We start from the raw sequence: 57,671 nt of genomic DNA, 5'->3' as shown, positions 1-57,671 counted from the left end.
ATGCTCTCTGATTCCTTTCAAGCTACAGAGATAGAATCTGGGGAAGAACTGATTTATTTTCGTCCAGAGTTAGGTAAGCGGCAATTAAGGAACTTACGCCAAGGGAAATTTAGTATTTCTGCCGAACTTGATCTTCATGGAATGAATGTACCTACTGCTCGCTATGAGCTTACTCAATTTTTAGGGCACTGTAAAAAAAGAAATATCCATAGTATGCGGATTATTCATGGCAAAGGGTTAGGCTCTTATCACAAAGAGCCTATACTTAAAAATAAAGTAAATACTTGGTTGCAACAGCGAGATGATGTGCTTGCTTTTTGTTCTGCCCGTTCCTTTGATGGAGGGACAGGTGCGGTTTATGTATTACTTAGACGGTTAAAACATCGCTAATTGCTAGCCCAGCCAATAACGTGCATTTTGAAACATTCGTAACCACGGTCCATCACTACCCCAATTTTTGGGATGCCAAGAATATTGATCGGTAAGAAATACCCGCTCAGGGTGAGGCATCATAATGGTAAATCGACCATCATCATTAGTCAGCCCTGTAATTCCCTGTGGTGATCCATTCGGGTTAAATGGATAATGCTCTGTAGGTTGTCCGTAATTATCTATAAATCGGAGGGCTATATTCTGATTGGCTATGCTTGCCTCCATGCTTTCTGGATCTTTAAATTGAGCATACCCTTCCCCATGGGCAACCACAATTGGGATTTTAGAATTTTCCATACCCTGAAAGAATAAAGAGGGAGAATTTAGCACTTCTATAGTTATCAATCGAGCTTCAAATTGCCCAGAGTAATTAGTTGTGAATTTTGGCCATAATGCAGCACCCGGAATAATTTCTAGTAAATGGGAGAACATTTGACAACCATTGCATACGCCTAAAGCAAAACTATCTTTTCTAGTAAAAAAAGTAGCAAATTCATCATAAGCAAGAGGATTCATCAAAATAGTATTAGCCCAACCTCGACCTGCACCGAGTACATCTCCATAGGAAAATCCACCACAAGCTACTAATCCTTTGAAATCAGAAAGATTAACCCTTTTTTCCAAAATATCACTCATGTGTACATCTATGGCAGTAAACCCTGCACGATCAAAAGCAGCTGCCATTTCAATGTGACCATTGACACCCTGTTCTCTTAGAATTGCAATTGAAGGACGTATTCCGGTAGCAATATAAGGGGTAGAAGCATTTTCCCCTGGATTGAAAGTTAAGATTGGATTCAGTCCAGGATTACTTTGATCTAATAGGGAATCGAATTCCTGTTGAGCACAATCAGGATTGTCTCTTAGTCTTTGTATGTGATAGCTGGTTTCAGCCCAGATTCTTTGATAGTAAGTTCTGTCTTCCTCCAATATTACTTGGCCATGAAAAGAAAAACGAACTTTATTATCTGTACTGAGATTACCTAAGAAGTAGGTGTGATTTCCTAATCCGTATTGGTGTAGATAAGTTAATATCTGATCTTGATCTTTATACTTAATTTGAATAACTGCACCTAGCTCCTCATTAAAAAGAGCAGATAATAAATTATCTGTACCTAAAGCATCTAAATCTATTTTAATACCACAATGACCAGCAAATGCCATTTCACATAGGGTAGTAAATAATCCGCCATCGGAGCGATCATGATAAGCAAGGAGCAAATTTCTATCGTTAAGATATTGAATAATTTTAAAAAAATTAATCAATAAACTAGAATCATCTAGATCCGGAGGAACGTACCCAGTTGTTTGATTATACGTTTGAGCAAGTGCTGTACCACCCAAGCGGTTTTTTCCTTGACCTAGATCAATAAGTAATAATAAAGTGTCTCCTACATCTGTTTGTAATTGAGGAGTTAGGGATTTTTGCACATTAGTCACTGGTGCAAAGGCACTGATAACTAGGGAAGGGGGAGCTTTCATTACCTGATCTTTGCCCTCTTGTTTCCAGGTAACTCCCATAGATAAAGAATCTTTTCCTACGGGAATGGTGATTCCTAATTGCGGACAAAGCTCCATAGCTACCGCTTTTACCGTATTAAATAAGGCAATATCTTCTTTTGAATCCCCACAGGATGCCATCCAATTTGCAGATAGCTTTATTTGGTTTAAATCCTTAATAGATGCACTTGCAATGTTAGTAATGGCCTCCCCTACTGCCATACGCCCTGAGGCAGCCGGATCTATAAGAGCAATCAAAGGTCGCTCTCCTATAGACATAGCCTCTCCAATAGTGCTTTGATAACTTGCTAAAGTAACTGCACAATCCGCTACTGGTACTTGCCAAGGACCTACCATTTGATCCCGAGCGACTAATCCAGTAATAGAACGATCCCCAATCGTAATTAAAAAATTTTTACTGGCAACCGTAGGAAGACGAAGTACCTTTTCAACAGCTTGAGCTAAAGTAATTTTATGGTGTAGCAAGGGAGTAAGTGTATAAGCGTGTGCCTGAGGAATATCTTTAATCATTTTTGGTGGGTTACCAAAAAGAAGATCCATGGAAATATTTACTGGATTATTATTAAAGCGGGAATCAGAGACAATTAATTGATTCCTCTCGGTAGTTTTACCCACCATTGCCCAAGGGCAACGTTCTCGATCACAAATATTTTGAAATAAGCTAAGTTGATTGGGATTAATAGCTAGCACATAGCGTTCTTGTGCTTCATTACACCAAATCTCCAATGGAGATAGATTAGGTTCATCATTGGGAATTTCTCGTAGCTGAAACTCTCCACCCTTATGGCTATCGTGTACCAGCTCAGGTAAAGCATTAGATAGACCACCTGCACCTACATCATGAATAGATAAGATAGGATTTTCATTACCTAACGCAGTACAGCGATCGATTACTTCTTGGCAACGTCTTTGCATTTCAGGGTTACTCCGCTGAACAGAGGCAAAGTCCAAAGACTCATCTCCTTCTCCTGAAGCTAAACTAGATGCTGACCCTCCCCCTAGACCTATCAGTAATGCCGGACCTCCAATCACAATTAAAGGAGTCTCAGCCGATAAGGATTTTTTCTGTACTGCAGTAGGACGAATATTGCCTATCCCTCCTGCGACCATAATCGGTTTATGGTAGCCTCTAAGCTCTGAATCACCTTCTCTAGATATTTTTTCCTCAAAAGTACGGAAATAACCACATAAATTGGGTCGCCCAAATTCATTATTAAAAGCAGCAGAGCCAATAGGTGCAGCTAGTATAATATCTAGAGCTGAAGCCATCCAGCTAGGTTTACCATAGTTTATTTCCCAAGGCTGCTTAAAGTCTGGAATATGTAAGTTGGAAACAGAAAACCCAGCCAAGCCTGCTTTAGGTTTTCCTCCTCGACCAGTAGCACCTTCATCTCTAATTTCCCCTCCAGATCCAGTAGCGGCTCCAGCAAAAGGAGAAATAGCAGTAGGATGATTATGAGTTTCTACTTTAATTAATAAATGACGTTCTTCTTCTTGATAATTATAATTGGGAGTTCCTAAATTACCTGCCATAAAATGAGGTACTTTCCTCCCAGTAATTACTGCTGCATTATCTTTATAAGCTGATAAAATTCCCTCTGAATAAGATTCATAAGTAAAGCGAATCATTTCAAATAGACTGCGTTGCTGTGGTTGTTTTCTAATCACCCAAGCAGCATTAAAAATTTTATGACGGCAATGCTCAGAATTTGCTTGAGCAAACATCATCAGCTCAGTATCTGTAGGGTTACGCTCTAGTGCTTGATAGCTTGCAATTAAATAATCTATTTCATCATCTGTTAAAGCAAGCCCCATTTTTTTATTTGCCTCTTTAAGGGCATTTTTTCCATCATTTAAAATATCTATTGTGGTTAAGGATCTTGGCTCGTAGGGTTGAGATATATTAGATATTTCTTGAGTATTATGAAAAACTTTTTCAGTCATCCGATCATGAATGAGTGAACTTAAAATACTAAGTTGAAATAGTAAAAGATCAACTTGATTATTTGTTTGAAATAAATAAATCAATCCTTTTTCTAGCCGTCTAACTTTGTATAACCCGCAGAGATGGGCAATATCTGTAGCTTTACTTGACCAAGGAGAAATTGTACCCGGTCGTGGGATAACTATAAGTTGGTTTTCTGAAAAGATAGGAAAATTTTCAGCTTCTAATAGCTGCTTAAGCTGACTGATTTCTTGATTAGATAAAGATTGAGTAATATCACAATAATAAAAATATTTTACTTCTACTGAAGTAATATCTATTACACTATTCTGTAGCTGAGCTAGGAGTTTTTTAAGACGAAAGGAAGAAAATGCAGTTTGGCCGTATAATTGCAACATCATGATTTATATTCAACGTAAGACTTACTATTTTGCTAATAGAGCTTTTTGAAATGATAAAATCTAAAAACAGTTCAAACAATCCACTAGAATCCCTTATGCCTACCCCAAGTCTCCTTCGCCGCTTCTGTGCTATTACTTACGATAGTGTATTACTGGTGTTTATGCTTTTTATACTCACCACTTTTATCATTTTACCTTTCAGGCAAGGAGAAGGCATTGAAGCTGGAAATATACTCTATCAAGTATATCTCATATCTGCCACCATCATTTTTTTCAGTGCTTTTTGGATTTATAGAGGACAAACTATAGGAATGTGGGTCTGGCGGATTAGAGTGCAACAATTAGATGGTAGTAATATTACTTGGCTACAAGCTTTATCTCGTTTTGGGTTATCTTTAATTTCTTGGTTACTATTAGGTATCGGATTTTGGTGGGCACTCTTTGACAAAGAGAGTAGAGCTTGGCACGATCGTTTTTCTAAAACCCAGCTTGTTTTATTACCTAAACCTAGTAAACCCGACGCATCATAATCATCCCAATCCCTAAGCTTAAAAAAGAGGGAAAAGCAGCACTTAAAAACAAAGGAAATCCAAATACAAGCCCCGCCTGATTAAAAAGGCGGTTAAAGAGAAAAAAACCAATACCAACTAAAGCGCCGACTAAAACCCTTTGCCCCATACTCACCGAGCGTAAAGGTCCAAACACAAAGGGGATAGCTAAAAACATCATAATAAGCGCATTAAAAGGAGCAATAATCTTGCTCCAAAAAGCCTGCTGATGTCGTTCAGTGGCTTGCTTATTCTCTCTTAGATATTTGATATAGTGATGTAATCCCCACACAGAGAATTCATGAGGATCAACCATAACTACTTGTAATATCTCTGGGTTTAACCTTGATTTCCAAATTGCCTCTGGAACGTGGTTGATGATGACTCTCTTTGGAAAAATACGTCGCTGGGTTACTTCCTTTAAATGCCAGCCATCATTATGATAAGTGGCACGGACTGCCTGAGTAATATTTCTAAGCTTGTGTTGCGGATCAAATTCGAAAATTTCAATATCTCTATATTCACCACTAGCTAATACCTGACCAATACGATTAAAAGTATCCCCGGTCCGGGTCCAAAACCCTTCTCTACTTTGTTCACTAGAAACACTTACTTTTGTAAGGGATCGTAACTTATCCGCAGCTCGCTCTGCAGGAGGGGCAATGATTTCTCCTATAAGTGCAGTCATAACAACAAAGATCATCCCAGTAGATAAGGCCGATTGAATGATTCGTTCTATGGAAAATCCAGCAGCTCGCATTGCAATCAACTCACTTTGAGATGCCATATTACCTAGTCCTAAGACGCTACCTAATAACACTGCTACTGGGAGTAAATCATAAATATTCTGTGGGATAGAATATAAAATGTATTTGATTGCATGGGAAATTTCATAGGATCCATGACCTACATCGTCAAGCTCAGTAACAAATGATATAAATGTATGAAGAGAAATAAGTACAAGTAAAACAAGAAAAGTATAGTGAATAATGGCTTGCCCTAAATAGCGATCTAATATTTTCATTTTTTATTTTGAAAAATACTAATATGGCGTAGCAAGTGAAATAGAGATTGAAATGCACCTAAAAAATTAAATTTTGGCAAATTACTACGTAGCCAACTTAGTATTTGCTGTAGAGGCTGGGGCGGCCAAAGGGAGATCAAGACAAGTATCAACATGACTATATGCACCCACCACAGACCAAATACCGTAGAGACTATCCCTTTATCTATCCAATGCCTTGCTATTCCTATGGTATTACTATAGATAAGATAAGTAACAATTGCAGATACTAACCCTGAGTAGCGTCCTTTTCTAGGTTCGTAGCGTGTTAGAGGTACTGCAAACATCACCAATAGTAAAGTCGAAATAGGCATAGATAAACGCCACTGTACTTCTGAAATATCATTGGGTGCACCCATTGCCCATAACTTTAGCGTAGGAATAGTTTTATGACGAATGTTAAACTCACGTTCTCCTCCTTTTCTTACTAATAACCCGTGACGAGCAAAGCGGGAAATACGCATACTATTATCGGTCGTGGGAAAATCATAGCGATACCCATTTTCTAAAATTAAGTTTTTATTCCCATTTTCTTCATCAGTCTCAAGATGCCCTTGTTTAGCTCGAAAAATAACTTTCTGGCTAGGCTGCTGTACCTGAATGAAGATATCTTTCATTACTAACTGATCTTTGCTCAATCGTTCTGCATAGAATATTCGCTCTCCACTATGGGTTTTTTTAAAGTCTCCTGCTACTAACCCTGTCGTTTCTGCAGCAAGTAATGCTTGTTGTTCAATACGATATCCTCGAGCTAAAGCAAGAGGGGCTAAGTATGAAGAAATAGTACCTACTATCATTGCAAGTAATACCCCGAAAATAAGCATCACTCGTAAAAGATGGTTACGCCCCACTCCACAGGCATATAAAGCAATTGTTTCTCCATCATTTCCCATCCTGCCTAGTACTAAAATTACTGCTAAAAAAGCAGCCAAAGGTAATAGCAGTACAAGAGCACCTAAGGATTCATAGCCAGCAAGAGAGAGCACAGTGCCTGCTGGAATATCCCCTCGAGCTGCTTTTCCTAAGAAATGGATAAAACGAAGACCACCAAAGATCAGCATTAAAATTAAGGTGGAGGCAGCCACATTTAGGCTCAATTCTTTAAGGATATAGCGATCGATAAGAAAGATTCTAAGCATTTTTCACATTATCTATGAAAAAACGATTAAACTTTAGGAAAGATAAAATTACGCAACGCATCCTAGGAGTGCATCATGGATTATAATATCGTTTACTGTACTACAGAAAAATTACATACTCCTGCACTTGTTGTAGGGATTTATGAAGATGAAAAACTTTCCCTTTCTGCTCAGCATATTGATAAAGTAAGCGGTCATTATTTATCTAAATTAATCACCCATGGTGATTTTACTGGAAAAATAGGACAGACTTTATTACTTTTTGCTCTTCCTGGCGTAGAATCAGAGCGAGTCCTGCTCATGGGCTGCGGTAAAAAAAGTGAATTTAATACAAATAAGTTACGTGAGGCTTGGCTAGGTACAGTAAAAGTACTCCAAAAAACCGGTGCTAATAGAGCAACTGCATGCCTTTTAGAGCTAAAAAACGAAAAACAAGATAGTGCACAATGGGCAAGATTAATTGTAGAAACTGCTGAGTACGCTCTATATCACTACGATCAAACAAAAAGTAAAAAAGATACTGATTCGTCTAAGCTCGAAAAAATTTCTTTATTATTAGAAGAAGTTACACTACAACCAAATATTGAGCAAGGTATTACTTGGGGGAAAGCCATAGGTAAAGGAGTAAAACTTGCTCGAGATCTTGCTAATCTTCCCGGAAATATCTGCACTCCCACCTATTTAGCCGATTCTGCCTGCAAAGTTGCTCAACAGTATAGGGAGCAAATATATGCACAAATTATTAACCAAGACGATATGGAAAAGCTTGGAATGGGGGCCTTGCTCTCCGTAGCTAAAGGCAGTGTAGAACCACCTAAGTTTATCATTTTAGAGTACAAAGGAACAAAACAGGATGAACAGCCTATTGTTTTAATAGGCAAAGGGGTTACCTTTGATTCTGGAGGAATTTCACTTAAACCTGCTGATCGTATGGATGAAATGAAATATGATATGTCCGGTGCTGCGAGTGTTCTTGGTACAATTAAAGCCTGTGCAGAACTCAAACTACCTATTCATATGGTAGGAATAATTCCTAGTGTAGAAAATCTTCCAAGTGGTAAAGCAAACAAACCTGGTGATATTGTCACCAGTCTTGACGGAAAAACCATAGAAGTACTCAATACGGATGCAGAAGGACGGTTGATTCTGTGTGATGCTCTTACTTATAGTAAACGCTATCATCCAAAAACAGTTATTGATATTGCCACCCTAACAGGAGCGTGTATTATTGCTTTGGGGGCTCACGCTAGTGGTTTATTAAGTAATAATCAAGATCTTGCTAACCAGCTGATTGCTGCAGGAGAAGCTAGTGGCGATCGAGTTTGGCAACTCCCTCTTTGGGAAGATTACCAGTCTCAGTTAAAGAGCAATTTTGCTGATATAGCCAATGTGGGGGGAAGAGAGGCAGGAACGATTACTGCTGCTTGTTTTCTCGCTCGATTTACTGAAAATTTATGTTGGGCTCATTTAGATATTGCAGGTACAGCATGGCTTGGAGGGAAAGAAAAAGGAGCGACTGGTCGCCCTGTATCCCTACTTACTCAATACTTGATTCAATGTACTCAAAAGTAATCTAATCTATGAGGCAAGTTGATTTTTATCTACTCAGTAGTAATAAACTACGGGAAGATGAGCGGTTTGCCTGTAAACTTGCTGAAAAAGTCTATAATCTAGGTCAAAAGGTTTATATCTATACAGAAAGCGAAGATCAGGTACGAGCTGTAGATAGCCTATTATGGACTTTTCGCCAGTCCAGCTTTGTGCCCCATAGTGTTATTACGGATCATAATGGAGAAATTCCTATATCCCCTGTATTAATTGGGTATCAAGATAAACCAAACATACCAATAGATTTACTAATTAATTTATCCTCACAAATACCAAGTTTCTATAAAGACTCTCAACGGATTGCAGAAATCATCCTTCAAGATGAATTAAAGCGCCAAGAAGGTCGTAAACGCTATCGTTATTATCGATCTGAAAGTTATGAGTTAGTAGCTCATGAAATTAAGGTATAGGTAAGGCGGATTTTAATAAATTCATTGCCGTTTGACCACCATTTGTTTTCACATAGTCAGTAACTATAGGCATAAATTGTTTAATCATTTCTGGAGAAAGATTAAGTTGCTTAAATGATTCAGAGAGTAATGCCATATTTTCTAAGGAGTTACTTTTACCCATTAGTGCTGTTAATTTCCCTTCTGTTCCAGATCCTAATTTAGCGATAGGGGCAGCAGCTATCATACTATCTATTCCAGGTACAGCCTGAGATAAGTTTTGAAAGTCCTGTGGTTTCATATTTCCTTGAGCTGCTCGAAAAATAGCCCCTGATCCTCCCTGTGCTTGCTGTGGGGAGATATTTAACTGATTGGTTAAAGCATTCACTAGCCCCGATGCCTCTCCAGCTAAAGAATCTTCAAAACTATTAATAGAAAAAAATAAAATAAGTACAAATAATATTTTGTGCTTAATAGAATAAGAGTACATAAATAGGCATTTTTTAATTAGAAATATTCAAAATAGTGTTTAGCTTTTCTTTAAGTAGTGGATAAACCAGCATACTTTCTGTAGAAATTAAATGATCCTGATCTATATATAATAAAAACTGTCCCTCATTAACTCAAGGGTAAATCCCAGTGTTACATAATGCTTTATCTATTAATATAGATAAAGCATTATGTAAATAGAAAGCGATATCTTCTATAATCCCATTAATTTATACTTGATTCTACTAGTGCGTTTTAAGTGGAGTCGAGAATTCGTTGAGATATTGTTCTAAAAGCCTCTTACTATCAAAGCTATTAAGCCTTAAAAGAAAGTTAAACTCTTTTTAAGGCACAACAGTAATGGCTCCTGGAAAATAGCGCATAATTTTCTCGCTCACACTACCAAGTAATAAAGAGCGAATTTTAGAAAGCCCTCTTCGTCCCATAATAACCATTGAATCTGGATTTTCTTCTAAGTAAAGTAAAATTTCTTCAGCAGGATCGCCAATAAGTGTTTTCTCTTCAAAATTACTTGGCTTACCGCCAAGAGTCTCATATATTCTAGCAAAAGCTTTTTTAGATCTTTCTTCCTTAATTTGATCTATATCCTCCTGATGTTCATAACTAATAGTCACTAGACCTAACCCAAAAGTATCATCTACTCCTATAGGCTTCTCATTAATAGAGAAAACATGGATAAGTACTACAGGCGTTTTTGCAGTTTCAGCTAGTTTAGCTGCAAAACTAGCTGCATTTTGAGACCCTTTCGATCCATCTACTGGAACAACGATAGAGCTAAAATGTGTATTCATAAAATTATGTTAGTATTTCTAAATTTATAATTAGGAGTAATTCTATCCGGGACGGCCATCTATTCTAGATTTCCATAATATGGGCGTGTAATAGTATAAAAAAATAAGATAAGCAGAAATCCAGAGTCCGCCTGCTAAAAATAGTGCCACAGTAGATATCTGCATAGGCAATAAAGGAGCACTTACTCGAGTAATTCCCGCTAGCGTAATGAAAATATAGGATTTTAACATCCCCTGAGGAAGCTCCATAGGTCTACCTGTATGACCAAGTGCTACTCGGGACATCATTCCTAAAATAAGAGTACCCATAGCACCTGTCGCAAGCATATGTAGAGCTATGTTTCGGTAATCATCAACTAAATAGGAAGAATCCAGCCCTTTAGCAATTAATCCTGCACAAATCCACAAGTAGCCTAAGTGTAAGATCCAGAGTAAAGGGTGAGGAAAAGTCTTATACCAACCCCAACCTAGTAAACGAATAAAGTTTAAGCTACCTGCAGCGATTCCTAGATAGCCCGCAAATTTTTCCATACCAGGTATAGTATCTATCATCAAGAATACTGTTGTAGTAGTTAATGCTAGATGATTCAACCAAGTAAATTGATAGATTTTAACACTAGATAATCTATTTTGAGTAAACGCAGGGATAACTCGACCACCAATAATTACCATCAATAGAGTAACTGCATTAATTACGGTTTGTAATACAAAAGGAATAACTCCCATGGAAAGATAGCCCATCCCGCTTAGATGAAATAAAATATTACAGATAATGAGCCCACCTAGTATAGCTAAAATTCCTATATTTCTAGTATTACGAGTAGCAATAATGGGTCTACCAATAAAAAAGAATAGACAAGGAATAAAAGCCGTATCAACTATAGCAGTTGCAATATCAGGTACACTATTTCCTAATAGCATAACAACTCGCCCAGCTATCCACACTATCAGTAAGAAAAATAAGGAAAATCCACTAGCAGTAGGTCGTCCAGTCCAATTCTTAACTGCAGTTAAAAGAAATCCAGCAATAATTGCAGATACAAAGCCAAATAGCATCTCATGGGCATGCCAGTAAGGTAAGGGAAGGTTAACATTAAATTCAACACCATTAAGAAATAAAAGCCATAAAGCCATCCAAACACAACTCATTACCGCTCCGAACCAAAAAAATGGACGAAACCCAATTGCAAAAAATACCCATGGTTTTTTTTGTTGAGATTCAGAAGCAGAATTAAGTGAAGACATAAATGCTAAACTCCTGTAAATACCAGCCTAAATTATAACTATTCTTATTACGGTTAACTTATTGTAATAAAAAGAAAAAATTTGAAATACTAAAGATAATCTAGTAATCTAAGTTTATTAGTAAAAAAATGCTTAACTATGGAGTATAACATTATGAAAGGTAACTCACAGATTATTAGCTATTTAAATAAAGTGCTGAAAAATGAACTAACGGCAATTAATCAATATTTTCTACATGCACGAATGTTTAAGAACTGGGGATTTAAAAAATTAAATGAGTATGAGTATAAGGAATCTATTGATGAAATGAAGCATGCTGATAAATTAATAGAGCGAATTTTGTTTCTTGAAGGTCTTCCTAACCTTCAAGAGTTGGGTAAACTCTTTATTGGTGAATCTCCAAAAGAAATGCTTGAATGTGATTTGAAGTTAGAGCTTAATAACTTACCTCTCTTAAAAGAAGGAATCGCTTATTGTGAAGCACAAAGCGATTATGTTACCCGTGAATTGTTTGAGGAAATCTTAGAGAGCGAAGAAGAGCATATTGATTGGTTAGAGACACAATTAGATTTAATAGAAAAAATAGGGCAACAAAATTACTTACAATCTCAAATATAATTAAAGTAAATAAGTTTTTTATCTAATATTCTATGGCAGGAACGGTTAAATAGATAGTAAAGTAAAAACATACTCTCATGCCATCTGAAGATCATTTATTTAAAGACAGTAGCGCAGCTATTGGAGATTTCTGCTTTGATAAGATAACTGCCTCTGTTTTTGATAATATGGTGAGCCGTTCCGTTCCTTTTTATTCTGAGATGCAGCGGATGGCAGGAGAGATTGCTGCAGATTTTGCCATTCCTGGTTCATCTTTATTTGATCTCGGTTGTGCAACAGGTACTACCCTATTACAGTTAGACTCTATACTTCATCCTGATATTTATTTTGTAGGGGTAGATAACTCAGAGGATATGCTAGAGAAGGCAAAACAAAAATTCTCATTACAAAATAGTACTCGGAAATATAAATTTATCCTTACTGATTTACACCGAGAACGAATTGTAGAAAACGCCTCTGTAGTCATCATGATTCTTACACTTCAGTTTATTCGCCCTTTATATCGTACTCAGGTGATTCGCAGCATCATAGAAGGGATGAGACCGCAATCTTGCTTAATCATTTTTGAAAAAATTACAGTTAACGATAGCTTATTTAATCGGCTTTTTATCCGCTATTATTATAATATGAAAAAACAGCAAGGCTATTCAGAAGTTGAAATTGCAAGAAAACGAGAAGCACTAGAAAATGTGTTAATTCCCTATCGCCCAGAGGAAAACCGTGAGCTCTTTGCAGAAGCTGGATTTACCCATATTGAAGAATTTTTCCGCTGGTATAATTTTAGCGGGATTTTAGCAGTTAAATAATTTTGTATGAAAGAAGAGCAAAAATCGCTTTTTATTCGCTATGGAGATTTTATTTTTAAATATCGAAATGGTGTTTTTCCAATTATTTTAGCGATTTTATTTTTAAGCTTTTCTCCCATAAACTCAGATTATGCTCATATCAATTTAGCCGTTGATTTACTTGGTTTTTTCATTTATTTCTTTGGAGAAGGAATTCGAGTAATGACTATTGGGCTAACATATATTAAGCGAGGAGGAAAAGATAAGCAGGTCTATGCAGATAATCTTATTATAGAAGGAATTTTTGCCCATTGCCGAAATCCCCTATATTTAGGAAATTTGTTTATATTCTTAAGCTTTTTTATTATCCATGGCAATATTTGGGTATATATTTTAGGTACTCTATTTTTTCTTACCGCTTATAACGCTATGGTAGCTGCTGAGGAATTTTTTTTACAACAAAAATTTGACATCATCTACATAAGATACTGTAGCCAGGTAAATCGCTGGTTGCCTAAGATTACTGGATTAAAAGACACTTTTAAGCAGATAATTTTTGATTGGCGACAAGTTATTGGTGCAGATTATAGTAGTGCGTATAGTTCAATGATGGTGATACTTCTTACTATCTATTATAAACAGATAGATCTAGAGGATTCTGCGATCGTCCTCTCTTCTACTCAATTACTAAAGATTGGAATTGTACTTACTAGTACGATGGCAGTTATTAAGTTTTTAAAGAAAAAAGGTTATTTATCTAAAAACCGATAGGTTGCTAGCACTGGCTTGTGATCTGAGGGGGCAGTGTTATTAAGAAAGAAATCTACTGTATCACAATTCATAGGCTTTAAATTCCCTTGATGTAATATCCAATCTAAGGTTTCTGGAACATGAAATAAGGTAGGCATGGTGGGACGAGTAACGTGAGGGATACGTCCTAAAGCACTAAAACAATCAGTTAAACCGGCTTCTCTAAGTATTTGTAGAGGTAAAAAATTATCATTTAAATCTCCCATAAATAATAAGGGATCTTGGGGAGTAGTGAGCCGATTTAAGACTTTGATTGTGTTTTGGCTCTGAATAATTCGGATGTTGATTCCATCTTTACGCTCCTGTTTATTTCCTGACCAAGTATAGTGTGCTGTAGTTACAAGTAATGGCGAAATATCTAAACATTTAGGCTGTAGTTTTACCCAGAACAAACGTCGCCATTTTTCTAAGTGCCCTATTTCTTCTGCACCATAGGCTATGAGATCAAAGATAGTGCAATTCCAATAAATATTCCCTTCTCTAACCCACCCTTCAAAAGGGTCTTCTACTCTTTGGTGGCTAGGTAGAATTTGATCTAGCAAATCCCTGCCTTGAAGGCATAATTCTTGTAGACAAAGAATATCCGGTTGATGGAAAACAATGAACTGGCGAAGAGAATCTTTACGAGAATCCCAATATTTATCATTCCATAAGTTATAAGTACCTACGACAAACCTTAGAGGGTTAACAGACACTTAAATATAGTGATGATTTTGAAACCAACGAATAGCATCAGAAATAGCTTCTCGAGCAGGTCTGTGAGTATACCCTAATTCTTGCTCCGCTTTTTTACTAGAGAAAAACATGTGTTTTTTTGCCATTCGCACTCCATCAACAGTAGTCATAGGCTCTTTTCCATGAGTAAGATAAGCCCAGCCTTGGGCAAAATAAGCAATGGGTAGAACTACATAATGGGGCAGTTGAATTTTTGGAGGGTTACGATTCATAATACGTGCGACAATTTCTAAAATCTCTCTAAGATAAAGGTTTTCACCGCCTAGAATATAGCGTTCACCTGTTTTTCCTTTTTCAAAAGCGAGTAAATGTCCTGCAGCTACATCATCCACATGAACTACATTTAAGCCCGTATCTACATACGCTGGTATTTTACCAGAAGCTGCCATAGTAATTATTCTTCCTGTTGGAGTAGGCCTAATATCCTGAGGACCAACAGGGGTAGAGGGATTAACTATTACTACATCTAATTTTAGAGATTTTGTTAGCTTTTTAACTTCTTCTTCAGCAAGGAATTTTGATCTCTTGTAGTGACCTATCATCGTCTCAAGACTAGAGGGAGTATTTTCATCTGCTGGACTGCGATCCGGATTAACACCTAATGCTGCTACACTACTGGTATAAATGATTCGCTTCACTCCCGCTTGCGCAGCTGCAAGGAAGATATTTTTAGAGCCTTGAACATTATTATCATAAAATTCTTGAGGATTGCGAGACCATAGTCTGTAATCTGCTGCTATATGGAACAATGATTGGCAGCCTTGTAGTGCTTTCTCTAAGCTTTTTGGATCTTTTAGATCTCCTTCAAAAACTTCTACTGAAAGATTGTCTAAGTTAGTACGGTTACTACTGGGGCGTACGAATACTCGAACAGTTTCCCCTAAATTCACTAACTGTTTGGCAACTGTTGATCCTACAAATCCTGTGGCTCCTGTTACTAAACTGGTCATGATAATTAATGACCTAAAGGAATACCGTAAATAAACATAATTTGATTTTCACCAGGATTACGTTTGTTGATACCTGCGCTGGAAATATGACCGAATCTAAATCCAACCCGATGTCCTGCAGTAACTCCATGATCGAACTCGTAAGCAAACTCGATTCCTTCATGAAAATTAAAGATACCGCCAAGATCCTTACTTCCTCCTTGGCTGTATCCTCCTATAGAGAAAAATGGGGTAATTACAAAATTATAAAATTTGTAATCTCCGTAAATACCTCCATAGCCGAAAACACCCCCATCAGTATTTGCCATAATACCTGCCATAGGTGCTACAATGCCAAAAAACTTTTTACCAAAACGCCATTCAGCAAATGCAGAAGGTGCCATTTTAGAATGCACTGTATCAAAAGTACCAATACCAAACCCTAAACGGCTAGGTTCCTCTTTGATCCAATTTTTCGCAAGCCAATCGTTATCTTTAACATAATCGACTAAATCGTTGTCTTCGCCCCTATTTCTAGGGCTAGATTGCATGTCTTTTTCATAGCTACTACTAGATTGTATGTCTTCTTCATAGTTTAAATCTTCACTATCACTGTATTCCATCTCTTTTTCATAGTCTGAAAGATTAATACTGTGGGTATCCATACTGGGTGGAAAAGCCTCATTTTCAGCTTTTACAGCAGAGCTATAAATAAAAAAAGCGAATATCAGCGCTAATACGATAATTTGTAAAAATACCTTCATTAATATTTATTCCATTTAATCAATATTATTGCTGGTACTCGTGGCAAGCGGATATTTATCTAAATAATTCAAAACATTTTGGCTGATGGTCATCATTATGTCGATTTCTATAAAATTGCCAATAGTGTGATAGATATAGGAAGTGACCAGCTACTATACATACAATTCTACATATAATAACTCTTAAACTAATCTCAATCCTACTAATTTTGTTTCAAATAAAAGTGTAATTTGTTAAATATAAGTTTTAATCTAAATTTAAGATTAATATAGTATTGAATTAGGGTAGAGGGAAGTAAAAATTTCTTTGAAGTAAATCGATTTCAATATTTTTAATAAAAATTTTAAGAGGTGTTTATGGCTTTAGATTGGTTAAAAGGCAAATTTAATGAGGTTTCTGCTAACCTGAAATCAGAAGTTACTAAGATTAAAAATAAGGATTTATTAGAAGGTATTGTAGCAGGCTGTACGATGGTAGCTCATGCTGATGGCATAGTTAAACCAGAAGAGAAACAAAAAATGATAGGTTTTCTGAGATCCTCAGATGTGCTTTCTGTATTTGATACGGGAGATGTTATTGAGTTATTTGAAAAATACTCTCATAAATTTGATTTTGATTACACTATTGGGGAAGCTGATGCTCTTCAGGTAATCGGAAGGCTTAAAAAAAAGGAATCAGAGGCTAGATTATTAGTTCGTGTGTGTTGTGCCATTGGAGCCTCTGATGGAGATTTTGATGATAAAGAAAAAAATACGGTAAGGAAAATTTGCACAGAGCTTGGTTTACATCCTGCTGATTTTGATCTTTGAAGGAGTGAAAATATGTCAGTAAGTTTACAAAAGGGGCAAAATGTATCTCTAAACAAAGAATCCCCTGGAATAAAAGAGATTACTTTTGGCTTAGGATGGGATGCACGGTCTACCGATGGTACTGATTTTGATTTAGATGCCAGTGCTCTTATTTTAGGAGAAAATAACAAAGTCTTAAGTGATTTACATTTTATTTTCTACAATAATAAAACCGATTCAAATGGTGCAGTAACCCATGCAGGGGATAACCGCACAGGAGTAGGAGAGGGAGATGATGAAAGTATCATAGTTGATATTTCTAAATTGTCATCTGAGGCGAAAAAGGTTGTATTTGTAGTAACTATTCATGAAGCAGAATCAAGAAAACAAAACTTTGGCCAGGTCAGTAATGCTTTTATTCGGGCTGTAAATAAGGCTAATGATAGTGAAGTGGCTCGCTATGATTTATCGGAAGATGCAAGCATTGAAACAGCAATGATTTTCGGTGAGCTTTATCGTCACGGGGAAGAATGGAAATTTAAAGCAGTAGGTCAAGGCTATGCTGGAGGATTAGCAGGAGTTGCTAAAGATTTTGGGGTAAATATTGGTTAAGAATAAGTAATATTCTTCTTACAGATTTATAAAATATACCAGTTAAAATTTAGCTAGTACATTTTTTATGTCCCAAATTATTCCATTAGCTGCTGGAATATTAGAAATTGAGGTTCATAGGGCAGAACTTCCATTAGATCATATACTGACCTTTGCTTCTCGAATTAACCCTAGACGAGGCTATCTATTCATTTCTAAGGTTTTAGGTAAACACCTTCCTTGCAGACCTTCAGTCATGCGGGATATTTATCATCGTTTAGGAAGGTTTCTTATAGCAGCTAAAGAACCTATGATAATAATAGGTATAGCTGAAACTGCAATTGGCTTAGGTGCTGGAGTGGCTCATAGTTTGGTTCAAAATGCTCAGTATAACGATATTATTTTTCAGCAAACTACTCGGCACCAGCTTTCTGCAGAGGTATGGATTCGTTTTGAAGAAACACATAGTCATGCCCCAAGACATACTCTTTACCGTCCTTTATCTAGATTTCAAGAGCAATTTTACTATGCTAAGACCCTTGTTTTAGTAGATGATGAAATTAGTACAGGTAATACCTTAATCGCTCTGGGAAAACAGCTAATCAAGGTATTACCTCATATTTCTCAAGTTATTATTGTTTCTATTGTAAATTGGCTCTCTGATAGTCAAAAAACCTTATTTGAAGTACAGTTAAATAAACCTGTCGCATTTATAAACTTACTAGAAGGTAGCTTTGCATTTACCCATAATCTAAAGCTTAATCCTAAACCACTTGATCAACCTCAAATACAGCCGATAGTACAAACACAGCAATATACAGGACGAAGAGGAATAAATTTCAAGGAGATACACTCAATTAAGGGGCCTTATCCTAAAACAAATCAGATATCTATTATTAGTACGGGGGAATTTCAATTCCAGCCTTTTTTATGGGCTGAGGAGCTAGAGAATCAAGGATTTGATGTACTCTTTCAAGGCACTACCCGATCTCCTATCAAAATAGATCATGCTATTTATAGTAAGTTAAGTTTTAAAGATGAATATGGTGAAGGTATTGATCACTATTTATATAATCTTCCTAGTGATCGGGAGATAATTATTGCATACGAATCTTTAGGGCTAGCCTGCAATCATAATTTACCTGAGCTAACCGCTGGTACAGTATGGGAATTTAGTTAAGAATAAAAGCTATATGTTCAGCTTACAGTAAGCCTCAATTTACCTGGTAAGACAAACTAAAAATAAACTTATCTATGATAAATCATCATATACTAAAAAATAAGTTTACACCCTATCTCTTTACTGGCAGTTACCATCCAGATGACTGTCAATTTTTACTTACTCCATTACAGATAGAAACATTATCTATTTCAAAAAAAGAAAAATTAATTCAATCAGGAAAGAAACACTATTCAGAAATAATTAGTACTGAATCCCTACCCAGTCCCTTATATATTAAGTTATTTAAAAAATTAACTCAGCAATATAAAAAACGTTTAGCAAGGGAAGTGATTGATCTTGCTTATCATATTGCCCAAATTTATCCTACACCTATTACTCTGGTATCTCTAGCTCGAGCAGGAACACCTATTGGTGTTTTATTGCAACGAGCTTTAAGTCGGCATTTACATATAGATTCTCAGCATTATTCAATTTCCATTATTCGAGATCGTGGGATTGATCAACAGGCTCTTAGTTTTTTACTTAATGTACATCGTCGTCCAGCAGCAGGCATAGTATTTATTGATGGCTGGACTGCAAAGGGAATAATTACTCAAGAATTTAAACAAGCAATTGCCGACTGGAATCGGAGTCACTATGGTAATCAAATCAATAATGCTCTTTATGTTATTTCAGATATAGCTGGCATTGCAGATGGTGCTGCCACTTATGAAGATTACCCTATTCCCTCAGGAATTCTCAATGCTTTAGTTTCAGGTTTGATCTCCAGAACTATCCTAAATAATCATATTCAAATTGGGCAGTTTCATGGCTGTATCTATTATAATCATTTACAACCCTATGATTTAAGCAATTGGTTTATTGATGAAGTAGAATCCGAAATGGATCCTAAGCAAATTAAATCTTTATCTTTTGAATCTCGTATAAATCGCTTTTATCAAACTAAATTTTATTTAGAAAAGTGTACTAAAGAGTATGGCATCGAGAATATTAACTATATTAAACCTGGTATTGCAGAGGCGACTCGGGTGATATTACGCCGTATTCCAGAAAGAATTTTATTGAAAAATCCTGATTCTGATCAAGTAGCTCATTTAGTCTTCCTTGCGAAGGAAAAACAGGTAGTGATTGACTATAAGCCAGAGATGCCATTTGCAGCCATGACATTTATCAAAACTATTATATAGAAGAGTAAATATTAGCGTGTCTACTCATCATTGCCACTATATGGCATTGGGTGCTACTTTATACATACCAGCCACTCGAACAGATATTCCTCTCATCTTAAATCAGAAAAAACAGATATGGATTCGTTCAGTCATTATTTGTACTGAAGATGCTATTTCAGAAGTAGATTTGGCTCCAGCACTAGCTAATATACAATCCGTATTGGCTCAAATCCGTCCCTCTCCTATCTTGAAATTTATTCGCCCTCGTAATCTTAAAGTATTTACTCAACTGATAAAAATGCCTGGGATTGAGAATATTAATGGCTTTGTATTACCCAAAGTAGATGAAAGTAATCTATTATCCTATGGGGAAATTGTAGCTCAGTTACCTACCCTATTTTTAATGCCTACCATTGAAACAGATTTAGCATTTAGCCGAAATCGTCTTGAAATGTTTAGAGAGAAGTTAGCAGAGCTTACTAACCCTATTCTTTGTGTAAGAATTGGAGGCAATGACTTACTAGGGTTATTGAAGTTAAAGCACCCCAAAAATCATACGATCTATGATACCCCACTGCGAAATGTAATTAATGATATTATTCTCACGTTCCGTCCTGCTGGTTATAAGCTAGCTGCACCTATATTTGAATATCTTAATAATCATAAATTATTACAGCAGGAAGTAGTATTGGATACAATGCATGGGCTATTTACCAAAGCAGCTGTGCACCCTTCACAAGTTGCCGTAATAGAATCTAGCTATCGAGTATGTAAACAGGATCTAGATTTAGCAAAAATCGCTTTACAAGAAAAAAACACTGCAATTTTTAAACTCAATGAACAAATGGTAGAACCTAGTACTCATCGATTTTGGGCAGAGGATTTATTGCAACGTGCTGAACACTATGGAGTATGCTGTGAGCAATTGTAATTAGATAAAGTATTTTTTAACACTAAACTTATAAATCAATTAAAAATATGACATTTCTTATTCAACATTTTAAATACTCTCTGATAGTTACCGCTATAGGTCTAAGTACTGCTTTTCTATGGGGGGGAGTAACTGGAGTATTCGTTGTTGCCATTTTAGGAATCCTTGAAGTAAGTTTATCTTTTGATAATGCAGTAGTGAATGCTTCTGTACTTAAGGATATGCACCCTATATGGCAAGATCGTTTTTTGACTTGGGGTATTTTAATCGCTGTATTTGGTATGCGATTGCTTTTCCCAATTGTAATCGTCACTGAAACATCTGATTTAGGGATGATAGAAGTAGTGAAAATGGCACTCGGGGATCCTGACCGCTATTCAGAGCATCTTTTAACTGCCCATGCGGAAATTTCTGCCTTTGGGGGAATGTTCTTGCTTATGGTGTTTTTATCATTCCTCTTTAATGAAAAGGACTTGTATTGGTTAGGTACCATTGAAGAAAAATTAGCAAAGATGGGGCATATTAAATCTAATGAAATGCTTATTTCACTGGGTGTTTTACTATTTGTACAGCATTTCTTACCCTTAGAGCATAAACTTAGCAGCCTCCTTGCTGGAGTCGGTGGTATTTTCTTATTTTCCTTAATTCACACTGTCTCTGAATTATTTACGGAAAAGGAAGGGGAGGTAATGGCTTATACCGCAAAGCATGCAGGAGTTATGGGTTTTCTCTACCTTGAAGTGTTAGATGCCTCCTTTTCGTTTGATGGAGTTATTGGTGCTTTTGCGATTACTAAAGACATCATCATTATCATGCTTGGTCTTGGCATAGGTGCTATGTTTGTGCGATGCCTTACCGTTTATTTAGTAGAGCAAGGTACTTTGGATGAGTATGTGTTTTTAGAGCATGGCGCTCACTATGCTATTGGGGCATTAGCCTTTATTATGTTGATTAGCACCCAAATTGAAGTACCGGAAGTAATTACCGGTTTAATTGGGGCTACTTTTATCGGGCTAGCGTTATTTTCTTCGATTAAATATAAAAAGAATATACCGCCCCAAGAACAGGAAGAAACAGCTTAACTATTTATTTTCTTTATTCTTTCGGAGGGTTTATGTCAATACAACTTACCAAAGGTCAGAAAATTTCTCTTGAAAAGGAAGTTCATCATAGTTTATCTAAAGTGATCATGGGTTTGGGATGGGATGCAATAGAAAAAAAGGGATTCTTAGGATTTGGGGGAGGAAAGCAGGAAATAGATTTAGATGCTTCTTGTATCCTATTCAATACATCAGGAAGCTTAGTAGATACGGTTTGGTTTGGTCAGTTAAAAAGTAAAGATGGAAGTATTACCCATACTGGCGATAATCGTACTGGAGATGGGGAAGGAGATGATGAACAAATTATTGTAGATCTTTCTAAAGTACCTATAGAAGTATCTAGTCTTGTATTTGTAGTCAATAGCTTTACTGGGCAAAGTTTTGATCAAATTAAAAATGCTTTTTGTCGCTTAATAGATTACAGCAACGATAAGGAAATTGCTCGCTATGATCTAAGTTGCCAAGGTAGTCATAATGCACAAATTATGGCAAAAGTTTATCGTCACAATAACGAATGGAAAATTCATGCTATAGGTGAAAATGCAACAGGTAAAACCTTCCATGATTTATTGCCAGTGATACTGCCTTTTTTATAAACCTATAGAAAAGAAGAAATAGCAAAAAACTACAGCTAAAAAAGTCTCTTACCCATAATAAAAAAGAGATGAATACCATCCATAAGTATGCATACCGTCCGGATATTGATGGGCTAAGAGCCTTAGCGGTATTAGCAGTGATTGCCTACCACTATGAATACGCCAAAGATCTTTTAACTGGAGGTTTCATTGGCGTAGATATTTTCTTTGTTATCAGTGGCTATCTCATTACTGGTATTCTCATCAAAGACTTTGAAGCCCACCGCTTTAGCATCGTTCAGTTCTATCAACGACGTGTCAGAAGAATCTTCCCCGCCCTAATTATTATCCTTCTTTTCTCTCTTATCATAGGCTGGATCTTTCTTTTTGGAAACGAGTATAAAACACTAAGCCAACATATTGCTGCCAGTGCAGGTTTTATTCAAAACTTCATACTCTGGAGCGAATCGGGCTACTTTGATCTCTCCTCCATACAAAAACCTTTGCTTCATTTATGGAGCTTGGCTGTTGAAGAGCAATTTTATATCTTCTGGCCTTTAATGCTTTGGGTGATTCTTCACTATGGTTGGTCAATTACTCGATCTATCATTTTTATTATTAGTCTCTCTTTTCTTATTAACCTTTGGTATGCTCATCAGGATAAAGTCATCGATTTCTATTTTCCTATAACTCGAGCTTGGGAATTGATGGCAGGTGCTTATCTTGCCTCAATTCATCACTACCGACAGTCTTTTTTTTCTAAGTATTCCTCTCTACAATCTTGGTTAGGGTTAGGGTTAATTATTGTTGGATTTTTTACGATTCATCCAGAATATCGCTTTCCTGGAGTGTGGGCAGTATTGCCTGTCTTAGGTACGGTACTATTACTTAATGCAGGATCCAATAGTTTTATCAATCGCTATGTGTTCTCTTCACCTATTGCTATTTGGATAGGACTCATTAGCTATCCCTTATATTTATGGCATTGGGCGTTATGGTCTTTTTCCCTTGTGATTATAGGGGATATTAGAGGTAATGATTTTTATCGCCATGAATTAAAGGTTGCCGCTCCTTTACTCTCTTTTCTTTTAGCATGGTTGACATATAAATACTTAGAAAAACCTATTCGCAGTACAGCGAAAGGAAAATCTGCCCTTGTGCTACTTAGTGCTGTCATTATTATTGGGCTAGATGGATTAGTGATTTTCCAACAGGAAGGAATACCCTATCGACCTTTTAAAATCTTTGATGATAAAGCAGAACAATATATTCAAACACTTGCACTAAGCCCAATAGCAAAAAAATGTCATGATTTTTATAAGAAACCTACCCATCCAGAGCAGTGGTTTTGTGAGCTAGGAGATACTCAGTCGGGTATTTGGATTATAACCTATGGGGATAGCCATGCTCAAAGTATGATCCCTGCTTTTAATCGCTACGGCAAAGAAAATCATGTACAAATTATACATGCTAGTGAGAGTAGTTGTTTACCTTTATTAAGATTGAAAGTAATAACTGTGTCTCATAACCTAAGTTGCATGAGTATAATAGAGAAAGAGGCGACAATAGCCAAAAGCAAAAAAATATCAATGGTAGTGTTAGTTGCTAATTGGACACGTTATATAGGAAAATTAACTACACAACCCAACAAAAGATACCAATTAATCAGCATTGATAATATAATCAGCATTGATAATAGTAGTTTACAAGGAATACCTGCTTTCACCTACGGCCTAGAGAAAACCTTATCTTATTATAATTCTTTAGATATTCCAGTATTACTTTTAGAAGATAATCCTCAGCAAATGGAACCAACTGTGCCAATCCATCTCTTGCGCTTTTATAGCAGAAATAATCAACAACACTTAGAGCAGAGATTAAATCAAAGTGCCGTGAGCATTCAAAATCATATTAAAAACCAGGCTACTATAAATGGGATTTTAGAAAAAATAGCTACCCATTATCCAAACACCTATATTCTAAATATAGATAAAGTGCTTTGTAATTCTAAAACCTGTCCCTGGGACAAGGATGGAGAATTTTTATATTATGATAGTCATCATTTAACTACTGCTGGTAGCATGCTGGTTTATCCGCTACTCAAAGAAAAACTAAATAATATTTTGAAGATTAACTAGCCCTCTAAAGCGAATTAAAAATTAGGGTAACCTCTGTTCCCTTGCTATTTTTTCCTTGTTCAATTCTAATTTTTATGTGATGTAAATCAGCAATTTCTTTAACAATAGCAAGCCCTAAACCACAGCCTTCTTTTTGGGCTCTTGAGATACGGTAAAATCGATCAAACACTTTATCAAGCTCTGCTCTTGGAATTCCATAACCTTCATCTTCTATGATAAGCGAGGGTTGAGATGTGTTTTTTAATGTAACCCACACTCTGCCTTGTGAGTTACTATAACGAATTGCATTGTCTATAAGATTATTTAATAGTTCACGAAGTAATGTCTCTCTCCCTTGAATCAGGATAGGACTAGATGGGCTATCAAAACTTAATTCTATGTTATGTTTCAGCGCATAGGGTACCCATTCGATACAAGTTTCTCTAATAAAATGGTTTAAATCTACAGGTAAAAATTTGTTGCTACTTTCCTTAGCTGTCTCAGATTGAGCAAGTATCAATAATTGACTGTTTAAGTGATTCATCTGATCTGCACTGCTTTTAATTTGTATAAGTGCTGGTTTCATTTCTTCTAGATTATTAAGCCGTAAAGCTCTTTCAGCTTGGACCTTAAGCCCAGAAAGAGGAGTACGTAATTGATGTGCAGCATTTTCAATAAATGCTTTTTGCAGAGCTATAGTTTTCATTAATTTTGCTAATAAATTATTCATAGTATGAATAACTATACGTATTTCAGAGGGGACATGAACGTCAGAGATAGATGTTAAATCTTGTGGAGAGCGTTGAGAGAGTTCTTGTGCTAGGGTATATAATGGTATGAGACCTCGCTTAATTTCAAATTGCATGTAAAAGCTAATAATGAAAATAAGCAGTACTTCAGGGATAATTACGGCAAAGATAATATGCTTAACTGTATTTTTTCGCTTATTTAATGTTTCAGCTACCATCACTAAAACTTTATCTGAAGTATCTTTAGGAGAAGTAAGGATGGTCACACCCCTTATTTTTTTATGATGGATCTCACCGTCAAAATAAATAGGAGTAGCTAAACTAAAATCTTTATTGGAAATAATAGAGGTAAATTGATCTCCAGCAATAAATCCAAGTTGTTGAGATTCTATTTCAAAAAAGGTTTGATCTATATTATCCCATTGAAAAATTCTAAGAGCCGCAGGGGGTATATTGAACGCTACTTTTCCTTCTTGAGATTTAATTTCTTGAGCAAGAGAAGCAGCCGAATCCAGTAACCAGTCATCATAAGTACTATTGACATAGTATAGTGTAACGTAATAGGAAATAAAGCTATTAATAATAACGAGAGAAGTTAGTGGAAGAATTAAGTGCAAGAGTAGTCGTAATTTAAGACTTCGGATTTGTGTCATTTGAATCTTTTTCTAGTAAATAGCCTAGCCCTCGTAAAGTACGAATATTAATTCCCCAAAGCGCCAATCTTTTCCGTAATCGATGAATATAAACTTCAATGGCATTATCTCCTAGTATCTCTCCATGTATAGAGAGCCTTTGAGCGATTTTGTCTTTACTAACCACTTTACCTAGGTGAAGAAACAGAATTTCAAGGACAGCATATTCTCGAGAGGAAAAACTCTCGACTTTACCATTAACATATATCTGGCGAGTTTGAATATCTAAAGTAAGATTGCCTATAGTGATGTGATGAAAACCACCGTAGCTACGTCGAATAAGCGCACGAATTCGTACTTCTAATTCTTTTAGCTCAAAGGGTTTACTCATATAATCGTCAGCCCCATATTCAAGACTATTAATCCGATCATCTAATCCATTTCGAGCAGTAAGCACTAAAACAGGTACTGCATTTTTCCTTCCTCTTAAATTTTTAATAACCTCATTACCACTTAGTCCAGGTAGATTTAAGTCAAGAATAACTAAATCAAATTCTTGGGTATACAAAGCCGTATCTGCATAAGTACCGGTCATTGCATTAATCACCTCATATCCAACTTGGCTTAAAGCTTGAGTTAACCCATCAGCGAGTGTGACATCGTCCTCAGCCAGTAGAATTTTCATTTATAAAAAACTGAAAGGTTTTTGAAAGGTTCACTGATTAGCATAGTAAAAAATTGTTTTTGTACTTGGAGCTTGGAGTAATTTAGTTAAATGTTAGTTTTTTCTAAAAACCAACTTACACTTTTCTTTTTTATACGCTTTGCTTGTCAAATATTATGGGTCATATCAATTTTTCCAGCTCAAGGAATAACATTGACTGAACAACAAGCTATTGCCCTATTCTATCAGCGGAACTTAGATATTATTGCTGGAAAATATGCTATTAGCCGAGCAAAGGCAGAAGAAATCATTGCTGCAGCTATCCCTAACCCAGTACTTACCTTGGAGTCCAATGAAATTGCATTTCGTTACCCAGGTAATGCTTCTCCTTCTACTTATGTGAGCATAGAGCAATTGATTGAATTAGGAGGAAAACGAAAGCTACGGATGGAAAGAAGTCAATTAGGGACAGAAGCAGCTATCAGCGATCTTCAAGATACTATTCGAGTACTGAGTAATGTGGTACGCCATCAATTCTATTCATTGCTACTTGCACAAAAATCAGTGGCTATTGCTCAAGCAACGGCTGAAGATTATCAAGAAATCTTACAGGCAAATAAACTAAGATTTAAAGTAGGAGATATCGCAAAGCGAGATCTTACTCGTATTGAGGTAGAAGCCCTAAACGCTCAATCAGATTTAGATAGTGCTTTAGCCCATTTGACTCAGGAGCGTGCTGAGCTTGCAAAGATTCTAGCATGGCCAGAAGGTGCAGATAATATTAAAGTAGCAGATCAGTGGCTAAAAATTAAAGAATTTAGCTACCCATTAGATGATATAGAGTTATTAACTCAGCATGCCTTTTCCCAAAGACCAGATATAAAGTCAGCTCAATTACGAGTCGAACAAGCCAGCAAAAATCTTACTTTAGCCCATCGTTTGAAAATTCCAGATATCACTTTGAATGCTGGTTATACCAGAGATTTTGGAAACATTGTATTAGAAAGTGGAATCGTTGGTGTAAGTGTTCCATTGCCTATTTTTTATCAACATAAAGGGGAAATTGATAAAGCCTCAGTGGAGTTAAATAGCTTAGAGCTAGAAATTCAACAAATTAAACAAAAATTAAAAACAGAAATTATCAGTGCAGTAGCTGCTTGGAATTCATCAACTATGGTGATGAATAGGTATCAGCAAGATGTACTCAATCGCATTGATGAGGTACAAGAATCAGCTGAGTTCGCTTATAACCACGGTAGTGTAGATATTATAGATTTAATAGAGGCAAAACGGAATTATAAGATAAAGATGCTGGAATACTATACAACGCTTGCTAATCGTGGCTTTGCTTATGCGGATTTATTAAGTGCATTAGGAGAAGAAAGTGCTTTGTGAGTACTGCTAAATATTATGAGTAAAAACCCTACTTACCTATTATTGTCCATAATTATCACTCTAGCAAGCTGCAGTGATAACACTAATCAGCAGCAAAGTGCGCCTATCTTAAAGATACAAGGAAATCAAATTACTTTTCTACAAGATTCCCCTGAATTATCCGTAGTTACAGTGCAGAAATATGCACAACATACCTTAAAAATATCTGGGCGATTATTATGGAATGAAGATGAAACCGTAAAAATATTCAGTCCTTTAGATGGTCGAGTTATCGAAGTTATTGTAAATATAGGGCAACAGGTTGAAGCTGGTCAACCGCTTGCTGCAATCCAGTCCCCAGATTTTGATACGCTACAAGCAGAATACCGTAAAGCAGCAAGCAATATGATGTTTACGAAAAAGAGACTTGCAAGACAGCAAGAGCTCTATGAACATGGTATTGTCGCTCGCAAAGAGCTGGAAGAAGCTCAAGCAAGTTATACCGATGCAAAAACTAACTTAAAGTACATAGAATCCCTGCTCAACCCTTATGGGAATCCCCTTCACTCTACTAAGTGGTTTTATCTTAAAAGCCCTTTAGCGGGAACCATAGTACAAAGATCAATTAATCCTGGTCAGCAACTCAATCCTAACCAAGGGGATCAACCTTTGTTTATAGTGACTAACCCCACTTCCCTATGGGCACAGCTGGATGCTACTGAAGAGAATTTGCCTTATTTAGCACCAAGCAAGCAGCTCATAGTTACAAGTAAATCCTACCCTAAGTCTCGTTTCTTAGGGGAAGTTATCTATATTTCCGATTTTGTAGATTCTACCACTCGCACTGTCAAAGTACTCGCTAAAATTCCTAACCCAGATCGAAAATTAAAAGCACAAATGTACGTGACTGCTCAAATACCCATTCATACACAATCTAATCCTACGGTTATAACTAAGGCGGTTGTTCTAGATAAAGATAAATTTTACGTGTTTATTAGTATAGGGAAAGGACAGTACATTCGCCGTCAAGTAGAAATTGGTACAGAAAATCAAGGAATGACTCCTATCCTCTCTGGGTTACAAGTAGGAGATAGAGTAGTTTCTGAGGAAGCGATTTATCTAAATCATCTTTTTCAATCTGAAGGCTAGCTACTATGATTCGGAGTATTGTTACCTTTACCCTCCAGCAACCTCTTTTTATTTGGTTGGGGTTAGTACTATTTATTAGTAGTGGATTAATTGCTTTTCATAACTTACCTATTGAAGCATTTCCAGATGTTTCAGACACGCAAGTTTCAGTCATCACCCAATATCCAGGACAGGCTGCTGAGGAAATTGAAAAACAAGTCACTATTCCCCTAGAAATAGGATTATCTGGGTTACCTGGTGCTATTCGGATGTTCTCTCATACTATGTTTGGTCTATCTTATCTCATGATTACTTTTGACGATAAGGTAGATCCCTACTTTGCTCGCCAACAAGTATTAGAACGATTACAGAATACCGATATGCCCCCCGGTATTAGCCCAGAGATGGCTCCTCTTGCTACTGCGATTGGTGAGATCTACCGTTATAAAATAGCATCAGATTATATGAGTCCTATGGATCTACGTACCTTACAAGATTGGGTTGTTTCACGCCAGCTAAAACAAATTCCAGGAGTAGCCGATATTACAAGTATTGGTGGTCCAATTAAACAATATCAAGTTCACCCTGATCTAAAAAAGATGCAGGACTATCAAGTCAGTTTAAAAGAATTATTTAGTGCAATTAAGCATGCAAACGCTAATGGAGGGGGTGGACCTGTTGAACTTGGAAGCCAGCAATTTTTATTGCGAGGTATTGGGCTACTTAAATCTAGCACTGATATTAATAATATCGCTATTACTGAGCAAAAGGGTGTACCCATTTTAGTAAAAGATATTGCTGAAGTAGTAATTGAAGGACCATCAAGGCAGGGAATTATGGGAGAAGGAAAAAACGATGATCTGGTTTCTGGGATTATTATGATGCGAAAAGGAGAAAATCCTTCTATTGTGCTAAAAGCAATTAAAGAAAAGGTAGATTTTCTCAATCGACAAGTATTACCAAGAGGTGTGTCCATAGTGCCTTACTATGATAGAGCTTGGCTAATTCAAAAAACGCTACATACTGTGTTTGGTAACCTTAGGGAGGGTGCTTTACTCGTTACTGGAGTTTTATTCTTATTCCTTGGAAATTTACGTGCTGCAGCGATTGTAGCTATAATCATTCCCCTTTCCTTGTTGGCTACTTTCATCGGGCTTACTTGGGTAGGTATCCCTGCTAATCTATTATCCCTTGGGGGTATGGATTTTGGTATTATTGTAGATGGTGCCGTCATTGTAGTTGAGAACGTTTTTCATAAGCTTGGAGAAAATAAAGAGATTCTTAATCATCATGACCGGAAAAATAAAGTATTAGAAGCGGTAACTGAAGTAAGTCGTCCTACCTTGTTCTCCATGCTAATTATTATTGCTGCCTATATTCCTATCTTTACCTTACAGCGTCATGAAGGTCGTATTTTCTCGCCTATGGCTTATTCAGTCACTTCTGCTTTAATCGGTGCTTTAATTCTTTCTTTTACTTTAGTGCCTCTATTATGCTACATCCTTCTACGCAAGGACTTACCTCATCATGAAAATAAATTAATTAGTCAATGTAAAAATATTTACCAACCCTTATTATTAAAAGCACTCAATCATAGTAAGACCATTATATTTATTGCACTTATTTCTTTATTAACAAGCCTAGGCATTGTCCAAAAATTAGGTACTGAATTTCTTCCGGAGCTAGATGAAGGGACGATTTGGATTAATATTCCCTTGCCCTCGGGTATTTCTGTTTCTGAAGCACGAGCAGCTGCAAGGAAAATTCGTTCTGTATTACAAAATATTACAGAGGTTGATACCGTGATTTCTAAGGTAGGTCGTCCAGATGATGGTACTGATCCAAAGCTGATAAACAGTACAGAGTATTTAGTTAATTTAAAACCTCAACCCGAGTGGCGACCAGGCTATAGCAAAAAAGATTTAATTAAGGAGATGGATCAATTACTTGCAACTCTACCTGGGATAGCTCCTTCATTTTCTCAACCTATCCGGGATAATGTACTAGAAAGTATTTCTCAAATAAAAGGGCAAATTGTAATTAAGGTGTTTGGGGATGATTTATTTATTCTTAAAGATTTAGCAGATCAAGTACTCCATGCCATTAATCACATATCTGGTGTCTCTCAAGCATTTATTGATCAAAAAGGAGATTTACCTCAATATCTTATTGAAATAAATCGGGAAGATGCTGCCCATTATGGGTTAAATGTTTCTGATTTACAGGATTTAGTAGAAGTTGCTTTAGGTGGTAGAGTTGCGACTGAGTTTTGGGAAGGTGAACGCCATTTTAGTGTAGTCGTACGCCTTAAAGACGAGGATCGATCTCCTGCTCGATTACAAGATATTCTTATTGATACTCCCCATGGAGGTCCTATCCCTGTTTCTGAGGTAGTTGATTTTCATATTGCTAGTGGAGCAATAGATATTAGCCGGGAAAATGGACGACCTGTTATTGCAATTGGGGTGTTTATTCAAGATAGAGACATGGGTAGTGTTGTCTCAGAAATGCAGCAACAAGTCACTAAAACTATTACTCTACCTAAAAATTGTTCCATTACATGGTCTGGTGAATTTGAGAGTCAGAAACGAGCAATGAATCGGCTGATGTTTGTTATTCCTCTTTCTATTTTACTTATTTTTATCTTACTATTTAATGCATTTAATTCATTTAAAAATGCTTTACTGATTATTACTAATATTCCTTTTGCTCTTATTGGTGGAATTTTTGCACTTTATCTTACGGGACTCCCTCTTTCAGTTTCAGCTGCCATTGGCTTTATTGCCTTATTTGGGCAAGCGGTACTTAATGGCGTGGTTTTAGTAACTTGTTTTGAGCAGTTACGAAGCAAGGGAAAAACACTTTATCAAGCAGTAGTTGAAGGATCTTTACAGCGACTGCGTACTGAATTAATGACAGCCAGCCTAGCGATGTTAGGACTATTGCCTATGGCCTTATCTACTGATATTGGATCTGAAGTGCAACGCCCTCTAGCGATTGTAATTATTGGAGGATTAATTTCTGCGACTTTATTAACCCTAATTGTGTTACCTACCCTATATCTGATGTTTTCAGAAAAGCCATCAAATCAAAAGAGTATAATTGTACCGGTATCTTAAATTACTATTAGTATCTCTCTAATCCTACTAATGCTACTTGTAGATAGCCGATAGTACGTAAATAATCCATTACTTCCATTAGGTTATCATAAATGACTGTTTTATCTACTTGTAAAAAAATACGTTGGCTTTTATCTCCTTTAGTTAAATAGTTCAAAGCAGGTTCAAGAGCTTGTAAACTAATCTGATGATCATTAATTGATAGACTTAAATTCGCTCTGATTGCCAGATAAATAGGGTTATCTACTTGGGGTTGAGAATCTGTAGTGCTGTTAACCTCCGGTAAATCTACGGGAATATCTACTGTAGTTAAAGGAGCAACTACCATAAAAATAATTAACAATACCAATATTACATCAATAAATGGTGTGACATTTATTTCATGAATTTCTGGAAGATCATCTTCACTAGAGTATTTTTTACGTATCATAGGTGTTACTAAAGAGGTCTATGGTAGTGTTGCTGTTTTGAAATTTCTAGGGATTGTTGATGATCAATACTGCGACTTACCAGCTGTAAAATCTCACTTGAAATATCGGTAAGCAAACTTCGATAATGGGCAATAGATCTGGTAAAGAAATTATAAATAATTACTGCAGGAATTGCAGTAATTAGACCAATTGCAGTCACTAATAATGCTTCTGCAATTCCAGGGGAAACTACCGCAAGATTTGTGGTATTGCTTTGAGAAATCCCAATAAAACTATTCATAATCCCCCATACCGTACCAAATAAGCCTACAAAAGGAGCCGTTGCTCCAATCGTTGCTAAAATTCCAATATTTTTTGCCATGTGCCGACTTACCATCACTTCAAGCCGATCCAACCGTAGGGAGATACGCTCTTTAATTCCTTCCAAAGGTGAATGATCTCCAGATAGATAAATCTCATGCTCAATTGCCTCTGCAAATAAGCCGGGTACCCCTTTTGCGTGATGTAATAACTGTATTACTTTAGTCAGAGCATGAGTCCCCTCCAGCTTTATCAGGATACTGTGTAGCTCACGTTGTGCCACATTTAATTCTAAACTTTTTGCAATCCAAATTCCCCAAGTGGCAATAGAAGCAAAGATAAGCCCAAGAATAATTATTTTTACAATTATATCTGCATCTAAAAACATCCCCCAAGGAGAAAGGTTATGAGGTAAGGTAGCCATACCTACCACTGAAGGAGTTGGTGACACCGCCTCAGTAGATAAGGATTGACCCCAAGCACTTGATACTAGGAAAAGAAAAGCAACACCTAGAGCACTTACATTGAAAAAACATTTATGTTTTTTAAGAAATAAAAAAGAAAAATCAAGAAAGATAGTTATCATTCTAGATTACCTTTGTAAAGGTATTAACTCCATATTTATTTTAGCACCTGTTTACCTACTGCAGCATTAAAGGCATAAAGGGTATGCCAGTAGTTAGAGAGATTATTAATATGAATTTGATAAGTTTCCAAATAAACCTCTTGGGCATCGATGACCTCCATAAAAGTGTGGGTATCAATATGTACTCGATTACGTATGTTCTGTGCCATTTTCAATTTAGCAGGATCTTCAATAGTAATAGTTTCATAAGCTGCTTGATAAGCTTCTAGAGCTTGTTCAACCTCTGCTTGTAACTCAAGTATTTTCGCCTCTAAATTTAACTTTGCTTGAGTATGGATTGATTCCATTTTAGCAATATTACCTTGGTTACGATCAAATAAAGGTATATCTAATTGAAACCCAGCCTGCCAAGAATTAGCATCAGGCATATTCAGTACCTTTCTTTGGAACTGTCGGTTATATCCTATATAAGGAATAATTTCAGGATAGGCTTGTTTTTTTTCAAGCTGTATCCCTGCTTCAGCTTGAGTTATTTCATATTGACTAGCAAGAAAATCAGGGCGATTTTCCTTAGCAATCGCTATTGCTCCTTCTAAAGATGGAGGAGATAATGGAGTAGATACCTCTAGTTGTCCAGCTAAATTTAGATCTAAAGGCTTTTTAATTCCCAAAAATACTCGTAATCGACTGATTGTTTCTATAAGTTTGATTTTTTTATCTCGCACATCCTGTCGACTACTAAATAGAGATAGACGAACTCGTTCAAGTCTAATATTATTCGAAGGAATAGTTTTATTTTGGGCAAGAATATATTGCTCCACTGCAGTAAAATTACCTAAACTTTCTTGAGCGAGAGCTAACATGGCCTGTGCTTCTAAAGCATCATAAAAAGCAGAAATAGCACCATAAATCCGTTCGCGAATAAGCTCATAAAAATTAGCAGTGGCTACATCTACTCCTTTCTTTGCTGCTATAATAGCGGCAGCTCGCTTACCAAAAACAAACCAATCAATAGGAAATTCTATAGCCACATTTAGCTGTGGTGGTCCTCCTTCTTGTTCAGGGGTATAGGGATGAGTTAGAGGCATTAGTTCTTGATTAGTTAAAAAAGTAGGATTAGGTAATAAGCCTGCAGTAATAACCTCTGCTTCTGCCTGGTTAATACTCTCAAGACCTGCCCGAATCAACGGATCATGTGTTAGTGATCGCTCAATAACCTCATTCAAGGTTAATCCCTTTAAGTTTACTAAAAACCCCTCTTGGGCTGAAAAAAAAGAATTGGATATAACACTAGATAGATTTGGAATGTTCAGTGAAGAGCTATTCTCAAGATCACTTACTGAAGATAAATGACTCTGAGCAAAACACAAATTATAAGTAATAAAAAGGATAAACACCCAAGCTGATCTTAGGTTAAAACGATTCTGACTCACCATCATAACTTGTAAAATTACTTACATATATTAAGTAAAGTTGATATAGTGCCGTTTAAGATAGTGGCAAAGCCCAATAAATACTAGTATCCAAGCAGTTAGAGCAAATATAATTGAAATAAAGGGAATAAATTTGATTAAATCGAGAGGGATAATTTTTCCTAACTGAAACGTGCAGTTAGTATACATTCCTAGAGGAAATACCATACTCCAGTACTGCATATTGTAGCGTAAGATTGGAATTTGGTGCACCATGTGCCGCCAAATTCCAAGAAGTAAAAGTAAAGGGAACCACCAATTACTCATTGCCCAGAATGCAAGCGTAACTCCTTTAAGAAAGGGCAGAATTTCTTCTAAAAAACCCCAATATTGCTTATTGAGAATTAAAATAGCTCCAGCTAATGTAGCAATCGCCTCTACCCCCATATTAATCCAGTAGGGAGGAGTAAGAATCGCTGGGCTAAAGCGAAAGAAAAAAAACCGATAAAACATAAGTGAAATAATAAATATATAAAGCACAGAGCCAATTAGAAAAAAGATAAGAGAAATAAATAAAAAATCTTCTTTAATTTCAGATAAATGAACAGCAAGTAATGTGGTGGTAATCGCAATACTAAAGGTGGAGACAATAGGTAACGACCATGCGCCCACCAATCCTTCTTCAAGAGAGGGTTTTTTTGGTGTTATTGTCATACCATAAAAAAATCCATACATAATACCTAGCCAACTAATTATCCCTACTGCTAATAAAATCTCTCCAATTATAGTTTGACTAGTTAGTAAAATAGATTGGCTACCTAATACACAGCTTGCTGCTGGAAGAGTAAAAAAAGTAGGTCCTGTATGATAAGAGAGAAAGTCGGCAAGCATTGCTTTTGGGTACAATATAAATCGTCTTAAATTAAGCAACCATAGCGAAATATAGGCAATGACATTAATGCCAAATAAGGGATAAGCAATTTTATCAGACCCTAAATTATGAGCAGCAATAGAAACAATACCAGTTGCCATAACAAGTGCAAAATAACCGGGGGGTAAATGGTAAATATCTTCTGCTAATTTTTCTAAAAATATTTTTTTATTAATCACTTACTTCATATATCCTTTGCTATTGAAGATAAATAAATAACCTAATTAATAATGGAATTAAACAGATATATTGTTTTTATGTATTAATTTAACATTGATTCAATATTCAAAAAGTAATGTAGATCGCTAACTGAAATGAATAACTCTTTACTTTTAAGGGAAAATGGAAAACTATTAATCTTTAAAAGAGTTATTTATGTTTCTTAATGGGATGAATTATGACTTATCCAGTAAAACTACTCATGTCTGAGTTTGTAACCCATGATGTAAAGCGTTTCATCGTTGAGCGACCACTAAACTTAAGCTATGAACCTGGACAAGGGGTTGAGCTAGCAATTGATGAGCCTGAATGGAAGAATGAAGGAAGACCGTTTACCCCTACTTCTTTAAAAGAAGATAAAGTATTAGAGTTTGTTATTAAAAGATATCCAAATCATGGGGTGACAGAGAAACTACATACTTTAAAAGCAGGTGCTAAATTGTTAGTTTCAGATTCTTTCGGTACCCTGACCTATCAAGGTTCTGGTGTTTTTATCGCTGGAGGAAGTGGAATCACTCCCTTTTTAGCTATGATTCGCCAGCTTACAGAGCATGAATCTCTGATCAATCATACTTTAATTTTTACGAATAAGTCTCCAGCAGATATTATCTGTGAGAAAGAACTTCGCTTTCATTTTGAGGATCGCTGTATACTCACTTGCACAGATAGTAGTAGTGCTGATTATGATCACAGGCTAGTTACTAAAGAATTTTTAAAAGAGAAAATCTCAGATTTTAGCCAACGTTTTTACACCTGTGGTCCTCCACCCTTTATGAAAGCAGTGAACCAAGCACTTACTGAGCTAGGAGCTAGCCCAGATGCTTTATTGTTTGATACTTAGCGTTTTTATCTATGAGTAGCCGTTGTAAGCTACTCGCATAAAAGTTAATTTATGGTAATAGGAGTACGAGCGTAAATGCTATGAGTCTGAATATCAAGATAGCGAAGTTCGTATCTTCCTACTTCCTTAGGCAAGATTAAAGTAAAGTGCCCATTGTTGCTAATAGAAGAAATCGCAACCCAATTAAAATCAGGCTGATTTAATTTAGCAAGAGAAACTCTTTGCCCTTTACTTTTAATACTATTTAAACTAGGTATAGTAAGGGTTTCTCCAGCCTTAGCTTGAGTAGGTATCTTTGAGTTTATATCTTGATCTTTAGGATTGTTTTCTCCTTCCACTACCTCTAAAGGTATCTGAACTAAAGTATGTTGCCTTTCATGCATTATATATCGAATTTCGTATTGTCCTGCTTTCATAGGTGCACTTAAGGTAATATGCTGGATACCCTTTCCATGTCTAAAAAGTTGGCTATATACTTCTTTGTCTTCCTGAATACTCTCTTTATCGCTACCTGCAGGAGCAATAGCGATATAGTCTTGATCATCTATGGTAGGAGACCAATTAATAGGTACTTTTTCGCCAATTGTTACTGTGCTTGGAGCATAGAGTATTACTTTAGGCTGAGTGATAATAATAGATGTAGAGGCTAATATCTGCCCAAGTAGGGTATAGCGTACCTCATAAAGTCCAGGATTAGCAGGTGCTCTTAGTTTAGCTTGCCCCTTTTTTTTGCCTCGCTGCTGTAAAAAGGATTCACTTAAGATACCATGAGCATATGCTTCTGCACCGGCAGGTACTATTGTTATATAACCACCAAAACCTTCTTGGGATACAGAAATTGAATCCCAAGATACATTAAAGTATGCACCTGCTGCAGATTGTTCTGGAACAGTTAAAGTAACTTGTGCTGCCAATCCATATATAGATATTGTTAATAATAGTGTTGTGATTAAAAATTTTTTTATGATCATTACACAATTGTTCTTAGATAGTTTCAATAATTTCTTATTATAGTGTTTTTTAAGCATTACTTTCTTTAGAGCAAATACAATCGAACCATTTGGATGTTATCTGATCAGGTAGTCGGTTTTGAATTTGGCGTGCGACTAAATTATTAAGATCGATCCATGCTAGAGGCTGATCCTGCTCAGCACAGGAAAATACTGCCCGGGTACGTTTGCCTGTTTCAGGGTCAATTTGCCACTGTAAACACTGACCACATACGCCTTTAAGCATACATTGCATCGGACTGCCTACCATTCCAATAGCCTTTACATTGGGGTGAAAAGCATTTTTTAACTCATCTTTTAAAGCAGTCTGTAACCCTAATAACAAACTAGTAGATCCCATAATAAGTAATCGATTGACTTCTCCTGGAGGAATAGGACTATTCTCAGATTCATAGTAATGCTTTAGTAAAGCAACAATATCCGATTCTATAACACTTATATCTTGAGGTCGTCTAGGGATAATTTTAGGTTCTTTATTGGTACACCAAATCACTTGATCAGCAGATTCCTCAAGTTCATCTTGCCGATCTAGATCTGAAGCTGAACCAAAGGAAGCAATATAAATAACTCGATTACCTGCTGCTTTAAGTGCAGGGCCTACATCGAGCATTACTGCGGCACCCCAACGACCAGTAATCACTAATACTGTTTCATCTGTTGGAATTTCTGTAGGTGCACCAGTGGGCCCCATCAGTACAATAGGATCCCCCGGCTTTAATTTACCCACAAGACGAGGTCCTGTACCCCATTGTAAAACCATCAATCGAATCTGATCCTCTCGAATTCCAGTACCACTTACCGTAAGCAATGGAATTTGCATTTTTGTACCATCTACTTCTGAGCTGTTCGTTTCATAGGTTTGTAGACGGAAAAATTGCCCTGGCTGAAAGTTTCGAGCTGCAAGAGGTGCCCTTATCCAAACTTCTACCACAGAAGGATTATTTTTATTTATTTCTGTAATTTGTGGTGTAAGTAAATCTACCATTTTTTCTTGAAAAGAAAGATAGTTATCTCTCTGATTAGATTTATGCAATAACTTAAGAGTGTTTATTATGTGGGGATAACTTCGTTTACTTGAGGCAATGGCTTTTACCACACTGCCATGAAATACAGGATGGGTATCTCCTACAAAAGTAACTTTATGTTGCTGATAGTCATAGGAAGTGAAAGGACCAAACTCTGGTGATTTACAGTGATCAGCTACTTGCACTGGTTGTAACCCTTCAGAATGTTCCACGTAGGGGAGAAAGTGATTCGCTTCTAGTTTTAAATTTCCAGAATGTTCATGTTCATAAATGGTATTGGGTAGCGTACCTGCAGCGATAAAGACAGCACGAGCAGGTAAAGTAATTTCCCCTGGTGCACCTAACCAACGCCCTTGCTCTTGTTTCACTTGTCGGCACACTAGGGCTTTTACGTGATGATATTGATCTAATTCAACTCGTAGGGGCTCTAAACCCTCTGCATAATAAAGCCCCTCTTCCATGGCTTTAATGACTTCTTCGTGGTTTCGTTGATAGGCAGGAGAAGCATTTAATCCTTTACGATAAGCAATAGTGACTCCGCCCCAACTTTGAATTAACGAAATAAAATCTGAGCTTTCCCTTTTTTTGGCTGCTCTTTCTCGTTCTTTTTTAACCATACGGCCATGAGTTAGAAACTCTTCTAAAATTTCTAAATCCTCTTGGTTTAGCCCAGATCGTACTTTTTCTTCTCCTTGCACTGCTACCATTTTTTCATACCGATCCAAGGTTTTTTCTACTTGACGTATGTAATAGACTTGAATCTCGGTAGCTGTATCAATAGCAGTTAACCCACCACCAATAACAATCGCAGGAAGTCTCACTTGCAAGTTAGCAAGGCTACTTTCCTTACCTGCACCAGTGAGCTGTAGTGCCATTAAAAAATCACTAGCTTGGCGCATACCTCGAGCAAGACTATTACCCATAGAAATAGTCCTAGGTAACCCCGCACCTGTGGCAATACACACATGGTCATAGCCTAGCTCCCATGCGTTTTCTAGTTTGATGGTACCACCAAAACGAACCCCACCAAAGACTTGAAATAAAGACCGTCTTAATAAACTTAAATAAATAAGTTTAAGAAAATTTTTATTCCAACGCACGGTAATGCCGTATTCTGAAACTCCACCAAAACCAAGTAAAATACGTTTATCCAAGGACTCTTGAAGATCTGACCAATTGCGTATGGGTTCTTTCAGAAATTTCTCTGGCAAAGGTTCAATTTTTAGCCCATCAATGCCAGTTACTGCACACCCTTCCATGGTTAGGTGATGTGCCATGGTAAAACCAGCAGGTCCCATACCTGCCACCAGTACTTTATAACCTTGATAGGGTTTAGGCAAAAATTGGTAGCGACGTAAGGGATTCCAACGAGTAAGCAGATCATAAATTTCTACTCCCCAAGGCAAATTTAATACATCGGTCAGTACTCGAGTTTCAATTTGAGGAATATTGACTGGATCTTGCTTCTGATAAATGCAAGCTTTCATACAGTCATTACAAATACGATGACCTGTGGCAGGCACCATAGGATTATCCACCATCGCTATAGCAAGCGCAGCGATAGTATAACCATCCCGCTTTAGGGTGTGCATTTCAGAAATTTTTTCTTCTACAGGGCAACCAGTAAGAGTGACTCCTAAAGAATCAGTTTTAAATCCTAGCTCTGGTTGATCTTTCTTCTTAGGAAACCCTTTAGAGCAGTAATCCCCTCCATGTTCATGGCAATAGACACAATAATGTACTTCTCCCTGAGCTTCTCGAGCAGACATTCCCTGATCAGTTAAGGTAAATCCATCTCGTTGTCGAAAGGTTTTAGGATCAGCTTGTAGTTGCTCTAAATTACCCTGCTTTTCATAGTTAAGTACTACTAATCGAGCATGATCTATCTTATGTGGTAGATGAAAACTAGTCCAGCCAGAAATTGTTTTTTGTCCTTCTGGATCAGAGAGGGCAAGTACACACCATTGGGTAAACGAAAGAATAATTTCTTCATTTTCTTCTTCATTAGCTAGCAAATTCTGGGCAAATTGAGCTACCCCTAGCTCTCGATCAGAGAGCGCAAACCCTGTTTTAGTAAGCCGTTCAGTAAGCCAAGAATCTAAAGCTGAAAAAGATTGGGTAATAGGTTGTCGATATCGCCGCCCACGCTTTAGTACCCACTCTTTTTTAAAATCTAGGATAACATCGTTACTTAAGGTATTTTTAGCACTTTCATTTAGTGCTTCTTCTATATTAAACAGCTGACCTATAAAACTGTTTAAATAGGGGGATAACTCTAAAAGTAAATGGCTTTCTTCAATAGGTGATAAGGAGATTTTGCTGTTACGATAATCAATCGTTTTCTGGTAGAGGCTAGGATCTTTATTTTTTACTGATTGTAAAAATTCTTGATCTAACTCAACTAAGCCATCAAGCTCAAATAATCTAGTAAACTGATGATGATTTAAAGCAAATCCATCCCCTAGTGACATTATTTCTCCTAAAAAATCAAAGGGTAAATTAATTTAAATATGAAAATAAAAAACTAGTGATTACGATAAGGGTGGATCAAGTTTCATTTCCACTTCTCGCTTTTTATTATTGCGGAACACTTCCAGTGTTACCTTTTCCCCTGGCTTACGCCGTTTTAAAGCAAGAATTACATCTGTTGAGTTACGTATTGTTTGGTTTTCAATAGTAACAATTACATCACCCAAATGGAGTCTTCCAAAAGAATCTCGAGTCATACCTTTTAATCTAGCACGTTCTGCACTACTACCAGGAATGACTCGTAATATTACCGCCCCCTCAATATCAACATTTTCAATGACTCGGGAAGGCAAAATCTCAACCCCTAAACTGGGTTGTTCAATTTTACCCTTCGCAATTAATTCAGGAACTACCCAATTGACAGTATCTACTGGTATAGCAAACCCAATCCCTGCATAAGCGCCTGATGGACTGTAAATTGCTGTATTTACCCCAATAAGACGACCACTACTATCTAAGAGTGGACCTCCAGAATTTCCAGGGTTAATCGCAGCATCAGTTTGGATTACATTACGAATAGGCACTTTAGCTACCGATTCAATTTCTCTCCCTAAGGCACTGACTACTCCTGTGGTTAACGTTTGATCTAAACCGAAGGGATTACCAATAGCGAAGGTTTTTTGCCCTACTTGTAAGTCATTTGATCGTCCAATAGGAATTGGTTGAATCTTATCTTGAGGAATGTTAATTTTGAGTACAGCGAGATCTTCTTGAGGTGCTACACCCACTAAAGTAGCATCCCAAGTAGTATGATCATATAAAGTGATCTTTGCAGCATTTGATCCTTGGATGACATGAAAATTAGTGACAATATGACCATCTCTATCCCAAATAAACCCCGATCCTGTTCCTTTTGGGATCTCTTGTGTATTTAAACTAAACCAATCTCTACGTACTGCAAGGGTGGTAATAAATACTACTGAAGGAGAAGTGCTTTGGAAAAGGTGAATCGTTGCTTGCTCCTCTGAAGAGAAATCTCCTCGCTCTACTATTGATCTAGGCTGAGGGTTTGATGATGGTACTTCTGTGGACTCGCACTGATTAATCGTTACAATAAATAAAACAAGCAAAAGTAGAGATAAAAAAACAGAATAAGTACTTTTGCTTTGATAAGATGCCATTTTCTTTTTAGTAAATGATGTAGATAAAGTCACACCCTGTGAGCAGGGGTGTGACCCTTTTCAGAAAGATAGTAGTGATCGATTAATTTAAATGAATCATCAAGTTCATAAACTAGCGGTATACCCGTCGGAATTTCTAATTCCATCACTTCTTCGTTAGATAATCCTGCAAGATGTTTGCATAGTGCACGCAGCGAATTACCATGAGCGACAATAATTAGTTCTTTTCCTGAGGCAATATCTGGCAAAATACTTTCTTGCCAACACTGCATCACTCGATCCAGAGTAGTCTTTAGAGATTCAACTAAGGGAAGCTCACTTGGATCTACATGGGCATAACGCCGATCAAACCGAGGATGACGAGGATCGTTTATATCCAACGCAGGAGGCTCAATATCGTAACCACGACGCCATTGATGTACTAAATCTGCACCATATTGTTTTGCAATTTCTGCTTTGTTTAGGCCCTGCAGACTTCCATAATGGCGCTCATTAAGCTCCCAACGCTTTTCAGTAGGTAACCAAATTATATCCATTTGATCCTCTACTAATCGAAGAGTATGAATAGCTCGCTTTAGTAACGAAGTATAGGCTTTATCAAATTCGTAACCAGCATCTTTTAACATTGTACCAGCGTGGCTTGCTTCTTTGATGCCATTTTCTGAGAGCTCAACATCAGTCCAGCCAGTAAAACGGTTTTCTAAATTCCATATGCTCTCTCCATGACGAAGCAAAGTTACTCTATGCATAATAATTATTAGCCCTTTTTTATAAAAATTTCCCCCTAGACAACCTATCTATACTTTAAGGTAGAAATGTAAAAAAACCTATTAATAAGCAGTAAACAGATAGAAAATTTTATTTTTTTACTAAAAATAATTATAAACTTAATAATCTATCAGGAATATTTATTTTAAAATATTATAAAGATAAGCAGCTATTATTGCTAAATAGCCCTATCTTAATTATATTGAATTTTGAAGCATTCTATAAACTTTTAAACCATCTTTAATTTTATATGAATAATTTTTTACGTAAGAAGCTTGTTTATTTTCTGTGCTTAATATTTATTAGTAGTTTTTTTAATGTTGCTCTGGCATCTGGCATAGGAAGAGATGAGTATGATGGAGAAGCAGCTATTGATATAGATGATCCAGTAGATACTGAAAGTCGAAATTATTTCCGGAAACTTGGGGATTTACTTATTGCTCGACCTGTATTAGGTGTAGCTACTGCTTTGGGATCTGCTGCGTTTGTAGCAAGTTTACCATTTACCGCAATTAGCGGACATGTCAAAGGTGCCGCTAACACTTTAGTTAAAGGACCTGCACGAGCCACATTTGCCCGTTGTTTGGGTTGTCGCACTCACAAATCAGAAGAAGAAGATTACTCAGAGAAAAATGCACCATCCAGAGATTACTCATCTAATTTAGTAGCAGATTGATATTAAGATCAGTACACTAAAAAGTTAGCTATTCAATAATATAATCCTCTAAATCATCTACCTCATTTTCTGAAACAATAATTTGGCTTTTAATTGATATACCTGCTAGGTGTACTGTTTCTTCAGTACCAGAAATGAGTGGATGCCAATCGAATAATTCTTTTCCCTCGCTAACAAGGCGATAAGCACAGGTTTTAGGGAGCCATCTTAAAGCTTCATTAAAATTTTCTCGCAAACTAATACAATCTTTAACTACTTGTGCACGATGGCAGTAATCTGAGCAGCGACCACTATGGATATTTAATAAGCGACAAGCAACATTAGTATAAAAAATCTCTCCAGTATCCTCATCCTCTAATTTATGGAGACAGCATTGACCACATCTATCACATAGGGCCTCCCACTCCTCATTAGTCATTTCATTTAAGGTTTTATGTTTCCAAAAACTAGGCATTACCATCACTATCCCCAATAGATATAAAAATCATTTGAGAATAACTTTAAAAACTAATTCTTGCTCTTCTCCAATAAGCCCACTACGACTTACCTTGACTATTATTTCATTGCCAGGTTTTTTATCCCACATCACCTCTTTAATGTTAGACATTTTTGAAATAGATTGATCATTTAAAGCAAGAATTTTATCCTTTATTTTAATTCCTGCTGCTTTAGCTGGGCTTTCTTTAGAAAAATCCTCAACTTTAAGCCCATGATCTACAATCTCCTCTAACATTAGCCCAAGAAATCCTGCATTAGGTAATTCTTTCTCTTGAGAAATCAAAGTATAGTTTGCAACAGTGGGTTCTATTGTTCTTTCCCAATCATTTAATACAATAGATGTTTTTATATTCGGTAAACGACGATAAAGTCGATTTGGAATCCCAGATCCATAAGCAAAATGCCCGTTACCAGCCAACACTACCATATAAGTATCTGGATGGTCTTTTAAAAAAATTGCTGCTCCATCAGCCATTGTTTCATCCCAAACAAGTTGGGCTTCATAAAAAGTCTCGAAGCTTCCAAAAAACTGAGGGTGATCTTTAAATATTCTTTTTAACCGATGAGCATATTCCTCGTCTGAAAAATCAATATCTGTAGGAATTTGTGTCTTTTCTTGTGTTGTAAGCTTGCCTAATCCATCTCTACCTACTTTTTGCACAATTTCTGTCGGTGCATTTAATGCAACAATGGGAATATGATGGGCACGAGCATACTTTAAGATAGGTTCATATAATCTAAAATCATAACGCCAACGATCATAGTATTCAGTTTTCTTAATTAGATCATGAGTAGTTAATTTTCCAGCAATATATTGATCCAAATATTTTTGGAAAGGCTGCTGGAAGTACTCCATACCAATAGCTAGATTAGTATGTTTAAGATAAAGTCCACGAATAATTGAGAGTTGATTTAAGTGATGATCAAAACGAGGGTGCTGCTCTCCAATAAATACTACTTGGTCACCAACTAGTTTTGGTATCAGTTTGTTAATTGGTAGTAGTGCTTTAAGATCAATAGCCTGTGTGGCATAGAGTGATTGAGGATTTTCTTTAGAATTAAAATGTTGTTTATATTCTCTATGAGTATGTATCTGTTCCTCTCCGTATACTGAGATGCTGCTAAGAAAAAAGATCAAGTAAAGAACGAAAGCAAGGGTTTTATTATTCATAGATACCAACTGAAGCTATTATATTATTTATTAGCTATTTCACTCTTTGAGTATACAGGGTTTTCCTCTTTATAACTTAATTCAAAACTAATAAAAGCCTAGATTAACAATATAAAATTATAAATAATCACATTTTGTCATAAATTATAGATGATAATTATTCATATAATCTTAGTGTTAAAAGCAGTTAAATATTATCATTCAAAATAACGTCACTAATAATGACGCTCCTTAGCTAAAAAACTATCATCTAGAGCAAATAACCCTAATAGCTTCTTCTAGCGCAAAAGTAGATTAAAAAGTAGATTAATTTTTATAAAAAATTAATTTTTAATATAAACAGATAAATGAATATGTTTATTCGATCTATCATAGATTGAATTTTAATAAATCTGCACCATTTATACATTTTGGTATATTTTTTGCTTATTTAAATTTTAAAGGAAGAGATTTTTTGATGACATTATTGAAATTTTCTTTCTGTAACATACTATTTTTGAATAATTTTTAGATTATAAATATAAAAATAACCCTAAAACCATTTTATATAAGGAAAGGAAAAAACATGAATGATTTTAAAAATATAACCCTAAGAAAAAATACCAACTGGAAATCAATCCAGATCTTAGAAAAACTCATTCAATATCTGCAAACTCGCAGGAGTAATGCAGAGACTTTTATTAGTATCTATCAGCGCTATCTAGAGCTTGCGGAAGAAACGCAGGATATAAGACTTAAAATCCTATTTCGAAAAAAAGCACAAGAGGCTTTAAATACAACACTTAAATGGCATGCTTGGTAAATGGAGATAATAGTGGATCATTTGTCAATTAAAGAGATGAAAAGTAACGGAATAATAACAACTATAATTGGTCTTATATTCTGTTTTATACTATTTGGCCTATCAGTGATAATTGGCTAATAATGTTTACTTATAAGAATCAATATAAATCACAAGTAAGATAGTAAAAGCTAATAGGGTTACAGAAGCCTCTTATAGCCTAAGTATTATTGAACAGCGGATTATATTGATTGCTATTAGCAAGATACGTAAAAACCAGCCTATTACTGATAATGAACTGTATTTAGTTAGTGTTGAGGATTTACAAAAGCTAGGAATACATGAAAAGACAGCGTATAGAGATTTAAAGGACGATATTAAAACTCTATGGCAGGTCTATTAAAATGCGCTGGGTGCAAGAGGTACAACTCTAAAGAGAGAATTTACTAAATATGCTCTATCAGATATAGCTAATATCAGCAGTGTTTATGCTATCCGTATCTATGAACTATTTATTAGCTCAGTATAGGAATATAGGAAATCGTACTATAGAACTAGCTAGCTTACGTACTATGCTCCAATTGGAAAAGAAGTATCCATTATTTGCTAATTTTAGACGGTTTGTATTGGAGGTATCTATAAAGCAGATTAATGAACATAGCCCATTGAAAGCTACTTATAAGCCCATTAAGAAAGGCCGTAAGATAGCCTCTATTGAGTTTATTTTCGAAGGTAAGAATAATAATAAGGTAAAAGCCCAGCCTAAAGAATTCTACAAAGCCAGCCAGCTCCTAACCAAAGAACAGAGAAGCAAAGGAAAAGAACAGATAGCCAAGTTAAAGGCAGTGATCAAGTAAAGATTGACATGATTATATCCCCTTGTTAATCTAAATAATTCCTCCAAAAGCAGTTTAATCCCTTCTAAATGCCCCAACGTTTTAGAGCAAAGTTTTTATTTTAGCCAACTGGCTGCGGCTATATATTTTATTAATAGTAATTGAGTTTAGTTTGCTGCTTAGCAAGTGCTTTTGGTTTTTTGGCTAGCTTAATCGATACTTTCTCTGTACTTTTCTAAGCAATGATCAGCTCATATAGACGTACAGCATAGGTACTAGAAAGACTGCTTACCTGATTCAATCCGTAGCTGGTGAAGTGTTTCTCGAGCTTTGTAATTAGAGAGATAACCGAGGGCGAGGGAGCGAAAATGAACTCTATGGTAGCTTCTTTATCGGTGCAGCTAATCTCACTTACTCATCTACTGTTAGCAACTTTGATATTTCCCTTCGCTGTTAGTCTTTTATAACTAAATTGCCTAGTAAATAAATTCTTACAAACATCTTTATAATGCCTTTACTTATCAATGCTTAAAAGCACTTAAAATAAAATAAAAGATTTTAAAAGGAAAAAATAAGCCTTTTTACTTAAAAAACGATATTAAATTTTAGTTAATTACATCTAGATTATTAGAGACCTTAGCCGTCTTGTAAAAATAATCATTTCTTAAACTAGTTTTAGTTTTTACCCTAGAGAAAAAGAGTAGCAGTTAAAAAAGAGCTCCTTAATGTATTTCTTTTATTACTTAACTTTGTGGTTTAGCTTTCTCAGAAGAAGAAATAATTAGTAGCATAATAAATTTCAAAATGAACTAGCAACAACTGCAGGCGGTAATCAGTTAAGTTGGAATTTTACTTGGTCAGATGAATCGGTAGAGTTATCTAAATCGGAACGCACAATATTGGCCACGACATATACTCTAAGGATTAACATGGACAGAGATACGGTTGATAAACTGAAGGCTGGCCTTTATTACCTACATGCTTTTAAAGCGGTTCAAGCGAGTTCAATAGATAAAACTGCAGCTCCCTTAGTTTGGTTCAGAACAAATATTTATTTGAAAACGACCAAAATTAAATGGACCGAGCAGTATCAGGCGTATACCTCAAGGGACTCTCTGATACCCAATGGCACAGTTAGTGCCAGTACGGCATATAATATAGATTTTGGCCAGATTCTTGTTGTCAACTCTGAAGCTGGAACCGGAGATGTAGTGGGAAGAGGGGTACCTGAGACAATAAGTGTTCGGAATAATGTCATAGGTACCGAGTTCACCAGCGGCATCTCTCAAATGGTTGGTGACAAAGCTTCACCCCTATGTGCACTTCCTTTGTATGGTGCAGGCCATCTCATTACCATGGCGCCCATACAAAAGGTGCTGGTGATGTTCTCCGCTGAGAGCAAAGTGGCAGGATCAGTCACTTATAAAGCTTTCAGTCCTAGTGGTTTGTTTAATTTTGGTAAAGAAACTGAGCGTGAAGTACAATACGAGATCAATAATGGCTGGTCTTGGGGTAAGGCTATTTGGGGTGAAACTGTTCTGCCTGGCGACGAATTGCAATCATTGCTCATCGAACGGAGTGTGGTATTGGAGGACAGAGTGAATTATTGGAGGAGCATATCATAGCTGCTCTATAGGATCAGAATCGTGATCTAAATTCTTCTGAGCTTGATTCCTCGCTTGCAGCAAGGGGATATTTTTTTGGATTTCACTCTTGTTGCAAGCGAGTGCTTTTCTAAGCGGTTACTCACAAATTTTGCCAAATGGTTTCCAGCAAGGTGCTAGTGGGTGGTATGGGAATATATCGTATATTGCAGGGGGTTAATTCAAACTATTTAACCTTTTAGAGTAGGCAAACATTATTAATTAGCTGCCAATAAAAAAGGTAAAAAGAGAATTAATTTTTCTATAATCTAAGGTAATTAATTAGGATACAAAATTTTTTATGACCTTCAAGCTTATTACATGTGATGGGGGAGGTATTAGAGGCTATATCACTTCATCTTTGATCTTGGAACTTAACAAAGAGACTCATGGAAACCTGTTGAGGTTGGCCGATGGGTTTGCAGGAACTTCAACCGGGGGGGCTGATTTCGATTGCTTTGGGTGCAGGCGTTGACATTAAAGAAGTGCGGAACATCTATGCTATCCAAGCTGCTGACATCTTCACTAAGGTCACTTGGGCTGATTGCTGGAGTGAGCGAGGAGAAGAGGCAACATCGGTTAGTGGTGCTGAACCTGGTGTTTTTTGCTGCAGCTATACAGCTGACGGGCTGACGAAAATTATGACCTCGCATATTGGTAACCGCACTTTCGGTGATCTACCGAGAGATAAGATGGTGATGGCAATCACAGCACAACTGGATGATCTTACCGCCTCGCCCGTACAGTGGAAGCTGGTAATGTTCAGTAATCAAGGACCAGAAAACTACAGTAAGGTTAAGCTTATTGACGCTTGCCTTGCTACTTCAGCTGCACCGGCTTATTTTCCCCCGTACGAGGTGCCAGGGATGGGGTTTTTTGCCGATGGTGGCATCTTTGCCAACAACCCAATTCTAAATAGTATTGAACTCGCTCAGCAAGGGCAGTTAGTGGCTGGATACTCAGAGGTCGAAGTAATCTCGTTCGGCACTGGATTGTCGCCTATGGGAATTCCACCTTCAGCAATCCCTAAACCAAAGACATGGGGAACGAGCACTTGGATGTATCCTTGCAAGGATAAAGATGTACCAGCAATGGCGCTTCTAAACGCAATGTTTAATCTTTCGTCATCGAACATCACTCGGATCGCAGAGGGGCTTCTGGGCGACTCATTGGTGCGAATTAACCCAGTGATGAGTCAAGAAGTTCCAATTGATTCCTATTCCCCAGCTGATTACACAGTAATGAATGAGGCAATTAAGTCAGCAAAAAAATCGCCAGAATGGTGTGCTGCTAAAGATATGATAAACAAATGGTGTAGATAAAATAGATTAAAATTCCTCCATGCAAAAAAAAGCATTTGAAGCAAATACAAATAACATAATAGGTATATGTTAGTTAATCACTAAAATTCACTATAGTTACGGTAGCATAGCTTTTACTATTTGTTTATTATCCATAAAAGGTAATCTATAGCTATAAATATGAGAATTTTATTGTTCTCATATTTAAATAGCTTAAACTCCGATTAATAAAGGGATACAGACTGCCTAAAATTATTAAAAAGGAAAAAATTAAGAAATAGGAAAAAAGAGCAATTAACAAAGTAAATTTACCCTCATTTATTCTGCAGAAGGCTGTAGGTTTTGAGTTGATTTTACTAAAAGCTGTCACTTCTATGGTGTAGATATAGAACCCAGTCCCCCTTACGGCAAGATTAGGCTATTATAGTGTTTTAGAGAGCGACAAGCAGTGGACTGATTAGCTTGATTGCTGATTGTGGCGAAGAGGGAGTTAGTGCTAAGGAAGCATGCGAAGAATTGAGTATACTTAAATCAACTTTATCTAGATTTAGAAAGCAGCTAAAAGATGAAAGCGTAATTTAAACTTCTATGAACAAAAAAAGACAACGAAAGATAGACTTAGCTGGTTGATAAAAACAGTGATAAGGTTAAAACTACATGAGCAAGTAATCGTTTGATAAAGCTTTATCATATTAAACTTAGTAATTAATTATTTTAGAGGTGACCAAGGTAACTAGTACAAATACGGTTACACTAGTTACCTTTAAAACAATTACTACTGGGACACAAACCAGAGATCAAAATATCCATTCTGTGGTATTTGACCATTATAAATAACACCCATTGCTGGAAGTTGATTTGAATAAACTAAATAACGCTGACCTTCTTGGAGAGAATTCAAAACATTTGCCCCTTCCGTAATGACTTGTTCTAGGCCATTATTTTTTGAGTATTTGCCTCTCGGGGCAGTTGCAAAAATGGTATTGCCGGCCCAGTCTTTGACACTGATTCCAGTGAGATTGAAATCGGTTAGGTTATTTTGCACAGAATGTGCATAGTCCAGAATATTCACTGATTGGATGGCAGATTTACGAGTGAATATAAATTCATCTTTACCCGAATCAGTACCACGCGTCCATGATACATCGACTTCACTATCTCCTACGTTAAGCTTATACTCTGTAGTATCCGAATAGTCCTGTAGCGTGAAATTGGGGCCGGTGATAGTTGGATCAGCAGCCATAAAATATAGAGATGGTTCAAGCTCAAATGTAACGATTTTACCAACATTTATAATATCATTTGCTCCTTTACCAACTGTTATAACCCTATTACCTCTGTTACTCCAAACTAAAACAATTCGAGTGTCTGGTGTATTGCATCCATTGACAATACCAGCTTGTTCTGGTTTAACATTATTTATATCTATGTTATCAATTTTGGGCGTTTGACCATTAGGGTTAATCGCTGTAAAGCACTGGCCAGGATTTATAGATGTTGGCGATCCCAAACCACCATTGATATCACCAACTGCAACAGAAATATCTATTGAAAAATCAAAGGGTATTATATAACCTTGTGAAGGATTTAAATCTTGCCAAGCAAAATATTGGTAATCAGATTGAGGCTGGACAGGTTTTAAGAATACAAGCACATGATTAGTTGTTTGGGTTGGTAAATTATTTTTAACATTAAATTTAACCGTTTTCATTTTTGGCTCCTAATACTTTAGACATAACGAATCTCCTAAGCAATAAATCAGAAATCTTTTATTTTTCCTTAATTCTTGATGATTAATTTATTCTCCTCCTAATTTAAAGAGTAAAAATGCTAGTTATTATGGTTGACTGACCCAGTATATTTCACTTTTCTACAAGCATCAGTACCTCTAATCTGTATTTCACTGCCACCTACAACATGCATCGCAGCTTCAAGCTGTGTTGAATTTGGTACATTTTTTTGGTTTCTTTCCACTATTACAAAATTCATGGGATTCCCTCTTAACTATTCATAAACGACTATGTGTATGTTGTACTAAGATAAATCTATGATAAATATCGATAACCAGATATAGAGGCAATCTCCCACAACCCTATCCGTAAAACACCCTACATATTTTCTGAAGGGATCTATAACTTTCAGGAAGAGATTTATACTTTTAGTTTGATTGCTGTGAGATGCAGCGATCAGAGTTCTTGCCATGCTTACTCAACTATCCCTACACGAACTGCATAACGCACCACGTCAGCCACGGAATGTGCTTGGATCTTGTTCATCAGTCGGTCACGATAAGTATCCACTGTTCGCGGACTGATATTCATATGTCGGGCAATTTCTTTGCTGCTTTTTCCCAAGGCGATCAAACGAATTACCTCCTGTTCCTTCGGCGAGGGTGTTGCGGCAGTCTTTTTTTGATGCTTCAGTTGGCGAAGCTTGGAGCAGATATCGGAAGATATGAAGATGCTGCCGGTGTTTATGATCTGTAAAGCGGTCAACAAATTTTTGAAATTATCGTTCTTGAGGACGTAGCCTGAAACACCTGCTTCTTGAGCATAAATGGCAACACTAGGGTCCTCTTGAGCAGTGAGCAGAATGATTTGCGTAGCAAGACCAGCCATAATCGTTTTGCAGGCGACTTCAATGCCAGTCATTTTTGGCATACAGATCTCAACAATAGCTATATCGGGCTTGTATTTCTGAATGAGATACCATGCATCTAGACCGTTGTCAGCTTGTGCCAGAGCCGTGATTCCTTCCGTTGCATTTAGAAGAGCAGCTAGACCTTGACGGAATATTTCGTGTTTATCGGCAAGTATAATGCTTATCGGCATAATAGCTCATCTAAAGTCAGACAATATGAAATTATTAATTATCTAGCCGGTGCAACAATAATACTCCCATTTTTAGTAATAGATTGCAAATGAACGTGATGTGCCAGCAACAGCATCTTACTGATGTACTCGGAATCGTTGCTCTAGCGCATGCAGTCGGATCGCCCGTGCTATTTAATGATCTGCTAGAGCAAGCAGATCATTCCGCCGGTAGACTGAAATTCAAGTTCACTCTAGACCAAGATAAAGCCTAGGATAGGCTTCGATGATTAAATGTAAAGGTAATTCCCCACAATTCTGTCCGTAAAATCCCCTACATATTTTCTGAAGGGCTTTATACTTCTTCTAGTCTGATCACCATGAGATGCGGTATATCCGTTTGCGATTTCATGTGAATCTCTTGATGTTGTGTAGGTATACAAAGCAGAGCCTAAAGATTCAGTTGCGTTGAGCTGTGGTCAAACGCACCAATCTGTCGGCAATGATCTCGTTTTCCTATGATAATGATAACTTGGGCTGGTAGTGATAGTAACTCTTGCTGATACAATTCTGTGCATATGATACAGATTGAGCACCTTGTGCACCGTCTTTTTACATCGAAAATGTAATAATCGATCGAACATTACGACTGTGCACATTGTGTCGTTAGCCAAGGCACCAGATCACTAAAGGGTAAATTACTGGTCAGTAGCGTGTTGCTACAATATTTGCAGGTAAGTCTTGAGTTTGCCCTGTTGGTACGCTGTTGCCAGCTGCAGCATTAAATCTGCTGCAGCGGACCTTGATATTGTTCATCAAAGCCTTGTACCCTAGGGCAATAGCCAGATAGATTTTGCCAATGTTACAGCCAGAGTAGTAGCAACCCTGAAAGTTGTTATTAAGTCACTTGCTTAAAAGAGGCAATAGAAAATTAACTACCAGCCAAATCCAAACCAGCCACCCGGACCACCAAACTCAGCAAAACCACCTACAGGAGGAACTGGCATAACAGGTACAGGTACTACCTCTATCACACTAGGTGCTGGATAAACCATTCTTGGTGGATAGCCCATATAATTGTTTCCTGCATAGGGATTACCATAGATAGGTGTAGAAGGTATGACTTCTACTATCTCTGGTCCTTGATAGATTATTTCTTCTGATGGGTAACCTCCCGCATAAGGGTAACCTACTCTATAAAGATTATAAGTAGTTAATGATTGTCCTACTGCATTGGTTGTTGCCAATATTAACCCTATGAATAATATCTTTTTCATCATGGTACTCCTCCACAATAAAAAATTAAAACTACCTCTCTTTTTTTAAGAATAGAACTATTTTTTGTATTTTCCAGTAGGGAAACAATTTAAATTTTTAACTAATCTGCCCATAAACTGGCAGCAATAAGCACTGGGACAAAAGTAAGTGCCGCTAAAGGTGAATGGAAAACAAACTCAGAGAAATAAGCTATTTTCTCAAAAAATAGAAATATATTATCCATAAGTAATGATTGTTAACCTAAATTGATATAATTAGCCTGCTTTTCGAAATGTTAAGTTAATCCGTTGTTTACCTAATAATGGATGATCTGATTCTGCAATAGAAAGTACCCCATGATATCGAAGTCTATCTACTCCACCCCATACTACAATATCTCCATGGTAAATAGGGAATTTTTGAAGGGAATCTTTTCGTTTTAAGCCTCCAAATAAAAATACTGCCCTAATTCCTAGGGATACAGACACAATAGGTGCACTTAAATCTTGTTCGTCTCGATCTTGGTGGAGACTTAATCGGGTACTAGGGGAATAAGAATTAATCAGACAAGCATCAGGAATAAATTTAGAAAATCCTACACTTTTAGCCGCATTATAGGCTAGTTTTAAAAATACTTTAGGTAAGAGTGGCCAATCTTGCCCTGTTTCGGGATCTTGTTGGGTATAGCAGTACCCCTTTTTACTACTGGTCCAACCTAAACTTCCACAGTTACTCATAGCGACTGACATTTTTTGTCCATTAGGAGTCATCATATGCCGTAAAGGTGCTTGAATTAATATAGTGCTTAAAACGGTTAAAATACTATTTACATAGGGCAGTGCGTAGCCACGCAGTATATAAGCTTGGGCACCAATAGACTGACGTACATCTCCATTTACCTTAGAAAATAGATCATCAGAAAAATTATCGGGCATCATGGAAAATAATGCCTAATGTATAGCGATTACCTGAATGTAAGCGGCTTACACCGTGACGCATATTTACTCGATAAAATCCCCGTTTACCCTCAATGGGTCTCTGGCTTACTGGAAAAATAACTCCATCTCCACAATGTAATGAAACTACTTCAACTCGAGATTGCATCCGTGGTCGTTGCTCGGTCAATACAAATTCCCCTCCAGTAAAATCTTGATAGGGCTGAGATAATAGCATAGTCATCTGCAATGGAAAAATTTCTGTTCCATAAATATCTTGATGTAAACAGTTATAATCTCCCATTTCATATTTAAGAATTAGAGGAGTGGGTCGAGTTTGCTCTAGGATGTGGCATTTTTGTAGATATTCTCTATACACTTTAGGATAGAGAGTCTCTATATTCAATTGCTGATACCATTGGTTAGCTAGGTGTGCTAAATATGGATAAAATTCACTTCTCAGTTTCTCTATAATAGTGGGTAAAGGATAAGTGAAATACTTATATTCTCCTTGACCAAAATTGTAGCGAGCCATGGTGATTTTGCTTCGATATAAGGAATCATTACCATATTAAGCAATGAGTGTTTGGCACTCTTTTAAATCCAATAAATTTGAAATTTTCCCATAGCCATAAGTATTTAAATCTTGATAAATTTGATTCCAAGGTAAATGAGAAATAGATTTCATATTCCTATAGTAATTTTTAAGATAATTAATCTGAATTTGCTTAATACTCTTCAAAGGTAAGGTAAAAGCTGATAGGTTTCTATTATGACTGATCAAGATTTATTGTATCGTTTCTTATTTGAAGAAGCAGAAATTCGGGGAGAATGGGTGCAATTAAATACCAGCTGGCAAACTATTCTCTCTTATAATGCTTATCCCCCTGCTATTCAAACTCAGTTAGGTCAGCTATTGGCTGCCGGAGTATTACTTTCTGCTACCCTTAAATTTAAAGGTACACTGATTATTCAAGTACAAAGCGCAGGACCTATTAAAGCATTAGTAGCACAAGTATCTCACCAACGAGCTATTCGAGGGCTAGCTCGATGGGAAGGAGAAATTTCTCCACAAGAATCATTTTCAGAGCTCTACCATTCTGGTCAGCTCACTTTAACCTTGCAAAGAGAAGGCGCCTCCCCTTACCAAGGCACCGTTCCTTTAGAAGGAGAGAGTTTAGCCGAAGCATTACAATCTTATTTTATTCGATCTGAGCAGTTGCAAACTCGGATATGGTTAGAATCTAATGGAAAAAAAGCGGCAGGTTTTTTCTTACAAGAATTACCTAGCCAACAAGATCATGAAGTCAATTGGAAGTCTATTACTTTACTTGCTAACACAATTACCTCAGAAGAGCTATTAAACCTTCCCTGTACAGAATTACTTTATCGCCTCTTTCATGAAGAGCAAGTACGTTTATTTGATCCAGAGCCTGTATTTTTTCGTTGTAGCTGCAGTAAAGAACGTATTGAGCGTACGCTGGTTACTTTAGGGGAAAAGGAGGTGAGACTAGCTCTAGCAGAGCAAGAGAAAATAGAAGTTACTTGTGAGTTTTGTAATCGACAATATAGTTTTGATTCAGTAGATATTACCCAGCTATTTAGCAGTGGAATTAAAACCCCTACTTCATCCACTCATCACTAAACCATGGATGGATACAGTATCACAAATTAAATTAATTTCTTTTGATTTAGACGAAACGCTCTGGCCTAGTACAGAGGTATTAAGAAAGGCAGAAGAAGTTCAGCTTCAATGGCTAGAAAAAAAAGCCCCTCGCTTAACTTTAGTACATAATATTGAGAGTTTAAAAGAGCACAGACAGCTTGTACGCAAAGTATACCCAGAAATAGCCTATAATCTTACTGCGGTGCGGATGATTTCTTTAAGTCAGCTCTTAAAAGAATTTGGCTATTCTTTAGCTTTGGCTAAAGAAGCGATAAATATTTTTCTTGAAGCACGTAATCAAATAACACCCTATCCAGATGTAATTCCTGTGCTTGAGTATTTGATAAAAAACTATACGTTAGCATCTATAACGAATGGAAATGCAGAAGTAAGCCAAACGTCTTTAAAGAATTATTTTCAAATTTCTTTAACACCAGCTATTGCAGGTACTGCTAAACCTGATCCAGATATGTTTTATCAAATACTTAAGAAAGTTAGAATCAAGCCATATCAGGCTATTCATATCGGAGATCATCCAACTTACGATATTGTTGCAGCTCAACAGGTAGG

At 36.6% G+C, this 57,671-nt stretch carries 55 protein-coding genes and 1 pseudogene (2 of these 56 only partly in view); 27 read left to right on the top strand and 29 right to left on the bottom strand.

Annotation, left to right across the window (positions count from 1 at the left end; translation table 11 throughout):
* Positions 1-390: the 3' portion of a Smr/MutS family protein gene (locus NSCAC_RS03625; protein ID WP_197745060.1), read on the top strand. The gene continues 162 nt to the left of window position 1, outside the view; the window shows 390 of its 552 coding nt (coding positions 163-552); its start codon lies beyond the left edge, outside the window; it ends in the stop codon at positions 388-390.
* Between the two features lie 3 nt (positions 391-393).
* Here NSCAC_RS03625 and purL read toward each other — a convergent pair whose 3' ends face one another.
* Complete coding sequence (purL, locus tag NSCAC_RS03620; RefSeq protein ID WP_197745291.1) at positions 394-4,296, bottom strand: phosphoribosylformylglycinamidine synthase; 3,903 nt, start codon at positions 4,294-4,296, stop codon at positions 394-396.
* A gap of 53 nt (positions 4,297-4,349) precedes the next feature.
* On the opposite strand from purL, the gene NSCAC_RS03615 reads away from it, so the two are divergent.
* Positions 4,350-4,829 (top strand): RDD family protein, encoded by a 480-nt coding sequence (locus tag NSCAC_RS03615; RefSeq protein WP_197745059.1) that lies wholly within the window; start codon positions 4,350-4,352, stop codon positions 4,827-4,829.
* Here NSCAC_RS03615 and lptG read toward each other — a convergent pair.
* Together lptG and lptF are read right to left on the bottom strand one after the other, a co-directional pair.
* Positions 4,807-5,871: an LPS export ABC transporter permease LptG gene (lptG, locus tag NSCAC_RS03610; RefSeq protein ID WP_197745058.1), complete on the bottom strand. Its 1,065-nt coding sequence runs from the start codon at positions 5,869-5,871 to the stop codon at positions 4,807-4,809. The genes NSCAC_RS03615 and lptG overlap by 23 nt on opposite strands.
* Entirely contained in the window at positions 5,868-7,049 is a 1,182-nt protein-coding gene (gene lptF, locus NSCAC_RS03605; RefSeq protein ID WP_197745057.1) for an LPS export ABC transporter permease LptF, read from the bottom strand. Before lptF ends, lptG begins: the two co-directional genes overlap by 4 nt.
* A gap of 75 nt (positions 7,050-7,124) precedes the next feature.
* Between lptF and NSCAC_RS03600 the strand changes: the two genes are divergently transcribed.
* Together NSCAC_RS03600 and NSCAC_RS03595 are read left to right on the top strand one after the other, a co-directional pair.
* Positions 7,125-8,621: a leucyl aminopeptidase gene (locus NSCAC_RS03600; RefSeq protein WP_197745056.1), complete on the top strand. Its 1,497-nt coding sequence runs from the start codon at positions 7,125-7,127 to the stop codon at positions 8,619-8,621.
* 8 nt (positions 8,622-8,629) lie between these two features.
* Positions 8,630-9,067 (top strand): DNA polymerase III subunit chi, encoded by a 438-nt coding sequence (locus tag NSCAC_RS03595; RefSeq protein WP_197745055.1) that lies wholly within the window; start codon positions 8,630-8,632, stop codon positions 9,065-9,067.
* Here NSCAC_RS03595 and NSCAC_RS03590 read toward each other — a convergent pair.
* The 3 genes from NSCAC_RS03590 to NSCAC_RS03580 form a co-directional block, all read right to left on the bottom strand.
* Positions 9,057-9,536 (bottom strand): DUF2780 domain-containing protein, encoded by a 480-nt coding sequence (locus tag NSCAC_RS03590; RefSeq protein ID WP_197745054.1) that lies wholly within the window; start codon positions 9,534-9,536, stop codon positions 9,057-9,059. The genes NSCAC_RS03595 and NSCAC_RS03590 overlap by 11 nt on opposite strands.
* Positions 9,537-9,879: 343 nt before the next feature.
* On the bottom strand, positions 9,880-10,347 hold the full coding sequence (locus NSCAC_RS03585; RefSeq protein ID WP_197745053.1) for a universal stress protein: 468 nt from the start codon (positions 10,345-10,347) through the stop codon (positions 9,880-9,882).
* 42 nt (positions 10,348-10,389) lie between these two features.
* The gene (locus NSCAC_RS03580; RefSeq protein WP_197745052.1) at positions 10,390-11,592 is read right to left on the bottom strand and encodes an NnrS family protein; all 1,203 of its coding nucleotides are present in this window, start codon (positions 11,590-11,592) and stop codon (positions 10,390-10,392) included.
* A gap of 153 nt (positions 11,593-11,745) precedes the next feature.
* On the opposite strand from NSCAC_RS03580, the gene bfr reads away from it, so the two are divergent.
* From bfr to NSCAC_RS03565, 3 genes are all read left to right on the top strand, one after another.
* Complete coding sequence (gene bfr / locus NSCAC_RS03575) at positions 11,746-12,210, top strand: bacterioferritin (RefSeq protein ID WP_197745051.1); 465 nt, start codon at positions 11,746-11,748, stop codon at positions 12,208-12,210.
* Positions 12,211-12,287: 77 nt separating this feature from the next.
* The gene (gene cmoA / locus NSCAC_RS03570; RefSeq protein ID WP_197745050.1) at positions 12,288-13,016 is read left to right on the top strand and encodes a carboxy-S-adenosyl-L-methionine synthase CmoA; all 729 of its coding nucleotides are present in this window, start codon (positions 12,288-12,290) and stop codon (positions 13,014-13,016) included.
* A 6-nt stretch (positions 13,017-13,022) separates the two neighbouring features.
* On the top strand, positions 13,023-13,766 hold the full coding sequence (locus NSCAC_RS03565; RefSeq protein WP_197745049.1) for a methyltransferase family protein: 744 nt from the start codon (positions 13,023-13,025) through the stop codon (positions 13,764-13,766).
* Here the strand turns inward: NSCAC_RS03565 and NSCAC_RS03560 are convergent.
* From NSCAC_RS03560 to NSCAC_RS03550, 3 genes are read right to left on the bottom strand one after another with little or no spacing between them, the layout of a single operon-like run.
* Positions 13,745-14,500 carry an endonuclease/exonuclease/phosphatase family protein gene (locus NSCAC_RS03560; protein WP_197745048.1) on the bottom strand — a complete coding sequence of 252 codons (756 nt, stop codon included), beginning with the start codon at positions 14,498-14,500 and terminating at the stop codon, positions 13,745-13,747. The genes NSCAC_RS03565 and NSCAC_RS03560 overlap by 22 nt on opposite strands.
* Positions 14,501-15,490: a hopanoid-associated sugar epimerase gene (hpnA, locus tag NSCAC_RS03555; protein WP_197745047.1), complete on the bottom strand. Its 990-nt coding sequence runs from the start codon at positions 15,488-15,490 to the stop codon at positions 14,501-14,503.
* Between the two features lie 5 nt (positions 15,491-15,495).
* Positions 15,496-16,233: an acyloxyacyl hydrolase gene (locus tag NSCAC_RS03550; protein ID WP_197745046.1), complete on the bottom strand. Its 738-nt coding sequence runs from the start codon at positions 16,231-16,233 to the stop codon at positions 15,496-15,498.
* A gap of 357 nt (positions 16,234-16,590) precedes the next feature.
* Here NSCAC_RS03550 and NSCAC_RS03545 point away from each other — a divergent pair, with 357 nt between their 5' ends.
* The 8 genes from NSCAC_RS03545 to NSCAC_RS03510 all read left to right on the top strand — a co-directional run bounded on the left by NSCAC_RS03545 (position 16,591) and on the right by NSCAC_RS03510 (position 24,709).
* Complete coding sequence (locus tag NSCAC_RS03545; RefSeq protein ID WP_197745045.1) at positions 16,591-17,043, top strand: tellurite resistance TerB family protein; 453 nt, start codon at positions 16,591-16,593, stop codon at positions 17,041-17,043.
* Positions 17,044-17,055: 12 nt separating this feature from the next.
* Positions 17,056-17,634 (top strand): TerD family protein, encoded by a 579-nt coding sequence (locus NSCAC_RS03540; RefSeq protein ID WP_197745044.1) that lies wholly within the window; start codon positions 17,056-17,058, stop codon positions 17,632-17,634.
* Between the two features lie 67 nt (positions 17,635-17,701).
* Entirely contained in the window at positions 17,702-18,793 is a 1,092-nt protein-coding gene (locus tag NSCAC_RS03535; protein ID WP_197745043.1) for a phosphoribosyltransferase domain-containing protein, read from the top strand.
* 74 nt (positions 18,794-18,867) lie between these two features.
* Positions 18,868-19,983 (top strand): cysteine protease StiP family protein, encoded by a 1,116-nt coding sequence (locus NSCAC_RS03530; RefSeq protein ID WP_197745042.1) that lies wholly within the window; start codon positions 18,868-18,870, stop codon positions 19,981-19,983.
* A gap of 16 nt (positions 19,984-19,999) precedes the next feature.
* The gene (locus NSCAC_RS03525; RefSeq protein WP_232085985.1) at positions 20,000-20,896 is read left to right on the top strand and encodes an HpcH/HpaI aldolase/citrate lyase family protein; all 897 of its coding nucleotides are present in this window, start codon (positions 20,000-20,002) and stop codon (positions 20,894-20,896) included.
* 47 nt (positions 20,897-20,943) lie between these two features.
* The gene (locus tag NSCAC_RS03520) at positions 20,944-21,978 is read left to right on the top strand and encodes a DUF475 domain-containing protein (protein ID WP_232085984.1); all 1,035 of its coding nucleotides are present in this window, start codon (positions 20,944-20,946) and stop codon (positions 21,976-21,978) included.
* A 32-nt stretch (positions 21,979-22,010) separates the two neighbouring features.
* On the top strand, positions 22,011-22,592 hold the full coding sequence (locus NSCAC_RS03515; RefSeq protein WP_197745041.1) for a TerD family protein: 582 nt from the start codon (positions 22,011-22,013) through the stop codon (positions 22,590-22,592).
* Between the two features lie 68 nt (positions 22,593-22,660).
* A complete protein-coding gene (locus NSCAC_RS03510) occupies positions 22,661-24,709 on the top strand; it encodes an acyltransferase family protein (RefSeq protein ID WP_197745040.1) in 2,049 nt (682 codons plus the stop codon).
* Positions 24,710-24,713: 4 nt separating this feature from the next.
* Here NSCAC_RS03510 and NSCAC_RS03505 read toward each other — a convergent pair whose 3' ends face one another.
* Both NSCAC_RS03505 and NSCAC_RS03500 read right to left on the bottom strand, forming a co-directional pair.
* On the bottom strand, positions 24,714-26,090 hold the full coding sequence (locus NSCAC_RS03505; protein WP_197745039.1) for a sensor histidine kinase: 1,377 nt from the start codon (positions 26,088-26,090) through the stop codon (positions 24,714-24,716).
* Positions 26,068-26,754, bottom strand: coding sequence for a response regulator transcription factor (locus tag NSCAC_RS03500; RefSeq protein ID WP_197745038.1), 687 nt, complete (start codon positions 26,752-26,754; stop codon positions 26,068-26,070). The genes NSCAC_RS03505 and NSCAC_RS03500 overlap by 23 nt, the downstream gene beginning before the upstream one ends.
* Positions 26,755-26,844: 90 nt before the next feature.
* Between NSCAC_RS03500 and NSCAC_RS03495 the strand changes: the two genes are divergently transcribed.
* Genes NSCAC_RS03495 through NSCAC_RS03485 form a run of 3 tightly spaced genes read left to right on the top strand, consistent with a single transcriptional unit; the run spans position 26,845 to position 32,354 of the window.
* Positions 26,845-28,128 (top strand): TolC family protein, encoded by a 1,284-nt coding sequence (locus NSCAC_RS03495; protein WP_197745037.1) that lies wholly within the window; start codon positions 26,845-26,847, stop codon positions 28,126-28,128.
* 15 nt (positions 28,129-28,143) lie between these two features.
* Entirely contained in the window at positions 28,144-29,256 is a 1,113-nt protein-coding gene (locus tag NSCAC_RS03490) for an efflux RND transporter periplasmic adaptor subunit (protein WP_197745036.1), read from the top strand.
* Positions 29,257-29,261: 5 nt separating this feature from the next.
* Positions 29,262-32,354 carry an efflux RND transporter permease subunit gene (locus tag NSCAC_RS03485; RefSeq protein WP_197745035.1) on the top strand — a complete coding sequence of 1,031 codons (3,093 nt, stop codon included), beginning with the start codon at positions 29,262-29,264 and terminating at the stop codon, positions 32,352-32,354.
* 7 nt (positions 32,355-32,361) lie between these two features.
* Here NSCAC_RS03485 and exbD read toward each other — a convergent pair whose 3' ends face one another.
* Genes exbD through NSCAC_RS03465 form a run of 4 tightly spaced genes read right to left on the bottom strand, consistent with a single transcriptional unit; the run spans position 32,362 to position 36,193 of the window.
* A complete protein-coding gene (exbD, locus tag NSCAC_RS03480; RefSeq protein WP_197745034.1) occupies positions 32,362-32,784 on the bottom strand; it encodes a TonB system transport protein ExbD in 423 nt (140 codons plus the stop codon).
* 8 nt (positions 32,785-32,792) lie between these two features.
* A complete protein-coding gene (gene exbB, locus NSCAC_RS03475; RefSeq protein ID WP_197745033.1) occupies positions 32,793-33,671 on the bottom strand; it encodes a tonB-system energizer ExbB in 879 nt (292 codons plus the stop codon).
* A gap of 35 nt (positions 33,672-33,706) precedes the next feature.
* Complete coding sequence (locus NSCAC_RS03470; RefSeq protein WP_197745032.1) at positions 33,707-35,110, bottom strand: TolC family protein; 1,404 nt, start codon at positions 35,108-35,110, stop codon at positions 33,707-33,709.
* 24 nt (positions 35,111-35,134) lie between these two features.
* On the bottom strand, positions 35,135-36,193 hold the full coding sequence (locus tag NSCAC_RS03465) for a tellurite resistance/C4-dicarboxylate transporter family protein (protein WP_197745031.1): 1,059 nt from the start codon (positions 36,191-36,193) through the stop codon (positions 35,135-35,137).
* 218 nt (positions 36,194-36,411) lie between these two features.
* On the opposite strand from NSCAC_RS03465, the gene NSCAC_RS03460 reads away from it, so the two are divergent.
* Positions 36,412-37,074 carry an FAD-binding oxidoreductase gene (locus NSCAC_RS03460; protein WP_197745030.1) on the top strand — a complete coding sequence of 221 codons (663 nt, stop codon included), beginning with the start codon at positions 36,412-36,414 and terminating at the stop codon, positions 37,072-37,074.
* A 44-nt stretch (positions 37,075-37,118) separates the two neighbouring features.
* Here the strand turns inward: NSCAC_RS03460 and NSCAC_RS03455 are convergent, their stop codons facing one another.
* Genes NSCAC_RS03455 through gpmA form a run of 4 tightly spaced genes read right to left on the bottom strand, consistent with a single transcriptional unit; the run spans position 37,119 to position 43,508 of the window.
* Entirely contained in the window at positions 37,119-38,045 is a 927-nt protein-coding gene (locus NSCAC_RS03455) for a hypothetical protein (RefSeq protein WP_197745029.1), read from the bottom strand.
* Positions 38,046-38,094: 49 nt separating this feature from the next.
* Positions 38,095-41,580, bottom strand: a complete 3,486-nt coding sequence (locus NSCAC_RS03450) for an FAD-dependent oxidoreductase (RefSeq protein ID WP_197745028.1) — start codon at positions 41,578-41,580, stop codon at positions 38,095-38,097.
* Between the two features lie 60 nt (positions 41,581-41,640).
* Entirely contained in the window at positions 41,641-42,759 is a 1,119-nt protein-coding gene (locus NSCAC_RS03445) for a S1C family serine protease (protein WP_197745027.1), read from the bottom strand.
* A gap of 29 nt (positions 42,760-42,788) precedes the next feature.
* A complete protein-coding gene (gpmA, locus tag NSCAC_RS03440) occupies positions 42,789-43,508 on the bottom strand; it encodes a 2,3-diphosphoglycerate-dependent phosphoglycerate mutase (protein WP_197745026.1) in 720 nt (239 codons plus the stop codon).
* Positions 43,509-43,777: 269 nt separating this feature from the next.
* Between gpmA and NSCAC_RS03435 the strand changes: the two genes are divergently transcribed.
* On the top strand, positions 43,778-44,203 hold the full coding sequence (locus NSCAC_RS03435; RefSeq protein WP_197745025.1) for a hypothetical protein: 426 nt from the start codon (positions 43,778-43,780) through the stop codon (positions 44,201-44,203).
* Between the two features lie 28 nt (positions 44,204-44,231).
* Here the strand turns inward: NSCAC_RS03435 and NSCAC_RS03430 are convergent, their stop codons facing one another.
* Together NSCAC_RS03430 and NSCAC_RS03425 are read right to left on the bottom strand one after the other, a co-directional pair.
* On the bottom strand, positions 44,232-44,663 hold the full coding sequence (locus tag NSCAC_RS03430) for a YcgN family cysteine cluster protein (protein ID WP_197745024.1): 432 nt from the start codon (positions 44,661-44,663) through the stop codon (positions 44,232-44,234).
* A gap of 24 nt (positions 44,664-44,687) precedes the next feature.
* On the bottom strand, positions 44,688-45,872 hold the full coding sequence (locus NSCAC_RS03425; RefSeq protein ID WP_197745023.1) for a ChaN family lipoprotein: 1,185 nt from the start codon (positions 45,870-45,872) through the stop codon (positions 44,688-44,690).
* Positions 45,873-46,437: 565 nt separating this feature from the next.
* Here NSCAC_RS03425 and NSCAC_RS03420 point away from each other — a divergent pair.
* From NSCAC_RS03420 to NSCAC_RS03405, 3 genes and pseudogenes are all read left to right on the top strand, one after another.
* On the top strand, positions 46,438-46,674 hold the full coding sequence (locus tag NSCAC_RS03420) for a hypothetical protein (RefSeq protein ID WP_197745022.1): 237 nt from the start codon (positions 46,438-46,440) through the stop codon (positions 46,672-46,674).
* Positions 46,675-46,822: 148 nt separating this feature from the next.
* Positions 46,823-47,182, top strand: a pseudogene (locus NSCAC_RS08910) (RepB family plasmid replication initiator protein).
* Positions 47,157-47,510, top strand: a complete 354-nt coding sequence (locus NSCAC_RS03405; protein ID WP_197745021.1) for a replication initiation protein — start codon at positions 47,157-47,159, stop codon at positions 47,508-47,510. The pseudogene NSCAC_RS08910 and the gene NSCAC_RS03405 overlap by 26 nt, the downstream one beginning before the upstream one ends.
* Before the next feature lie 214 nt (positions 47,511-47,724).
* On the opposite strand, the gene NSCAC_RS08950 is transcribed toward NSCAC_RS03405, so the two are convergent.
* Positions 47,725-47,895: a RepB family plasmid replication initiator protein gene (locus NSCAC_RS08950; RefSeq protein ID WP_197745286.1), complete on the bottom strand. Its 171-nt coding sequence runs from the start codon at positions 47,893-47,895 to the stop codon at positions 47,725-47,727.
* Between the two features lie 523 nt (positions 47,896-48,418).
* Here NSCAC_RS08950 and NSCAC_RS03395 point away from each other — a divergent pair.
* Together NSCAC_RS03395 and NSCAC_RS03390 are read left to right on the top strand one after the other, a co-directional pair.
* Positions 48,419-49,114, top strand: a complete 696-nt coding sequence (locus NSCAC_RS03395; RefSeq protein WP_197745020.1) for a hypothetical protein — start codon at positions 48,419-48,421, stop codon at positions 49,112-49,114.
* Positions 49,115-49,545: 431 nt separating this feature from the next.
* Entirely contained in the window at positions 49,546-50,454 is a 909-nt protein-coding gene (locus NSCAC_RS03390) for a patatin-like phospholipase family protein (protein ID WP_197745019.1), read from the top strand.
* A gap of 754 nt (positions 50,455-51,208) precedes the next feature.
* Here NSCAC_RS03390 and NSCAC_RS03385 read toward each other — a convergent pair.
* The 7 genes from NSCAC_RS03385 to NSCAC_RS03360 all read right to left on the bottom strand — a co-directional run bounded on the left by NSCAC_RS03385 (position 51,209) and on the right by NSCAC_RS03360 (position 55,970).
* Positions 51,209-52,144 (bottom strand): hypothetical protein, encoded by a 936-nt coding sequence (locus tag NSCAC_RS03385; RefSeq protein WP_197745018.1) that lies wholly within the window; start codon positions 52,142-52,144, stop codon positions 51,209-51,211.
* A gap of 119 nt (positions 52,145-52,263) precedes the next feature.
* Positions 52,264-52,422 carry a hypothetical protein gene (locus NSCAC_RS03380; RefSeq protein ID WP_197745017.1) on the bottom strand — a complete coding sequence of 53 codons (159 nt, stop codon included), beginning with the start codon at positions 52,420-52,422 and terminating at the stop codon, positions 52,264-52,266.
* A gap of 215 nt (positions 52,423-52,637) precedes the next feature.
* Positions 52,638-53,264, bottom strand: a complete 627-nt coding sequence (locus NSCAC_RS03375) for a response regulator (protein ID WP_197745016.1) — start codon at positions 53,262-53,264, stop codon at positions 52,638-52,640.
* A 914-nt stretch (positions 53,265-54,178) separates the two neighbouring features.
* Positions 54,179-54,523 carry a hypothetical protein gene (locus NSCAC_RS03370; RefSeq protein WP_197745015.1) on the bottom strand — a complete coding sequence of 115 codons (345 nt, stop codon included), beginning with the start codon at positions 54,521-54,523 and terminating at the stop codon, positions 54,179-54,181.
* Between the two features lie 98 nt (positions 54,524-54,621).
* A complete protein-coding gene (locus NSCAC_RS08885; protein WP_269474128.1) occupies positions 54,622-54,744 on the bottom strand; it encodes a hypothetical protein in 123 nt (40 codons plus the stop codon).
* Between the two features lie 31 nt (positions 54,745-54,775).
* Positions 54,776-55,438 carry a DNA oxidative demethylase AlkB gene (gene alkB / locus NSCAC_RS03365; protein WP_197745014.1) on the bottom strand — a complete coding sequence of 221 codons (663 nt, stop codon included), beginning with the start codon at positions 55,436-55,438 and terminating at the stop codon, positions 54,776-54,778.
* On the bottom strand, positions 55,425-55,970 hold the full coding sequence (locus NSCAC_RS03360) for a 2OG-Fe(II) oxygenase (protein ID WP_197745013.1): 546 nt from the start codon (positions 55,968-55,970) through the stop codon (positions 55,425-55,427). The genes alkB and NSCAC_RS03360 overlap by 14 nt, the downstream gene beginning before the upstream one ends.
* 237 nt (positions 55,971-56,207) lie before the next feature.
* On the opposite strand from NSCAC_RS03360, the gene hslO reads away from it, so the two are divergent.
* Both hslO and NSCAC_RS03350 read left to right on the top strand, forming a co-directional pair.
* Complete coding sequence (gene hslO / locus NSCAC_RS03355; RefSeq protein WP_197745012.1) at positions 56,208-57,080, top strand: Hsp33 family molecular chaperone HslO; 873 nt, start codon at positions 56,208-56,210, stop codon at positions 57,078-57,080.
* Positions 57,043-57,671: the 5' portion of an HAD family hydrolase gene (locus tag NSCAC_RS03350; protein ID WP_232085983.1), read on the top strand. It continues 106 nt past the right edge of the window; 629 of the gene's 735 nt are visible here — the first part of the coding sequence; its start codon is at positions 57,043-57,045; its stop codon lies off the right edge, out of view. The genes hslO and NSCAC_RS03350 overlap by 38 nt, the downstream gene beginning before the upstream one ends.

Source organism: Candidatus Nitrosacidococcus tergens, assembly GCF_902810445.1.
Lineage (GTDB): Bacteria > Pseudomonadota > Gammaproteobacteria > Nitrosococcales > Nitrosococcaceae > Nitrosacidococcus > Nitrosacidococcus tergens.
The sequence above is the reverse complement of the archived record's forward strand: the minus strand, read 5'-3'. Positions and strand labels throughout refer to the sequence as shown.

Bases quoted from the DNA above. Each gene is read 5' to 3' on its own strand.
- purL (WP_197745291.1), bottom strand. From the start codon at position 4,296: ATGTTGCAATTATACGGCCAAACTGCATTTTCTTCCTTTCGTCTTAAA.
- NSCAC_RS03615 (WP_197745059.1), top strand. From the start codon at position 4,350: ATGATAAAATCTAAAAACAGTTCAAACAATCCACTAGAATCCCTTATG.
- lptG (WP_197745058.1), bottom strand. From the start codon at position 5,871: ATGAAAATATTAGATCGCTATTTAGGGCAAGCCATTATTCACTATACT.
- lptF (WP_197745057.1), bottom strand. From the start codon at position 7,049: ATGCTTAGAATCTTTCTTATCGATCGCTATATCCTTAAAGAATTGAGC.
- NSCAC_RS03600 (WP_197745056.1), top strand. From the start codon at position 7,125: ATGGATTATAATATCGTTTACTGTACTACAGAAAAATTACATACTCCT.
- NSCAC_RS03595 (WP_197745055.1), top strand. From the start codon at position 8,630: ATGAGGCAAGTTGATTTTTATCTACTCAGTAGTAATAAACTACGGGAA.
- NSCAC_RS03590 (WP_197745054.1), bottom strand. From the start codon at position 9,536: ATGTACTCTTATTCTATTAAGCACAAAATATTATTTGTACTTATTTTA.
- NSCAC_RS03585 (WP_197745053.1), bottom strand. From the start codon at position 10,347: ATGAATACACATTTTAGCTCTATCGTTGTTCCAGTAGATGGATCGAAA.
- NSCAC_RS03580 (WP_197745052.1), bottom strand. From the start codon at position 11,592: ATGTCTTCACTTAATTCTGCTTCTGAATCTCAACAAAAAAAACCATGG.
- bfr (WP_197745051.1), top strand. From the start codon at position 11,746: ATGAAAGGTAACTCACAGATTATTAGCTATTTAAATAAAGTGCTGAAA.
- cmoA (WP_197745050.1), top strand. From the start codon at position 12,288: ATGCCATCTGAAGATCATTTATTTAAAGACAGTAGCGCAGCTATTGGA.
- NSCAC_RS03565 (WP_197745049.1), top strand. From the start codon at position 13,023: ATGAAAGAAGAGCAAAAATCGCTTTTTATTCGCTATGGAGATTTTATT.
- hpnA (WP_197745047.1), bottom strand. From the start codon at position 15,490: ATGACCAGTTTAGTAACAGGAGCCACAGGATTTGTAGGATCAACAGTT.
- NSCAC_RS03550 (WP_197745046.1), bottom strand. From the start codon at position 16,233: ATGAAGGTATTTTTACAAATTATCGTATTAGCGCTGATATTCGCTTTT.
- NSCAC_RS03545 (WP_197745045.1), top strand. From the start codon at position 16,591: ATGGCTTTAGATTGGTTAAAAGGCAAATTTAATGAGGTTTCTGCTAAC.
- NSCAC_RS03540 (WP_197745044.1), top strand. From the start codon at position 17,056: ATGTCAGTAAGTTTACAAAAGGGGCAAAATGTATCTCTAAACAAAGAA.
- NSCAC_RS03535 (WP_197745043.1), top strand. From the start codon at position 17,702: ATGTCCCAAATTATTCCATTAGCTGCTGGAATATTAGAAATTGAGGTT.
- NSCAC_RS03530 (WP_197745042.1), top strand. From the start codon at position 18,868: ATGATAAATCATCATATACTAAAAAATAAGTTTACACCCTATCTCTTT.
- NSCAC_RS03520 (WP_232085984.1), top strand. From the start codon at position 20,944: ATGACATTTCTTATTCAACATTTTAAATACTCTCTGATAGTTACCGCT.
- NSCAC_RS03515 (WP_197745041.1), top strand. From the start codon at position 22,011: ATGTCAATACAACTTACCAAAGGTCAGAAAATTTCTCTTGAAAAGGAA.
- NSCAC_RS03510 (WP_197745040.1), top strand. From the start codon at position 22,661: ATGAATACCATCCATAAGTATGCATACCGTCCGGATATTGATGGGCTA.
- NSCAC_RS03505 (WP_197745039.1), bottom strand. From the start codon at position 26,090: ATGACACAAATCCGAAGTCTTAAATTACGACTACTCTTGCACTTAATT.
- NSCAC_RS03500 (WP_197745038.1), bottom strand. From the start codon at position 26,754: ATGAAAATTCTACTGGCTGAGGACGATGTCACACTCGCTGATGGGTTA.
- NSCAC_RS03495 (WP_197745037.1), top strand. From the start codon at position 26,845: ATGTTAGTTTTTTCTAAAAACCAACTTACACTTTTCTTTTTTATACGC.
- NSCAC_RS03490 (WP_197745036.1), top strand. From the start codon at position 28,144: ATGAGTAAAAACCCTACTTACCTATTATTGTCCATAATTATCACTCTA.
- NSCAC_RS03485 (WP_197745035.1), top strand. From the start codon at position 29,262: ATGATTCGGAGTATTGTTACCTTTACCCTCCAGCAACCTCTTTTTATT.
- exbD (WP_197745034.1), bottom strand. From the start codon at position 32,784: ATGATACGTAAAAAATACTCTAGTGAAGATGATCTTCCAGAAATTCAT.
- exbB (WP_197745033.1), bottom strand. From the start codon at position 33,671: ATGATAACTATCTTTCTTGATTTTTCTTTTTTATTTCTTAAAAAACAT.
- NSCAC_RS03470 (WP_197745032.1), bottom strand. From the start codon at position 35,110: ATGATGGTGAGTCAGAATCGTTTTAACCTAAGATCAGCTTGGGTGTTT.
- NSCAC_RS03460 (WP_197745030.1), top strand. From the start codon at position 36,412: ATGACTTATCCAGTAAAACTACTCATGTCTGAGTTTGTAACCCATGAT.
- NSCAC_RS03455 (WP_197745029.1), bottom strand. From the start codon at position 38,045: ATGATCATAAAAAAATTTTTAATCACAACACTATTATTAACAATATCT.
- NSCAC_RS03450 (WP_197745028.1), bottom strand. From the start codon at position 41,580: ATGTCACTAGGGGATGGATTTGCTTTAAATCATCATCAGTTTACTAGA.
- NSCAC_RS03445 (WP_197745027.1), bottom strand. From the start codon at position 42,759: ATGGCATCTTATCAAAGCAAAAGTACTTATTCTGTTTTTTTATCTCTA.
- gpmA (WP_197745026.1), bottom strand. From the start codon at position 43,508: ATGCATAGAGTAACTTTGCTTCGTCATGGAGAGAGCATATGGAATTTA.
- NSCAC_RS03435 (WP_197745025.1), top strand. From the start codon at position 43,778: ATGAATAATTTTTTACGTAAGAAGCTTGTTTATTTTCTGTGCTTAATA.
- NSCAC_RS03430 (WP_197745024.1), bottom strand. From the start codon at position 44,663: ATGGTAATGCCTAGTTTTTGGAAACATAAAACCTTAAATGAAATGACT.
- NSCAC_RS03425 (WP_197745023.1), bottom strand. From the start codon at position 45,872: ATGAATAATAAAACCCTTGCTTTCGTTCTTTACTTGATCTTTTTTCTT.
- NSCAC_RS03420 (WP_197745022.1), top strand. From the start codon at position 46,438: ATGAATGATTTTAAAAATATAACCCTAAGAAAAAATACCAACTGGAAA.
- NSCAC_RS03405 (WP_197745021.1), top strand. From the start codon at position 47,157: ATGAACTATTTATTAGCTCAGTATAGGAATATAGGAAATCGTACTATA.
- NSCAC_RS03395 (WP_197745020.1), top strand. From the start codon at position 48,419: ATGGACAGAGATACGGTTGATAAACTGAAGGCTGGCCTTTATTACCTA.
- NSCAC_RS03390 (WP_197745019.1), top strand. From the start codon at position 49,546: ATGGGTTTGCAGGAACTTCAACCGGGGGGGCTGATTTCGATTGCTTTG.
- NSCAC_RS03385 (WP_197745018.1), bottom strand. From the start codon at position 52,144: ATGAAAACGGTTAAATTTAATGTTAAAAATAATTTACCAACCCAAACA.
- NSCAC_RS03380 (WP_197745017.1), bottom strand. From the start codon at position 52,422: ATGAATTTTGTAATAGTGGAAAGAAACCAAAAAAATGTACCAAATTCA.
- NSCAC_RS03375 (WP_197745016.1), bottom strand. From the start codon at position 53,264: ATGCCGATAAGCATTATACTTGCCGATAAACACGAAATATTCCGTCAA.
- NSCAC_RS03370 (WP_197745015.1), bottom strand. From the start codon at position 54,523: ATGATGAAAAAGATATTATTCATAGGGTTAATATTGGCAACAACCAAT.
- NSCAC_RS08885 (WP_269474128.1), bottom strand. From the start codon at position 54,744: ATGGATAATATATTTCTATTTTTTGAGAAAATAGCTTATTTCTCTGAG.
- alkB (WP_197745014.1), bottom strand. From the start codon at position 55,438: ATGATGCCCGATAATTTTTCTGATGATCTATTTTCTAAGGTAAATGGA.
- NSCAC_RS03360 (WP_197745013.1), bottom strand. From the start codon at position 55,970: ATGGCTCGCTACAATTTTGGTCAAGGAGAATATAAGTATTTCACTTAT.
- hslO (WP_197745012.1), top strand. From the start codon at position 56,208: ATGACTGATCAAGATTTATTGTATCGTTTCTTATTTGAAGAAGCAGAA.